Genomic DNA, 47,362 nt, shown 5'->3' on the forward strand with positions numbered 1-47,362 from the left:
AAGGGCAGTTGGTGGAGCCAACTGGGGAATTGCAATATGATGCAATCTACACCCGGAAGCTACTTAGCTTCGTCACTATTGTGCCTGTGACCTTACAGACGACTTACCCTGGGGAACTAGGGATTTTAAATTTAGGGCCGCCAACATGCCGTATGGACGCCACCTTGAAACTTATGAGCGCGACTGCCGTGTGAGATCTAATCACAAGAGGAGAGAAATCAAGCCCCACCTCAGACCACCAGAATGTCTTCCAAAAAGAGAGTCCCCTCCACAAAATGGTCGCGTCACTCTGAGTGGACTTCTGTGGGCTCTCCCAATGTGTATTGACTGGGGTTGAGTGTCTACAGAGAAGATCCCAACATCAACCTGCTCTAAGTTGACGGAAGCTCTATGCTCTGCCATATGAAGATCCCCACACTTCCTACGGCAGCTTTCGGGTGGACTGTCGCAACTCAGGAGCGGGCGTTTGCAGAGACCGTACCGGTTGAGTTGTCCACTATTTTTACCGGTTGGGGGCCGCTGCCTGCGGTTGTCGGTACACGGGATCAGACCGGGGCTTGGGATGCAGCGGGGCAGACCCGTACTGTCCTCCTCTCGGATGGCAGTCATGCGCAGGAGCGCTTAACTGCTTACAATGCCGGGCAGCACTTCGCTTATACCGTGACACCGCAGTCAGGGATGTTGAGTGTGCTGGCCCGTGAAGCGCGGGGCAAATGGTGGTTTATCCCTGGTGCAAAGGGAGGCACGGAAATCGTATGGACCTACGACTTCTCGGCAAGGAGCTTATGGAGCTGGTCCCTCCTGCTGGTGGTTTCGCTGCTGTGGGAGTACTACATGCGTCACGCACTCCGTCTCCTGGTCGGGCAGCTAGAGCGCGCGCCAAAGTGACTGCGGCCCAGGAAGGGTCAGTGTCCAGAGCGTGCTACGCGGAATCCTACGTCATCAATCTTGAAGGTGGGGTGGCTCCTGCGCCGCACCGAAGCGCGGCAACTCCAGTGTTCATCGGCCCAGCCGCCGCCGCGGAGCACCCGGTAGCTTCCATACACTTCGGCATCGTAAATGTCCCAGCACCACTCCCAGACATTGCCAAGCATGTCGCTCAGGCCCCAGGCGTTGGCGGCTTTCTGCCCAACGGCATGACTGGAGCCGCCTGAATTTTGGCGGTACCAGGCGATGTCATCCAGTGGCCCGCAGCGAGGTTTGGTCGTTCCAGCGCGGCAAGCCAGTTCCTACTCGGCTTCGGTGGGCAGACGGTAGCCGGTGGAGCCGCGGAGCCAGGTCACCTGCTCCGTTTCCGGGTCAGCCAGATAGACGGGCGTCAGCCCTTCACGCTCTGACAAGGCATTGCGAAAGAGTGCGGCGTCCCACCAAGAGACTTGCTCTACGGGGTGCAAGCTGCCGGTCTGAGCGCTAGGCTGCCGCCCTGTGACGGCCCAGAAATCGGCCTGCGTCACCGGTGTCGGTGCCAGGCGGAAAGGAGCCACATCCACTGTCCAGCGGCGCTGTGTGCGCCGGTCAGACAGCGTGATGGGGCCGCCAAATATCGGCTTCGTGGCAATCAGTGCTGTCATCGTTGGACCATCTGCATGGCTGCACCTTAGCGGGTCTGCCGTGGTACTCGCATCTGCCAGATGGCCTAAAAAAGCCCCTGCTCAGCGCGTGCAGGGCGCGTGCAGGGGCTTTCTTCCTTGGGAGCCGTCTACGCTTCCTGACCTGCCAGGTGCAGCCACGTACTCAGCACGCTGTCAGGGTTCAGGCTCACCGAGTCAATGCCCTGCTCCATCAGCCACTGCGCCAGAGCGGGGTGGTCGCTGGGGCCCTGGCCGCAGATGCCTATGTACTTGCCCTGACGCTTGGCGGCGGCAATCGCCATGCTCATCAGTGTCAGCACAGCCTCATTCTGCTCGTCGAACAGGTCGGCCACCAGACCAGAGTCACGGTCCAGCGCCAGGGTCAGCTGGGTCAGGTCGTTGGACCCGATGGAAAAGCCGTCAAAGTGCTCCAGGAATTGATCGGCCAAGATGGCGTTGCTGGGCACCTCGCACATCATGATGACCTTGAGGTCGTTTTCGCCGCGCCTGAGGCCGTTCCCGCCCAGAATCTCAATAATGCGCTCAGCTTCACTCAGGGTGCGCACGAAAGGAATCATCAGCTGCACGTTGGTCAGGCCCATGTCGTCGCGGACTTCTTTCATGGCCTGACATTCCAGCGCGAAGGCTTCGGCAAAATCAGCGCTGCGGTAGCGCGAAGCTCCCCGGAAGCCGATCATCGGGTTCTCTTCAGTCGGCTCATACGCTGGGCCGCCGATCAAGTGGGCGTACTCGTTACTCTTGAAGTCGCTCAGGCGCACGATGACCGGCTTGGGCGCAAAGGCTGCTGCGATGCTGGCAACCCCTTCGGCCAATTTCTCACGGAAAAAGTCACGCGGGGTCGCGTATCCAGCCGTCTTTTCCTCAATCTGAGCTTTGACATCTGCGGGTACATTCGGGTAATCCAGCAGGGCGCGGGGGTGAATCCCAATCACATTGGAAATCACGAACTCCACCCGGGCCAGGCCCACACCTGCATTGGGGAGCGCCGCAAAGCTAAAGGCGCGGTCGGGCGAGGCGACATTCATCATGATCTTCATGCCGACTTCGGGCATAGCATCCAGCTCCACCCGGTTCAGCTGGAAGTCCAGTTGGCCCGCGTACACATAGCCGGTGTCGCCTTCAGCACAGGACACCGTCACGTCCTGGCCGTCTTGTAACTCGCGGGTGGCCGTGCCCGTGCCGACCACCGCCGGAATTCCCAGCTCACGGGCAATGATGGCCGCATGGCAGGTGCGCCCGCCCCGGTTGGTCACGATGGCCGAGGCCCGCTTCATCACCGGTTCCCAGTCGGGGTCAGTCATATCGGCCACCAGCACGTCGCCGTCCTGCACCGCATCCATCTGCGATACGTCCCTAACCACACGCACCACGCCTGCGCCGATGCGGTTGCCCACGGCGCGGCCTTCGACCAGCACTTCGCCTTGCCCCTTCATCTCGAAGCGCTCCAGGGTCCGTCCGGCGCGGCTCTGGACCGTCTCAGGCCGGGCCTGAAGGATATAGATCTGACCGTCGCGGCCATCCTTGCCCCACTCGATGTCCATTGGCCGGCCATAGTGCTGCTCAATGGTCACGCACTGACGGGCCAGTTCTTCCAAGTCGGTGTCATTCAGCGAAAAAGCGGCTTGCTCGGCGGCGTCCACATCTACCGTCTGCACGCCGCCCTGCTCCGCGTAGATCATCTTTTTCTGCTTGCTGCCACGGGTGCGGCGCAATACGGCTTTTTTGCCCTGGGCCAGTGCAGGCTTGTACACAAAGAATTCATCAGGGTTCACGGCGCCCTGCACCACCATCTCGCCCAGACCGTAGGAGCTGGTCACAAAGACCGCGTCACGGAAGCCGCTCTCGGTGTCCAGCGTAAAAGCCACGCCGCTCACACCCAGGTCGGTGCGGACCATGCGCTGCACCCCGGCGGACAGGGCCACCTCCGAGTGCGAAAAGCCCTGGTGGACGCGGTAGCTGATGGCGCGGTCGTTGTACAGGCTGGCAAATACCAGCCGGACATGGTGCAGCACGGCGTCAATGCCACGCACGTTCAGGAAAGTTTCCTGTTGCCCGGCAAAAGACGCTTCTGGCAGGTCCTCGGCTGTGGCGGAGGAGCGCACGGCCACGTCCACATCGTCACCCAGGCCAGCGTAAGCCTCGCGAATCGCCGTTTCGAGGGCCTGGGGCAACTGGGCGTTTTCGACCCACTGGCGGATTTCCTTGCCTGCGCGGGCCAGTTCAGTCACGTCATTGACGTCCAGCGCTGCCAGCCGTTCATTGATCCGGGTTTCTATGTCGTTCTCGCGCAGGAACAGCCGGAACGCGTCCGCTGTGGTGGCAAAGCCGCCGGGAACACGTACCCCCGCGCCGGCCAGGCCCTGAATCATCTCACCGATGCTGGCATTTTTGCCGCCGACAGTTTCCACATCGGTCATGCGCAGGGTTTCAAAGGGGCGAATCATCTCCATAACGTCTCCTTGAGGTCGGAAGACAGGGGAACATGACGGGCTCGCCTGTGGGCGAAACCTCCATTCCTGCCGTGCACCTGCTGAATTTTGAGTGTGCTGACTCGCTGTCAGTTTAGCCCAAATTGCTGAGACGGTTGGTGCTGGGGTTCAGGATTCTGGGCCGCCGCCTTCTGCGCCCATCTGGCCGCGCTACTCTGGGCGCATGTCACAGCCACGTCAGGTTCTTGTCGTTTCCGACCATACCGGGATCACTGCCGAGAATATGGCCCGCGCCCTGCTGGCTCATTTCCCGGAGGAGAACCTGGCCTACTCCCTGCGCCCCTTCATCGATAGCGTGGACAAGGCCCGCGCCCTGGCCGATGATTTGGCGGCTGGCACCTCCGAACAGAGGCCACTGCTGTTCACCACTATCACCGTGCCTGACGTGTTAAATGAGTTGCAGCGTGCCCCAGCGGTGCATTTTGATCTGCTGAGCCGCAGTGTGCAGCAGCTGGAAGAAGAACTGGGCCGTCCGGCCACCCGGCTGCCAGGCCGCTTTCATGACATGGCCGACCAGCAAGGCTACCTGGGCCGCATGGAAGCCCTGGACTTCGCCTTGGCGACGGATGATGGTGTCGGTGACAAGCAGTACGGTCTGGCCGATGTGATTCTGGTGGGTGTGTCCCGGGCAGGGAAGACCCCGACCAGCCTGTTTCTGGCTCTGCAACACGGTATTCGGGCCAGCAATTATCCCCTAGCCGAAGACGACTTTGAATATGAAACCCTGCCGCGCCCCCTGGAACCCTACCGCAGCAAGCTATTTGGGCTCACCATTGACCCGCAGCGGCTCCATGCGATTCGCACGCAGCGCAAGGCGGGCAGCCGCTACGCCAGTCTGGAGCAGTGCGAGTACGAGATTCACCGGGCAGAGCGGCTATACCAGAAATGGAATATCCCCGTGCGGGATACCACCAGCTCAAGCGTGGAGGAAATCGCATCGGGGATACTGAGTTATTTGAGGTAAGAGGAAGCAGGCCTAATCAGAAAAGTACGAGTCTGCGAATCTGTGTTATTTATTATTTAAGGAGTAGGGGTAGGCTGCTCTTTCTTCCTAGAGACGTAGACGGCATAGTCATTATGTGGGAAATATTCAACCGCGCCGGTAACTAAATCTTGGACTAGGAAACCGGCTGTATACACTCCAGTGCTTGAGAATCCACGTCCGAAGTCAATGGGTTCATTGGGCATAATGACTGCCGAGTTGACAAAGCCGAGTTCTGCTTCACTGCCTCCTGAAGATATGACCCGCATGACACGAACTGGATTGATGCGATTGCCAATCAAAGTCCATTCAGCGGCGCTGGGTGTAAGCTCGCTCTCGGCACTTTCATAGGTGTTAACGATGACCCTGTCAAGACCCACAATCTCGGCAGCTCCACGATCTACCGTGACAGGCATTTCACGAGTATTTTCATTGCCAGCCGCATCGCGGGCGGTCAGGCGCATCACATAAGCGCCATTGGGAAGCAGCGGTTGGCCATCCATCAGAAAACCGACGTTTAGCAGACGCTGGAAGGTTCCTGGCACTGTTGACACAGGAATCTGATACTGGTACGAAGAGGAATTGGATTTGGTTGTACAGTCTGAAACCACTGTAGTGTCACAAGTGAAGGTCAGCAGCGCTGCTGCAATAGCATCACTGTCTGAGATCTGCACAGCCACAGCACTTCTGCGGCTCAATACGGGACGGCTCACGCCTAGTTCGCCATAGAACGCGGGCATAATAATGTTCAATGCCGGCGCTTCAGTAGAACGGACATTGTTAGTAACACTAACTGTGTCTTCTACAGTGCGGGCGAAGTTCTCCCCGGTCAGAGTGACATCCAATGAAGCACGAATGGTGTAATCGGTCACGATAAATTGTGCATCGGTGAAGTCTATCGTCGTAGTGGCCTGCCAGAGGCCCCGACTGGATTGACGCAGTGGCACTGTGCGAGTGGTAACCAATTGCCCGCGCTCATCATAGATTTGCAGGGCAACTTCTTGGGTTGAGAGCGTGACAGGGGTATTCTCTTCCTTGAGCTGCACGGTGATGGTCGTAGGCCCGCGTACCACGGCACCTTCGGAAGGACTGATGATGGTCAAGGTGGGGGCGATATTGTTCTTAACGGTAGTGGTCAGAGTCTCACTAACTCCACGGCGACCATCACTATCGACTGCCACAGCTTTCAGGATCAGATTTCCATCAGGATACTTGGTGGTGTCAATACTGAAAGTGGGATTCTCATTGGTTGCCACGTAGGTGGTAGTGTCCACGATGCCACGGGCATCGGTCACTTCGAGAACAACACGGTCAATATTGGCTCCTGCAGGCAGCCCAGCTGACACCGCTACACTGAGAATATCGCTGTAGGGCGCATTATCCAGATTGTTGATACGGATGACCGGCTTGGGGGCAGGAAGCTCAGTGGAGAAACCCGCATATGTGACGGTCAGAGACTGTGAGGTGACGTTGCCAACCTGGTCGGTGACCCGAATCTCGTAGGTGTAAGTGCCTGCTCCGGGAGGAGTGACCTGAGTATTCAGGGTTCCCTTTGCCTCGGCAAGTAGGGTATCGGCTTGGAACAGTTGAATCTGAGCTGCGCCATGGTCGTCAGTGGCAACTACGCCAACTTGCATAGGAACATCTGTATTCAGGATAAGTGAGCTGCCTGGCTGTACGGCTGCTCCATTCACCATGACACTGCTGATCACCGGCTTGACGGCGTCTACATTGAAGGTGTGCGTAGCACTAGTGCGCTTTCCCTCAGCGTCGCTGGCGGTAACGACTAACGTATGCTGCCCCGCCCTAAGATCGCTCAGTCTAAGTGAAATGGTGCCTTTGATGTCTTCCTGACTGATGCTGCCCCGCCGCTCTTCTGGCTTGCCCTGGTCCAGAATCCACTCTACTGCGGTGACCTTCTTATCGTCAGAAACTCTGATGGGCACATTCACGGAAGTGCCAGTTAGACTCGCAGGATTGGTGAAGGCCACAGTGGGTGCACCATTGCCTACACTGCCAGTGCTACCTGATCCTTGACCAGGCAGGGGCTGACCACCAGTGCAGCTGGCGAGCAAAAGAGGCAAAGTAAAAGCCGCAGCCAACAACTTATTCTGAAAAGGGCTTTTCATTACTTGTCCTCCAGCTCTCGATTGCAAGTTGTGGAAACATCTGCGCGGGTTACAGCTTTACTTATCCAAGGACGCTTTAGATCGTCAAAGCCACGAAAAGTAATGGCCATAGCCAGATTTTCGCATACATCCGTGGTGTAATAAACGCTGTTTAGCTCACTGGTGACACTATCTTTGAGAAAGGCCATACTGTCAGGGAATGCAACTTCTCGTGCAGTGGGGACTTTGTCTTTTCCCGCGCATTGGTCATTGGTGCTGTTAGGGCAAGTGTAGCCACTAGGGATACGGAAAGCTAAACCATCACGGACATAGAGACCGTCGTTGCCTCCAAAGTTCGCTCCAGCACTATCCAACACTTGGACGCTGTAGTCGGTCACAGTTACACCCAGGCTACCAGGAGAAACTGCGAATTTGAGAATAGGTTGGGTGATTGTAGAAGTGTAGCCCGTATAAGCGCCCGTAGTCTTACTGTAGATCTGCGTTAGGGTAATTTTACCTACGCTTCCTATTCCAGGAGTCACATCAGACTGAGATCCAAAAGACCCCCCCTGGCCACACGCCGTTAGACCCACCACCAAAGCCAGACTTATTCCTGCTTTTTTCATATATCCTCCGCCTCTGGCCGGTCAGGTTTGCGTGTGTAGTACGCCAGCCGTTTCATACCTGCCAGAAAATCGACATTTTCTACAGTCACATTATGTCGTTCTGGTGTCTTACTAATTTCTTTTTCATCTTGAAGCTGGGGTGGCCTTAAGACGGTGGGAGCGAAATTGAGGATGCTGTAGATACCGGCCTCGACGAGTTTTTCGGCGGCGGCTTGGGCACGTTCCGGTGGAACGGTAAGGAACGCCATGTCTACACCATGCTCGGCGACAAACTGCGGCAGCTGCGACATATGCCGGATAGGCAGGCCCCCTACAGCTGTGCCGACCACTTTGGGATCAACATCGAAAAGTCCGGTGTACTCGAACTGGTACTCGGTGGCCACTGGAAAGTTGGCAATGGCGTGGCCTAGGCGGCCCATCCCCACGATGACCACTTTCCAGCGCTGATTGAGCCCCAGTACACGGATAATTTCGCGCTTGAGCACCGCCACGGTGTAGCCCTTGCCCCGGGTGCCGTGACGGCCAACATAGGTCAGGTCTTTTCTGACCTGAAAGGCCGTGACTTGTGCCTGCTCGGCCAGGTCGCCGGAGCTGGTGTGCTTGACTTCGTTCAGTTCCAACTCTTCCAAAATGCGCAAATAAGTCACCAGGCGGCTAACCGTGGCAGAGGGAATGGTCATGGATGTGGGGGCCTTCTTTCGGGGGAGGGAGACGGAAGCCGCTTAGCGCAGGCGGAAATGGGCGTACCCGCTGGCGTCCAATTGGGCTTCGGCGCGCGCGACTTCGTCGGCGGCAAAAGGACCAATAATCACACGGACGCGCTCACCTTCGGGGGCATTGACGCTGGGGCTGAAGCCCTGGCTTTGCAGGTCGCTGACGAGCTGCTGGGCCCGGTCAGGCTCGTCGAAGGCTCCCACTTGCAAGTAGACCGGGCCGGAAGCGGCCTGTGCGGGGGGCTTAGGAGCAGGGGCAGGAGTTTGCGCTGCCGGTGGCGAGGGAGCTGGCTTGGGCGCTGCCTGCGCCGGTGCGGGCTGAGCAGGTTTGGGAGCGGCCTGCTGCGCGGGTTGAGGAGTGGCCTGCGCTGGTGCTGGAGCTGCGGGAGTGCGCTGGGCCGGAGTCTGCTGAGCTGGAGCTTGTTGAGCTGGCCGGGGAGCCGCCTGCTGTGCCGGGGCTTGTTGGGCTGGAACTTGCTGTGCCGGTGCCGAACGGGCCGGAGCAGGCGCGGACGATGTCGGGGCCCGCGAGGACGCCGGAGCCGGGGCTGCGGGGCGAGGAGCAGCAGGCGCGGGAGCAGTGGCGCCGGCCCGTGGAGCGAACAGCGACGCTCCTGGATAGACCCGCTGAATATCGGCCAGGGCGCGCTGGGCTGCGGCAGAGTCGGCAAAAGGGCCTACTTGCGCCACCACCTGATCACCCAAGTCAATTGAGTACACCGTGTAGCCGAGGGCCGCCACATTGGCTGTCCGGTTCACGGCGTTGGCCGTGGAGCTAAAGCCCCCCAGGCTGATGCGGTAGTCGCTTCGGGTCGGCACCCGGTCTGCGCTGGCCGGTACGGCACCGCCTGCCCGTGGGGTGACTGCGGCGGGGGCAGCTGCTCCACTTTCAGGGGGTGTGGTGTCTGGCGTTACTGCCGTTGGAGTTGTGTCGGGAGTGGTGGGGGTAGAGCTGGCCTCTTCGCCTTCACTGTCTGTATCGGCACCGTCTGTATCGGCGGGGGTGGGCGCTGTAACGGCTGGTGCGGGCGTAATCGTGACTTCCTCCGTTGGTGTGGCGGAAGCTGTGTCCGCATCCTCACCGTCACTGTCCTCGGCCTGGGTCGCCGTGGCCTCTGAGGTTGTGGCAGGCGTGCCGGGCGCAGCAGGAATCTCAGGCGGGGCCTCTACTTGGGTGGTCTGCTTGACCTCAGTCGTGGTGCGCTTTTGCCCGAACAGCAGGGCGGCGAATCCGATCAGCAGGGCCAGCACCACCAGGCCGATCAAGATATCGGGGAGACGGTTGCGGCCTTCCAGTCGGCTCATTTCAGGGCTCCTCTCGCGGCGGTGCTGCCCAGGGCAGCCGCCGATTTGAATGCAGTACGCGCTTCAGTGGCCTTGCCAGCGGCGCGGCGTGTCAGGCCCAGCAGATACCAGGCTTCAGCGTCGCTGGGCGTCTCGGTGACCAGGCCCAGCAGCAGGGCTTCGGCCTCGGCGGTGCGGCCACTGGCCAGCAGGGCTGAGCCCAGGTTGCGGCGGGCCAGCGGGGTGGGGTCCAGGCGGACGCTTTCGCTGAGGGCCTCGGCGGCGGCAGCGTAGTTCTTCTGCTTGTACTCGCTCAGCCCCAGCCAGAGCAAAGTCTCAGCACTCGGCAATTTGCCTGAACTGGAGCGCAGGGCCGTGCTGGCGCTGGCGTAGCGGGCGCTGCGGTAGTCCAGCAACCCCAGCACCATCTCAGCGCGGGCCTGCGTCACAGGTGAAGCTTCCAGCTTGAGGGCCATACCGGCGTCACGGCGGGCATCGGCGTAGCGTCCCAGCCCCAGCCGCAGCACCGCCAATTCGGTTCGGTAGTCGGCATTGTTTGGCTTCAGCAGCGCGGCCTCGCGGTAGGCGTGCAGCGCCCCCTGAGCATTGCCTGCACGGTGCCGCAATTCCCCGAGCAGGGCAAAAGCGGTGGCATCGCTGCGGTCCAGCTTCACACTCTGTTCAGCGGCGGTCAGTGCGGCGGCGGGCTGACCCAGGGTGCTCAGCAGTTGGGCGCGGCGCAGCAGTAGCCGGGCCTGCTCAGGAGCCGCTGTGACGCCCGCAAGGGCACTGTCCAGCTCGCTCAGGCCGCGCTCCGGCAAGCCCTGAGCCGCATAGATGTCGGACAGCAGCAAAGCGGCGTCGGTCCGGGTGCGGGCATGGCTCAGGGCGTCGTAGGTGCCGGGAAGCGCCGCGGCTCCTTCGCCGGTCAGGGTCTGCACCTGAGCGAGCCGCAGGGTCAGTTCGGCGTCACCAGGGGCCAGGCTCAGCATCTCTTCTAGGGTTTGGCGCAGTGCCGCGTAGTCGCGGGCGCGGCTTTGCTCGGAGGCCAGTGCTTGCAGCACGTACAGCCGCGCATCTTCGCTGACCGACGTACGGGCCAGTTCGGCTGCCTTCCCAAAGTGGGTCAGGGCTTCGGGGTATTGCCCAGCTTGCACCGCCAGTACCCCCAGGTTGTAGGGGGCTTCGTAGCGGTCAGGGGCCAGCTCTGTCAGTTGTCCCAGCTCAAAGCGGCCAGCTTCAGTCTGCTCCTGGGCCAGCAGCGCCAGGGCGAGGCCGAAATGAGCTTCGGGGTGGCGGTAGTTCTGAGAAATGATCTGCTCAAAGCCTTGCTGGGCCTGCGCGGCGTTGCCCTGCTCCAGAGCGGTATAAGCGGCCTGGAGAGTGCTGTTCTGTTCAGGGGTCAGCGCTGGGGCCTGTGCTGCGCTCGCCTGATTGGCCACAGAAGGCTGCGTCGCAGAACCCTGGAGTGCAGGAGCAGAGGGTGCTGGGCTGGAGGGCTGAGCTTCGATGGCTGCAGCCGCCTGTGCAGATGGCTGGAGAATGGCGTCCAGGCGTTCGCTCACCTGCGGAATCACGCTGGGGCTGGGGCCGCCGACACTGTTGAGCGTATTGGAAATGCCTATGGCCGCAGACGTGTCAATCAGGGTCTGTGCGGTAGCGGTGCCCCACGATGAGGCACCGAGGGCCAGGGCCAGAGTTAGAGATGGGGTTACCTTCATGTTGTACGCCTCCTGTGGCTGTTAAACGGCCCCAGATTACCATCACTGCATCACAAATCCATGAAGGAAATTGGACTTGCAGCCCTGAGCCTGGCTGCCTCACTGCTGTGAGGGCAGCGTCACTTGGACCTCCGCCAGATGCCCTACCCTGGACGTATGGACCTTGCTGCTGCCCGCACTGCCCTGCAAACCGCCCACCGCGTGGCTGTGCTGACCGGCGCGGGCATAAGCGCCGAGAGCGGTATCCCCACTTTCCGCGACGCCCAGACCGGCCACTGGGCCCGCTTTCGTCCCGAAGACCTCGCCAGCCCCCAGGCGTACGCCGCTGACCCGGAGTTGGTCTGGGCGTGGTACGCCGGGCGCTACCGCGACGTGCTGGCGGCTCAGCCCAATGCAGGTCATCATCTGCTGGCCGAGCTGGAACGGCAAAAGGGCGCAGGGTTTTTTCTGGCAACTCAGAATGTGGATGGGCTGCATGCCCGCGCGGGCAGCGGGAGCCAGGGCGGGACCTTGGTGGAGCTGCATGGCAATCTCGGCCTGGCCCGCGATGAAGTGACCGGTGAAGTGTGCCCGCTCCCCAGCCCCGCCGAGCTGACGTTGCCGCCCCGCTCATCTGCTGGGCACCGGATGCGCCCACATATCGTGTGGTTCGGAGAATTTCTGCCTGAGGACGCCCTGAACGCCGCTGGGCAGGCTTTTGCGGAGGCCGAGGTGGCCCTGATTATTGGGACCAGCAGTCTGGTGTATCCGGCAGCAGGCCTGGCGTTCGAGACGCGTCAGGCGGGCGGCCAGGTGATCGAGGTCAATCCGGAGCGCACCGAGCTGACCCCGTATGCGAACTTCAGTCTGCGCGAAACAGCGTCGCGGGGCCTGGCGTTATTGATGGGCGTGGACTGATTGGGTCAGTTGGAAGGCGCAGGCAAGGCGCAGGCCACCCCATTCCAATGCAGCTCACACCGCCCTGAGCAAGAGGCTTCTATACTTTCCCGATTGTATGGCCGCCCGGCAGCTGACAAGCTCTGTCCGAGAGAAGCTGGAATGAGGTGGTGGCCTGGCCCCCTGCGGCTGCGCGTCCTATCCCAGGTGCGCCCTAAGCAGCATCTGGCTCTGCTTTCCTCACTTCCGCCTCTGTGCCAGCAGGTGCCCGCTGGCTGCCGACCCTGAAAGGAGCCCCACATGACGGCTCAAATGAATCTCCCCACACTGCCGGAAACCGAAATTTTTCCCGCCCGCATCAAGGCGCTGGAGGCCGGTGGTGCTGCCGAGATGGCAGGCGTGCGCCCCGGCGATATGCTGCTGCGGATGAACGGCCAGGCCGTGACTGACGTGCTGGCTTACCGCCGCATCTTGACCGAGGGCGATGTGGAGTTGCAAGTAGGCCGCCCCGCCGAGCTTCAGCCCGCGCCATTTGGGATGCCGGGTATCGGGCGGGACAAGACCTGGCGTCCGGTGGGTCAGCCCCCGCTCCCTGAATTTGAGCAGGTCTGGACGTTTACCGTCAGCTGGGAAGACCCCGGCATCGAGTTCGAGGACGTACTGTTTGACGGCATCAAGAAGTGCGCCAACAAGTGCGATTTTTGCTATGTCCATCAGATGCCCAAGGGCTTTCGCAAGAGCCTGTACATCATGGACGACGACTACCGGCTGTCTTTCCTGTTCGGCTCGTTCGTGACGATGACCAACCTGTCGGAAGCCGACGTGCAGCGCATCTTGGATGAAAACCTCTCGCCGCTGTACGTGTCGGTCCACACCACCAACCAGGAGCTGCGCCAGGACATGATGAACTGGTGGAAGCTGAAGGTGAAAGATGAAGCCTCGGTGGACATCAAAGGCATGATCGAGCGCCTGAGTGACATTGACCTCTATACCCAGGTGGTGCTGCTGCCAGAGCGCAATGACCGCGAGGAGCTCGACGGCACGGTGGAATACCTCGCCAGCCGTCCCAATGTGATTTCGGCGGCGGTGGTGCCTATCGGGCTGACCGGACACCGCAAGAATCTGGCGGATGTGCGGACCTTCACCCGCGAGGAAGCCCGTGATACCATTGCGCGGCTAAATGTCTGGCGGCGGCGGTTCTTGGCCGAAAAAGGCACCCGCTTTGTCTTTCCCAGTGACGAGTTCTACCTGCTGGCGGGCGAGCCGCTGCCCAGTGAGGAAGAATATGAAGGCTTTCCCATGCTCGAAAACGGTGTGGGCATGGTCCGTGACTTTCTGACCGAGGGCGTGCCAGCCGACCTGCCCGCTGCCTTACCGCAGCCGATGAAGGTCATTTTGGGCACCGGTAGCCTCTTTGCCGAGACGCTGGACCGGGCGGTGGAGCCGCTGCGGGTCATCGGGGGGCTGGAGCTGGAAGTGCGGGCTATTCGCAACGTCACCTTCGGAGAAGTGACCAGCGTGGCGGGCCTGCTGACAGGCCGCTGCTTTCGCCATGGCATCACGCCTGGCGAGGCCGACCTGCTGCTGGTGCCGCCCACCACACTGCGCTACGGCACCGAGCTGATGCTGGATGACCTGAGCCTCACCGAACTGCGCGCTGACCTGAAGATGGACATCCGACCCGGCGGCTCAACCCTGGGCGAGCTGGCCCGCGTCATTCTTGAAGGCGCTCAGAGCAGCGGTCCCCAGTGGGGCATGAGCGCCCACGCGGTCAAAGAAGAGCGTGGCCGCGCCTGAGCTGTCAGGCCGAGTACCTGCTGAGGCGCAATATTCGAATGTGACAATCATCACCAGGCTTACATCCTTCTGCCAGAGAGGTGTGACATATTCACGGTTATGCTTAACGGTTTCCGAGATTTTATTATGCGTGGCAATGTGGTTGACCTGGCAGTTGGTGTGGTCATCGGCGCTGCCTTCAACAATCTGGTCACGGCGTTCACCAAAGCCTTTCTGGACCCCCTGGTGCGGCTGGCAGGCGGCGGCGACGTGGCCGGTACGGTGGTACTGCGTGCGGCCCAGGGCGCCCAGGAGGCCATCGTGCTGGATTACGGCTCCTTTATCACTGCGCTGATCAACTTCCTGCTGACGGCTGCGGTGCTGTACTTCTTTGTGGTCCAGCCTATGAACCGCCTCAACGAGCGCCTCAAGCGCACCGACAAGCCCGCCGTGGCCGAGCCCAGCAACGAAGAGAAGCTGCTGGCCGAAATCCGCGACGAGCTGCGCCGCACCCGCGTCTAAAGCTGACGCTCCTTCCTAAGCCACCCTGCCGGGGTGGCTTTTTTGTGGCCCGCACCGCACACATCTGTTTGCAGGTGTCCCCTTGCCCCTTTCCCCCAGCTCTCACCATGAGCGGCTAAGCTGGGGAAGCATGCGTTCCGTCTGGCTCCGTCCCCTCTTAGGTTTTCTGGCTGCCGCCGTGCTGCTCCTGCTGGCAGCGGTCGGCGTCCTCTACGTGGTCTGGACCCGCGACCTGCCCAGCATTGGGGATGTGGATCTGCTGGCCCTGGGCGGTGAGACCCGTGTCTATGACCGCAAGAATCGCCTGATCGGTGTACTGACGCCCAGCCTGAGCAGTGGCGCACTTGCCAGCGGTGACCTGCTGGAGTTGGGCGAGATCAGTCAGCCGCTCCGCAAAGCTGTGGTGAGCAGCGAGGACCGGCGTTTCAACACCCACCGGGGTCTGGACGTCATTGGCATCAGCCGGGGGCTGCTCAAGGGGCTGTTTCTGGGTGACCTGGAAGGCGGCAGCTCCATTACCCAGCAGCTGGTCAAGAACACCCTGCTGGGCGACCTGAACTCCGAGCGCACCCTGGAACGCAAATTCAAAGAAGCCGTGCTGGCTTACCGGGTCGAGAAGAACTTCAGCAAGCAGCAGATTCTGGCCGCCTACCTGAACGTGGTGTACTGGGGCAAGACCGAGCGGCGTTCCATTGTGGGCATTGACCAAGCGGCACACGCCTATTTCGGCAAGCCCGCCTCCGAGCTGAACCTGGCCGAAAGCGCGTACCTGGCTGTTCTGATTCCCGCGCCCAATTCCCGCTACCAGAAGTTTGAGGAGTTCAGACCCCTGACCCGTATTGTGCTGGACCGCATGGTGGAAGATGGCAGCGTGACCCAGGCGCAAGCGGACCAGGCCTGGCGTACGCCTATCTACCCGGCGGGCTGGCGCATCGGGTGGAATGCCGACGGCACGGTCCGCAGCGCCAAGCTGGAGAATCCAGGGCGGCTGGAAGAAAACCTTCCCGCGCAGGCACCGCAGGTGGCCTTTCACTACTTGCAGGCGGTGGAGCGTGAATTGGTCGCGCAGCTGGGCCGCAAAGAAGCCTACGCCAGCGCCAAGATTGTGACCGGTCTGGACCTGGAGGCCCAGCGGGCCGCCGAGCAGGCCGCCCGTGACGCCGAATTGCCTGAAGGGGCCACACTGGGCATGGCGTTCGTGGACCCGCAGACCGGCGAGGTCACGGCCATGGTCGGGCAGCAGCTGGACGGTGGTCGCCCCGCCGACTGGGACAACGCCACGCAGTCGCGCCGGCAGGTGGGCAGCTCGGTCAAGCCCTTTGTGTATACCCTGGCCTTGGCACAGGGTTGGCAGCAAAGCGATACGGTGCTGGACGCTCCACTTGAGGGCGAATATCAGCCCAAAAACTATGATGGCCGCTGGCTGGGCTACCCGGTGACGCTGCGCTACTCCCTGGACCACTCGCTCAACCTGCCTACGGTGCGGCTGGCACAGGAGGTGGGCGTCAGCGAGCTGGAAGGCAAGCTGACCGAGCTGGGCTTCGGGGTGCAGCCAGATCTGGGCCTGAGCCTGAGCATCGGCACGCTGGAAGCCAGTCCCTTGCAGGTGGCGTCGGCCTACGCAGCCTTCGCCAATGGAGGGCTTTACCGTCCCGCCAGCTTTGTGCGCCAAGTGGTAGATGAGCATGGCAAGGTGATTTACCAGCGTCCCGAAGTGCCTGCCGTGCGTGTGTGGGACGAGCGCACTGCTTATCTGGGGCTAGATATGCTTAGGGGGGTGGTCAATGACCTCTCGGAAGCTCAGGGTGGCCTTGCGACCCGCGCCCGCATCGAAGGCTGGCCGGTCGGGGGCAAGACCGGCACCACCAACGACATCCGCGACCTGTGGTTTGCGGGTGTGGTGCCCGGTATCGCGGGCGCTGTCTGGGTGGGCCGCGAGGACAACCAGCCGCTACCGGCCTGGGCGTACAGCGGAACGGTGCCCACACCCATCTGGCAAAGTGCAGTGCAGGGCTTGCTGGCGGGCCGTAAGCCACAGGACTTCCCTGTGCCGCAGGGCATTTCCTTTGCCACGGTACGGCGAGTTGAGATGGCTTTTCTCAGTGAGCAGCTTCAGCAAGCAGGCGCTCCAGTTGCCCCGGCGCCCTCGGCTCCTGCACGCCCTCCGGCGACCCCGGCCCCGGCACCCGCACCCCGTACGTCTGTGGCTCCCCGCACCTCTGAGCCGGCTCCAGCGCCCGCCGCACCCCCTGCGCCTCCGGTGGCCGAAACGCTGGAGGTTCCCGCTCCGGAAGCGGCTGAGCCGGTGCCCGAAGTGCCCGCCTTGCCCCAGGAGCCGGGGACTGTTCAGGAGGAGGCCGCGCCGCAAGAACAAGTGCCGCTGCCTGACTTGAGCGGTGTGCAGGAGGAAGCGGCCCGCGCTCTGGAAGAAGCCCGGCGCGCCGCTGAGGAGAATCTGAGGAACACGGTGCAGCAGGGGACCGATCAGGCGGCTGATGAACTCCAGCGCACCCTGGACCAGGCCCGCGAGCAGTTGCAGCAGCTGCCCCAGAGCGTGCCGCAACCTGCGCCCTGAGCAGCGCTCGAAAAGAAGAGTCTGGGACGGTACATTGGGGCCATGACCCTACAGGACCAGTTGCGTGAGAACCCACTTCTTGGCGGTGTGACAGAGGAAACCCTCCGGGAAGTGGGGCGCGTGGCGGTGCCCTATCACTTTGATGAAGGCGACGTGCTGCTGTTCCAAGACCGCGACGGCGAACTGATGCATCTGCTGATCTCCGGCGCGGTGCGGGTCAGTCGGCTGGGCAGTGGGCAGCTGGAGCGCACAGTCAGTGAGCTATACGCCCCCAACCTGGTAGGTGAAAGTGCCCTGTTGCTGGGTGGTGAGCGCAGCGCCACCGTCACGGCCACGCTGCCCAGCCGCACCCTGGCCCTGCACCGGCCCCACCTGGAAATGATTGCGCGGCGTGACCCCACACTGCTGTGGAATCTGGCCCGCATTCTGGCCGGGCGGGTACGCGAACTGAACGACGAACTGATTGCCTGCGGTCATTCCACTGACGCGGCCCTGACCCATGTGATGCGCAGCCTGTACAGTCAGCGCCTGCGGGCGGGTTTGCCCGACGCCGCCGCCTTGCCCCTCACGCACAGCGATCTGATGGTGCGGCTTTCGGCCAGCCGCGAGACCGTCTCGCGGGTGCTCAAGCGGTTTCAGCAGCAGGGCATTATTCGCGTTGGAGACGGACGGCTGCATCTGCTCCGGCCTGCGGCCCTCGAACACTACGAGCCACAAGAGGAGCCGGTAGAACAAGGGGACTAGAGGTTCTCCACTCAAATAAGCCATTTGGCACAGCCGCTGCGGTAGGGGCGCTGCTAAGATACCGGGCGATGTTTGCTGACGCTGCCCTAGAAGCCCTGGATTTCCCCCGTGTTCGTTCGGCGCTCGCGCAGCGTGCTGCGACGGGGCTGGGCGTGGAGCGTGCCCTGGCCCTGCGTCCCAGTGACGACGCTGGCCGCATTGCCCGCGAGCTGGACGAAGTCGAAGATGCCCTGTTCGGAGTGAGCCTGTCGCTGGGCGGGATTTTTGATATCCGCGAGTTGCAGGCCCGCGCCGCTGAGGGCCGGGTGCTGGCGGGCAGTGAGCTGCTGCAAGTCGCTTATTCGCTGGACGGAGCCATGACTGTGCGCCGCGCCATCCAGGCCAATTCGCGTGGGCCGCTGCGTGAGGTGGCGCTGGGCCTGGGCGACCATTCCGAGCTGGTCAGCCGCTACCTGTCGGCCCTGACCCGCGAGGGCGAACTGCGTGACGAGGCCAGCCCGCGCCTGCGCGATCTGCGTAGGCGCATTGAGCCGCTGCGGGGCCGCATCCGTGACCGGCTTCAGGCCAGCCTGGAACGCTGGGCCGACGTGCTTCAGGAAAATATCATTACCCTGCGCCGTGACCGCTATGTGCTGCCAGTGCAGGCCAGCCGCGTGGGTCAGGTGGACGGCATCATCGTGGATGCTTCGGCCACTGGGCAGACCTACTTCGTGGAACCGGCGGCTGTCACGAGCCTGAACAATGAACTGACCCGCCTGCGCCTGGACGAAGAAGCCGAAGTGCGCCGTATCCTGACCGAACTGTCGGCGGTGCTGGCCCGCGACGCTGCTGTCCCCATGACGCTGGACACCATTGCCGAGCTGGACCTGATCGCCGCCAAGGCTGCGCTGGCCCGCGACTGGCGGCTCAACCGCGCCGAGCCTTCGCCCGCAGGCGTCTATGACCTGCGGGCGGCCCGGCATCCCCTGATTGAAGGTGCTGTTGCCAACGACATCGCCCTGGGCGACACGCAGCTGCTGCTGATTACCGGCCCCAACATGGGCGGCAAGACCGTCACGCTCAAGACGCTGGGCCTCGCTGTGCTGATGAACCAGTGCGGGATGTACATGGCCGCCGACCACGCCGAGCTGCCCGTGGTGCGGGACGTGCTGGTGGATATCGGGGATGAGCAGAGCATCGAGGCCAGCCTGAGTACCTTCGCCAGCCACTTGCAGCACCTGCGCGCCGTGCTGGAAGCGGCGGGCCCCGATACCCTGATTCTGGTGGACGAGCTGGGCAGCGGCACCGATCCGGAAGAAGGCGCGGCCCTCTCGCAGGCCATTATCGAAGGGCTGCTGGAGCGCAATGCACGCGGTATCATCACCTCGCACCTGGCTCCACTCAAGCTGTTTGCCCTGGAAACGCCGGGCCTGAAAAATGCCAGCATGGGCTTTGAGGTTGCTACGCTTTCGCCCACCTACCGCCTGCAAGTGGGGCAGCCGGGCCGCTCCTACGCGCTGGCGATTGCCGGGCGCATGGGCCTGCCGCCTAGCGTGCTGAGCCGCGCTGAGGAAGTGCTGGGACCAGAAGCCAACCTGATGGAGCGGATGCTGGCCGGGATTGAGCAGGAGCGCCGCGAGCTGGCCGCGCAGCTGGAAGCAGCCGACGTGGCCCGCCGTGAAACTGAGGCCGCGCTGCTCAAGGCCCGGCGGGAGCACGACGAACTCGAAACTCGACGCGACGAACTGCTGGCTGAGGCCGCGCAGAAAGCCGAGGCGCTGTACGCCGACGCTGCCGAGAACGTGCGCCGGATGCGCCGCCGCGCCCAGGACGCCGAAGCTCGCCCCCGCGTGATGCAGGAGTTGCAGGGTCTGCGCCACGCCGCCCAAAAGGCCCGCCCCCGTCCCCGTGTGCAGGAAGAAGTGCGCGGTGACCCTATTCAGGTGGGCAGCGATGTCACGGTACCTGCTTACGGTGCGTCTGGGCAGGTGCTAGAAATGCGTGGCGATCAGTTGGTGGTGCAACTGGGCCTGATGAAAGTGTCGGTACGCCGCCGTGACGTGCGGCTCAAGCAGCCCGAAAAGCAAAAAGGCGGTGGTCCCCGCTTTACTGGCACCGTGCGCAAGCGGGCCTTTGATAAGGAAATCCAGCTGCGCGGCCTGGGCGTGGCCGAGGCCGAAGAGGAACTGCGTCAGGCGATTACCGAGGCGTCCGCCCTCAAAGAAACTCCGCTGCGGGTGGTCCACGGCAAGGGGCAGGGGGTGCTGCGCCGGCTGCTCCGCGATTACCTCAAGACCGACAAGCGGGTGGAGAGCTACCACGATGCCGAAGCCAATCAGGGCGGGCACGGCGTGACCATCGTGAATGTGAAGGTCTAGTCACCCAGCACCCCAGCGAAGGACAGTAGCCCAGCAGGGGCCGCGTTACTCAGGCTGCTCAGTGCGCTTTTCGGGGCGCTTTGCCTGTTTGGCCTGCAACTCTGCCAGTTGCCCGAAGGCCGCGACCACCCGGGGAAAGCCCAAGTAGGGCACGCAGAACAGCAGGGTTTCGCGGACTTCTTGTTCGCTGGCTCCGGCCCGCAGCGCACCGCGCAGGTGGGTTTGCAGTTCGCTGGGACTGCCCAAGCTGGTCAGCAGGGCGCAGGCCAGCAGTTCCTTGGTCTTCAGGTCCAGGCCAGGGCGCTCATACACCGTGTCATAGGCAAAGTCGCGGATATAGGCCATCAGATCGGGGTCCAGGGCGGCCAGACGCTGCAAGATGCGGTCTTCCTGGCCTCCGAAAATGGCGGCGCGTGCGCGGGGGTCAGCTGGAGAATCTTCCATGCCTTACTAAAGCATGGGCCTCAGGTGGACAGGGAGCTGGTGGCCTCCCCAACAAAAACCCCCGCGCTTGGCGGGGGAATTCAGAAGCGGCGGATACCGTTATTTGACTTCTTTAAGCACGGCGTCGGTCAGATCGTTGTTGTTCTCGGCGAACACGACCAGGCCCTGTGCAGCTACCTTGCGGTCCATCACGATGCTGTAGCCGTTGGCTTTGGCGACTTTGGAGATGGCAGCGTCCACCGAAGTTTCAATAGGAGCCGACTGCTGGGCAATCTGCTTGCCATACTCCTGGAACTTGGAGTTGAAGGTGGTTTCCAGCTGGGTCAGTTGCTGGCGCTCGGCGGCGGTGGCCTTGTCACCCTTTTCGGCGATGGTGATCATCTGCTGGCGCAGGCCACCCAGTTCGGTGTTGGCTTTTTGCTCGATGGCCTTGACCTGCGTGTTGACGGCACCAGCCTGAGGATGAGCGGCGAAAACACGGTCTACATCAACAAAGCCGACCTTCTGTGCTGGCGTCTGGGCGCTAGGAACAACGGTAGCGATGGCGACGGCGGCAACAGCGGAAAGGGGAAGCAGGACCTTGGCGGCTTTATTCATGCCTGCAAATTATCATGTTCATTTCTGAGGCGAATGAACCTCCGCTGACTGATTTCTTTCTACTGGGCCGCCTCTTCCAGGCTGGCCAGGCCGGTCTTCAGGGCGTAGAGTGCCGCCTGGGTTCGGCTCTCCAGTTCAAGTTTGCCCAGCACCCGGCTGACATGGGTCTTGACGGTGGTTTCGCTGATGTCCAGCTGCGTGGCAATGGTCCTGTTGTTCAGCCCACGGGCAAGCAGTTGCAGGACTTCCACCTCTTTGGCGGTCAGGTGCTCCCGCATGTCAGGAGCGCGGAAGTCGCGGACCAGCCGCCGGGCCGCGTCTGGATGAAGCCGCACTTCGCCCCGCGCCGCAGCGTGAATGGTTTCGTTGAGCAGATCACTGCTGGCGTCCTTGAGCAGATAAGAGGTGGCTCCGGCGGCCACTGCGCCATTGACTTTGCTTTCTTCCAGGGTGGAAGTCAGGGCCACCACCTCGGTGCCGGGGCAGCAGCGGCGGATTTCGGCGGTGGCGGCAATGCCGTCCATGACGGGCATCAGCAGGTCCATCAGCACCACGTCAGGTTGCAGGCGCAGCGCTGCCTCGACCGCCTCGGCTCCGTTGGCGGCCTCACCCACAATGTCCAGGCTGGGGTCCAGGCCCAGGAACAGGCGCAGGCCCTGGCGGACCACGGCATGATCGTCGACCAGCAGGACTCGCACAGGCGTGATGGCTTCGGGGGAGTTGGAGCAGGGGTTCACAGGTTCAGCGGTCACGGTTGCTTGACTCCTTCGGTGGGGGTGTGGCCCGGCTGAAGATGCAGGGTCAGATTGCTGAAGTTCGGGGTTTCCAGCTCAATGTCTAGTAGGGGAGCGCGGCTGGCCGCTTGCTGGGCCGCCGGGCTCAGATAAGCTCCATCTTTGAAGGTGAGATTCAGAGGCAACCGGTTGGCCTGGATGCGGGCCTCCTCAGGGCTCAGCGACAGGAAGCTCAGGCGGAAGGCGAGGTTTGCCGGGAGGTTGAGGGCGGTACTGCCATGTTCGGTCTTCAGGTACAGGTTGCCAGCGGCTCCAGCTGGGATTGTCACGTCCAGGTTGCCGGATGTGGTGCTGATGGTCGCGCCCATGTGAGCTGGAAGCCGCGCCTGAATATTGCCCCTCTGACTGCCGAGTTCCAGTTGCTTTATTCGCGCTCCGCTCAAGTTGGCCTGCACGTCTCCAAACGTGCTTTCAGCGCTGACGCTGTTCACCGCAGTGCCGTGTGCTGCCGCCAGCGTGACATTTCCAGCATTGGTGCTGACCCTGACCTGGCTCAGCTGGTGCGCGGGCAACTGCACGCTTTGGTCGCCGCTTCTGCTGGTGGCGCTCAGTGAACGCAGATTCAAGCGGCGTAGGTCCAGGGTTTGGTCGCCGCCACCGCTGCGGGCGGTCAGTTCCAGGGGCGGGTTGGGATTCAGCGCTGCGGCCAACCGGTGCTCCACGGGCTGGCCGGCAGGTTGCAGATTCAGTGTTCGGGGCTTCGGTGTGGGGTCTACCAGCAGCTTAGCCTGCACCACCTGCGCGCTGCCCTGCTGCTGGCTGCTGACCTGTAAAGGATTGAGTCGGCGGTGGTGGCCGCTGAGGTGGGCCGCCACATCTGCAGAGGCCACCGGGAGCGCTGCTACTGCGATATCGCCCCGGTCAGTGGTCAGCTCGGCGCGTAAGGTCTGGGCACGGCCAAGCGGAGCGGTCTGCTCGGTATCCACCGCGCTCAGCTGTGGTTCCAGCTGACGGTTGAGGTTCCAACAGGCCAGTCCACCGCCGCCACTCAGCAGGGCCAGGCCCAGCAGCAGCCGGATCAGCTGCGGCCTCAGGGGTTTCTGAATTCCTGGGGGGCGCTGCGAACCTGTCAGCTGGTCAGCCTGAGGCAGAGAGGAAATGGGAGCGGAACGGTTCATTGCGAAACCTCCTGAGCAGCAGAAGAGTGAAGCGCGGAAGAACGAGCGCTGGGAGGGCTGGATGGTTCCGATTCCAATTCAAGCCAAAGCTGCACCACCGTGCCCTGTCCCGGAGCGCTGCGGACCTCCAGGCGGCCACCGACTTCGGCCGCCCGCTCACGCATGGAACGCTGGCCCAGGGTGCCTCCGCTGACGCTGCGCTGGTCAAAGCCGCGTCCGTCGTCCTGCACGGTCATCTGCAACTGACGGCCCGCCTGTGCCAGCTCAATACGGACGTGTTGGGCGTGGGCGTGCTTGACAACGTTGTGTAGGGCTTCCAGGGCAATGCGGTAGGCAGCAGTCTGGGCTGCGGGTGAGAGCGGCGGCTCTTCGTTCCAGTGGGTCTGGACACTCAGCTCATGCCGAGTGCGCAGGACATGGGCCTGCTGTTCCAGCGCGGCCAGCAAGCCCCCTTCCGCCAGGGCATCGGGGCGCAGGCTAAACAGCAGCGCTTTCATCTCGCTGACTCCGCCTTCGGCCAGCCCAATGGTGTAGTCCAGACTGGCCCGCGCCTGTTCGGGGTGGGTGTCCAGCGTGGCACGGGCCGTTTTGGCTCCCAGGCTGATGCCGTAGAGCGCCTGCGCCACCGAGTCATGCAGTTCGCGGGCGAGTCGGGCGCGCGCTTCTTCTTCGGCGCGTCCAGCGGCCCGCTCAGCCAGCTGCGCGGCGTGAACGGCGGTACCGGCATGATTGGCCATACCGCTCAGCAAGGTCAGTGCCCCAGAGTCGGGTGGTTGCAGCGCAGGAAAGGTGGCGTGCAGCGTGCCCCAGGGAAGCCCTGCCACCCGTACCGGCAGTGAAGCGAGGACTGGGCCTTCCCCTGGTCCGGCCAAGGCCTGGACCTGCGGGGCAGTGACCAGCGGCAAGCTCTCAGGTACAGCCCCAGACGGCCCAGCCGCTGCTTTAGACCCCCCTGGGCCTTCCAGCCGCACCCCAAGAGCGCTGCTGCCGCTCCATGCCTGCTCAGTGATGCGCTGCAAGGTGGCGTGCAGATTCTCGCCCAGCGCCACTTGCCCAGCGGCCTGGCCCAAAGCCTGCACCGCCCGCTGGGCCTGGGTCAGCGGGTCTTCTGGGCGCAGCAGGGCTCCGGCGAGTGCGGCCCAGACTCGGCCCAGCAGCCCAACCAGTGCCGCACTCATCACCAGGCCGCCCAGACCGGCGATGCCCAGGGCCAGTTGAGCCAGGAGCGATAGGGTGACCACCTGCTGTCCTAAGGTCAGGGTCAGCCCCAGCAGTGGCCAGATGGCGCCCACAAAAGCACCAAGCGTCAGGCCCAGCGCTGCCCCCATGACTGCCCAAGACAGCAGGGAGAGTGGCAGAGCCACCAACTGAAACACAGCCCCACGCCACAGCGCTGGCTGCCGCACCTGAAAGCGGATCCAGTCCAGGGGGCCTCCCTTTGGAGTCTGGACTGGTGGGCCGAAGTGTAGCCCCAGCAGGCCTGCCAGTCCGCGCTGCGCTGCATTGAGCCACAGTAATGCCAGCAAGGTCAGCGGCAGGATAATGAACCCGACCAGCAGGGGCAAAGAGAGCGCCCCGCTCAGCAGGCCAGCGACCAGGACGCTGGTCACAGCCGCGCTCATGGGCAGCGACAGCAGCAGATACAGGCCTGTGCGCCAAGTTTGCCTGTCGGTCAGGTCTGTCCAGAGGGACAGCAGGTGCGGGCGGCGCTCGGGTAGTGCGCCGGTAGAAGAGGACAGAGTCATGGGTTCACTGTAGGCACAAGGCTAGCTCGTAACGTCCTTCTTTGGTTGCAGGTGTTAGAGGTTGCAGGTATCAGAGACCATTCAAGCAACCAAAAAAGCCTCCCCGGTGACAGGGAGGCTGGGCTACCTACGCAAGCTCAGGCAGGAATACGGATTTTCTGGCCGACTTCGATGTGGTCAGGGTTGGCGATGTTGTTGTACTGGGCAATCTTGCCGTAGGCGTTCATGTCGCCGTAGTAGCGCTGGGCAATCTTGCTCAGGGTGTCGCCGGCCTGGACGGTGTACACCGTTTCGCCCTGCTCGTCCTTTTCCTTCGCCAGTTCTTTGGCTCCCTCGTGAACTTTCAGGCCGCTCACGTCCACACCAGTCACACCACTCACGCCACGGGCCAGTTGCTCGGCCAGGCGCAGCTCGTGATCGCTGTCCACCACGCCGCGCAGAATCACGGACTTGCCGCTTTGCAGTACGTCAATGGGATCGTCTTTCAGCTCGCCGTTGCTGCGGATGGCGCTGAGCACTTCCTTGGCAACGCGGCTGCTGTCTTCGATCTCCTGCTCGGCGGTCTGGGTGCTGCCGGTGCTGGCGGTGCGCACCGTGGGGCCACCGCTGCTCTGGGGGGCGGCTGCCTGGGTCTGGGCCCCTGCTGGAGCCTGCACCGTCACGCCCGAGACATCCACCGACTTCACGCCGTTGACGCCTTCAGCCACGATGCGGGCCAAGTTGACATGAGCCTGCGAAGGAGCGATGCCGCTCAGGGTGACGGTGCCACCCTTTTCCTGCACGTTCAGGCCCAGGCCGCTGAGTTGCTTGTTTTCTTTGATCGCGTCGCTAACGCGGTCTGCCGTTTTCTTTCCAAAAGGCCACATGCGTCCTAGTATGCGAAGGGCCAGGGCCCCAAACCAGCATCAAGTTACATTCTAAGGAGACCGGAAAGTTGCTGGCTGCGCGCGGTCAAATGGGGATTTTGTCAGTCAGATGGGGTAATAGGAGCGCGGCTCTCCCCGCACAAAATCGCGGGTGGGCAGCCAGATCAGCGGTGAACGCTCCTCGCATTCGGGCGGCGGGCCGTAGCGCATCAGGCTTTCGACCTGCTCAAGCGGCACCCAGCTGACCCCCACCACATCCGGATCGCTGGGCATCAGCTCGCCGCTGAACTGCGCCGTAAACCGTCCGAAGCTGGCGAAGCAGGCGTGAGGGGTACCAGTCAGAATTTCGCCTTCCAGCAGGCTGACGAAGTTCAGCTCGGAGATGGTCAGGCCCGTTTCATGTTTGACCTGCCGCACAGCGGCCCCGCCCAGGCTCTCGCCACTGGCAGCCTTGCCGCCGGGCAATCCATAAAAGATGCTGCCGTCATCCATCCGTTCCTGTACCAGCAGCAGCTGGCCCCCTTGGACCAAATAAACGTGACTGGCCCGCTTGATGGGCAGAGTACGTGACAGCGGATTCATGCACCCACCTCCGGCTGCGGAGCCTGCGTGGCAGCCTGCTCCAATTGCCTGAGCAGGTTTTCCGGCAGGCGCTGCGGGCGGTAGCTGTGGTCCGTTACGATGTGGCCGGTGTGTCCACTGGCGAGCAAGTCTCCGCCGGGGCCACGCACCTCGTAGCCAAAGCGCAGCGTGCGCGACCGCACCTCTTCTACACGGGTCAGCAGGGTCAGCTCCTCGTCGTAGCGGGCGGCGCGGCGGTACTGGACGCCCAGGTCAGTCAGCATCAGAAAGTAGCCCTGGGCTTCCACCTCGGCGTAGCTGAGTCCCAGGTCACGCATCAGGTCGCTGCGGCCTACTTCAAACCAGACCGGATAGACGGCGTGATGGGCGACTCCCATCGCATCGGTCTCGGCGTAGCGCACGCGCAGGCTGGTGCGGTGTGGCCCGCCAGCGGAGGAGGAGGCCAGGGGCGCTGGGGCGGAAGCGGACATGTCTCCTATCATGCCCGCACGCTGCTCAGCGCACAAGGGCACCGCCTAAGCTTGGGTCACCGCCTAGAGCTTGCTGGAATCGGGAAGGGCCGCGCCCTGGACAGTGGCCCGGCTGCTAGCCTGCGGCCATGAGCGACGCATCACTGTCTCCCGTCAGCAGCCGTACCGAGAAAGGCCAGCGTGGGTTCGCACTGGACCTGCATGTCACGTTCCGCACGCCGCTGCCCCGCGCAGAAGCGCTGGCCGCCCTGCGTGCCCTGGAAGGTCTAACCGTGGACCTGTACGCCCGGCTGGATACGCCCGGCGAGGTGCCTTCAGCGCGCCTGACCGGGCCGCTGCCACAGTTGCCGGAGCTCCATGCGGCGCTGCGCGGCTGGCTGGCCGGTCCGGTGCGGGTGGTGGAGGTCGGCCAGCGCGGGTATCTGCGCTCGGCGCAGGGGTACACCGAGTGGATGCCGTGGCGGCGCAACGTGATTCTGCCGCGTGAGCGGGTGGATGAAGTGGGTTTACTCGAAGGTGAAAAGTACATTTTGGAATAGGGCCCGTCCTGGAAAGGAGGTCAGGCCAATGTTCTGCGCCGCTCAGCTGGCCAGCGGGCTTGCAGTAAACTGGGGAGCAATGAAGTCTTTTGTTTCTCTGTCGCTGCGGGTGCCGTTTGACTGGGCCCGGCGGTGGGGCCAGTGAACTACGCGGCCCTGCTGGCAGTGATGGTGCTGCTGGCTTTTTTCTTTCCGGTGGCCCTGCGCCTGGGCGAGTACCTGGGACTGGGGGCAGGGACCACCGCCGTGGCCCTGTGGTCGGCGCTGGTCTTTGCACTGGCCCTGACATTTGTGCGCTGGCGGGTCAGCCGTGAACGAATCAGCGCGGGTCAGCTGGAGCAGGGCCGCCGCCAAATTCTGGAGCGTCCTACCGACCCAGCGGCCTACCATGTGGGCGGCCAGCACCTGGCCCTGCTGCTGCTGGAGCGTGGACGTCGGCGGGAGGCTGCTGAGCTGATTGACCGCTATGCGCGGCTGGGCGGCGCGCGTGACGCCGAAATCCTGGCCCTGCAAGAAGCCCTGTCGTCAGCGGACCGCTGGCGTTTCAAGCGGGAAGCTCCAGATCGGCTGCCGGTGCGTGAACTTCAGGCCGCCCAAAAGGAGCATGCCCAAAAGGAACAGGCTCGGCAGGTGAGCCAGCAACTCGGCGAGGACCATCAATCACAGCTAAGGGAGCGGGAACCAAAGGAGCGGGAACAGAGTCACGCCCATCACGCGGCAGGAGGAAAAGCATGAGGGCATACCGGGGTGTGGTGAAAAACGGCAAGGTGGAATTGGTGGGCGGCGAGCTGCCCGAAGGCACCCAAGTGACCGTCACCGTGGGCGAACCTGAGTTACTGCTGGCGACGTTGCTGCATTGGCTGCGCCGGAGCAAGCGGATACGCATCTCGCTGGGGCCAGTGGCCGGGATGAATTTTCTACGTCTGTCCCGCAGGAGGCGGGGAGGCCATGGCTGAAGACACGGCAATGTATGAGGGCGCTTTAGCTGAGGACACTTCGGCTGAGGACGCTGTGCAGGCGCAGGTTTTGCCCATGGCCGCTGAGGACACGCCCGAGTGGGAGGACGATGCTCAGCCTGCAGCCCGCAGCTCTGACAGCAGTGGGCCGCACCTGTGGTTGGTCCCTACGCCGGTGGGCAATCTGGGCGATATCACTTACCGGGCAGTAGAAGTCCTGCGGGACGCCGACGCTGTGGCCTGCGAAGACACCCGCCGCACTGGGGCGCTGCTTCAGCGCTTGGGTCTGCGCCGCCCGCTGGTACGGCTGGACGCCCACACCATGTACCGTGCGCCACAAGTTCTGGAGCAGTACCCCCGGCTGGCGTATGTCAGCGATGCGGGCACGCCAGGCATTTCCGACCCCGGTGCGGAGCTGCTGCGTGAAGCGCTGAGCCGTGACATTCCCGCCGAAGTGCTGCCGGGGGCCACTGCGTTTGTGCCTGCGCTTGTCCTGTCGGGTTTGCCCACTGCCCGCTTCACCTTTGAGGGCTTCTTGCCGCGTTCGGGCCGTGAGCGCCGTGAGCGCCTGGGCACCATTGCTGCACGTCCCGAGCCGACGGCACTCTACGAAAGCCCCCACCGCCTGCATGCCACCTTGCTGGACCTCGCCGAAGCCTGCACGCCGGCTCGTCCGGCCAGTGTCAGCCGTGAGTTGAGCAAGCGCTACGAAGAAACCCGGCGCGGCACCCTGGCCGAGCTGGCTGAATACTTTGCCCAGGGGGTGCGCGGCGAAATCGTGGTGGTGGTGGGCGGACGCACCGAAGCCGAGGCCGAAGACACGGCCCCCGATTGGGACAGTGTGACCGCTGAGCTGGCCGTGCAGGGGCTGAGCACGCGTGATCTGCGCTCCGCCCTGATGCAACGTGGACTGAGCAAAAATGACGCTTACGCCCTGGCCCTCAAGCACCGCGCTGACCGTTAGAGAGGTTGGGCCTTGAGCGCCCCGCCTCACAGCGCCGCTGTGACGGCTGACCGACACGTTTCCCGTAAGCTGTCAGGCATGACGAAGGCAGAACAGATATTCCAGGTGGAGAATCTTGCCGGTCTGCGCCGTATCGGCGTGCTGACCAGTGGAGGAGACGCGCCCGGCATGAATGCGGCGGTGCGTGCTGTGGTGCGTACCGCTTCGTTTCATGGCCTGGAGGTGGTGGGGATTCGCCGGGGTTTCAATGGCCTGCATGACGGCGATATGGACCTGATCGGCCCCCGTGACGTGGCGAACATCATTCAGCGTGGTGGCACCAAGCTGTTGACAGCCCGCAGCGAGGCCTGGCGCACTCCCGAAGGCCGCGCTCAGGGGGCTGAGCATCTGCGGCACTGGAAAGTGGACGGCCTGGTGGTGATTGGGGGCGACGGTTCCTTCCGGGGAGCCCACCTGCTCGCCCAGGAACACGGCTTCCGGGTGATGGGCGTGCCGGGCACCATTGACAACGACTTGTACGGCACCGATTACACCATCGGTTATCACACTGCGGTAGAGACGGCCCTGGACGCTGTAGACAGGCTGCGTGATACCGGGGCGAGCCACGAACGCATCTTTGTAGTAGAGGTCATGGGCCGCCACGCCGGGCACATCGCCATAGAGGTGGCGCTGGCTGGTGGCGCTGAAGAAGTGCTGGTCCCTGAGCGGCCCAAACCTCTGGCGGAGGTGGCCCAGACGGTCCGCCAGAGTCAGGAGCGCGGCAAGACCAGCTCCATCGTGATTGTGGCTGAAGGCTATCCCGGCGGCACGGACGCAGTGGCCCGCGCCATCACCGAGAACACGGGTGAGGAAACCCGCGTCAGTATCCTGGGGCACATCCAACGTGGCGGCACCCCGGTGGCACATGACCGTGTGCTGGCGTCGGTGCTGGGTCAGGCGGCGGTAGAGGCCCTGCTGGCTGGCCGCAGCGGTGAAATGGTGGGTGAGGTGTGTCAGCAACTGAACTACGTGCCCTTTGAGGAAACCTGGACCAAGCGCAAGGACGTGTCCACCAACAAATACCGCTGCGCCCGTTTGCTCAGCTGCTAAAGCAGTTGCTCAAATGCTGTCCATCTTCAGGCCAAAGCTCAGGCCGCCACACACAACGCCAGAAAAAGCAAGGCCCCGCCACTGTGGCAGAGGCCTTGCTTGTCGTACCAGGAGAGAATATTCAGCGGCTCTGAATATCCTGGCTGTCTTGGCCGGTGTTTTTGCCGCTCTGTTCGCGCTCTTTGGCGCGGCGGCGAAGCTCTTCGGCCAGTTCGCTGAAATCCTGGCTGCTGGGCAGGACGCGGCGGCTTTGCTGCTTGGCTTCCTGCACCACTTGGACCTGGTCTTCCTTATGGAACGGCAGGCCCTGGATCTTGCGCTCGAAGTAGGTCTGTGCCATGCGGCCCAGAGCGTAAGTCCAGCCATACACCAGCGGCGCAGTCACGACACCGCCTACTACCGGCAGAGCGATTTTGGCAACGCTACGCATGAACTGCCGGGCCGCCATGCCGTAGGCCACCGTGGCCCCCAGCTCACGGGCAATCTCAGCCGAGCGCTCTGGGGTGATATCGAACCCGTAGATCTTGCCGATGTGCAGCACCATCTTGGCCTGGAGAGGCGTCAGAATCAGCATGTCGGCAAAAGGTAAAGGCTCAATAGACACGGCCCCTGACAGCAGGGCGGCACTCTTGATGACTTCTTCGGCGTTTTGTTCCCGGCTCAGCTCGGGGTTCACGTCGAAATTGAAGTTGTCCATAATCTGGCTGACAATTGGCGGCAACATAGCCCAGATTTTAACCCGCCTGCATGGTCTAACTTTGCGGGCACGGGTTGAACATTTCTTGGTGTGCGCCCCGGCCGGTTCGTCTCTCTGTTGTGATGCGCCCTGGCGTCACAGTGAGCTATGCTCCGGCAAGACCGAAAAACACAAAAAAACAAGGCCGCGCTCAGGGGGGGGAAGGTGCGCGGCCTTGTGAGGTAAGAATGAGGGTGGCTTCACCGCTCGTCTTCCATCATAGGCAGAAAATCTTACATTCCTATGACATAGATCACGTTTCGCCGAGAAGTGCCAGGAAGGGCGGCACAACAACTATTTTTGTCTCTGATTGCTGAACATCGCCCACGCTTCCATCAATTTCGCCAGGGAATCGCCAGGCGGAACCACAGTCAGTGGGTAGAGGATCAGTCGGCGTAGGGAGCCAAATCCTCAGCGGTGATGTGCCGAACCTGTGCGCCCAGACGGGTGGCGGCCAGGCCCCCAGCGGCGTTCGCCATCCGGGCTGCAGCCTTGAGGGGCTGCCCACCCATCACGGCGTGGGCGAACACTGCTGTGAAGGTGTCGCCTGCGCCGGTGCTGTCCAGCGCTTCTTCGTCCTGCGGCAAGACCGCATCTACCAGTTCGGTCTCGCTGGGCGTCCAGACGATGCAGCCCATGGCCCCCACCTTGACGGCCACGTGGTGCAGGCCCTCATCGGCCAGGGTTGCCAGGGCCGCACTGATCGAAGAAGTCCCGGTCAGTGCCAGAATCTCGTGCTGGTTCAGGGTGAGGTAATCCGCCTGCAAGACATCGTCAATCAGCCCCTGGCCCGCTTTGTTGACTGCGCCGGTGCCCAGGTCAATGAACAGCGGCACGGGGGTTTTGGCTTTTTTGGCGTACTCAATGGCCTTGAGCGCGTATTCGCGCTGTTCGCCTTCGACCAAGCTATAGGCGCTGATGATCAGGGCGTCGGCACTTTCTATGTCCTTTTTCTTCAGTTTGCTCACGCTTAGGCTGCGGTTGGCCCCGCCAGAGCTGATCATGGTGCGCTGGCCGTCGGCGGTCTGCATGACAGTGATTGTGCTGGTGCCCTCGTCGCTGGCGGTCTGCACTGCGCTTTCTGTCACGCCACTGGCCCGCACCTGACTGAGCGCATATTCCGCGAAAAGATCGTCGCCCACGCTGGTTGCCAGGGTGACGGTGTGACCCAGCCGGGCCAACGTCACAGCCATGGTGCCGCCGGAGCCGCCGGGCTGCATGACCGCTCGCTGCGGATGCACTTCCTTGCCCAGCTGGGGCAGCTCGTCCAGATGATAAATATGGTCAACGTTCACGTCGCCGATGACAAAAAATTTCACGCAAAAACCTCCAGGTCCGACCCTTCTCATTGACGACGGCCATGCACTGCACATGGGCAGAATCCTGTGCTGACACAGTGATCCATCCCTGCCGAGCAGGCCGTAGCTAAAAAGCGCCGGGAAACGCACACACAATCTAGCACGGGCTTTTCTTCTTGCTGGGCAGGCTGATCAAGTTGCTTCAGAAGAGATATTTGGGACCGGACCAGGGCGCTGAAAAGTAAACAGAAAAGTCAGGCAGGAAGCTGCACTGCTGGGTCAGGCGTATAGGATGCCAGCTATCTTTACCCAGATACCTCGAATACCAGATGCCTCAAAGAATTGTTCAGGCATGCGTAGACACTGACCACGACACCGACTAGGCAGACACCCTAAAGAGTGCTATACTTCCCTTCTTGACCTGGAGATTTGACGGCCCCACGGCCCCTCCAGAGGAAGATGTCCCCCACGGGAAAAGACCTGCAAAGACGGCCAAAGGAGCAAGGCGGCCCCACAGCGGGTTACGGCAGGCAAACGACACAGGGTTATTTGCTGTCCTCGGGGTGCATGTTCCCACGAAAGGACCAAAAATGAATTTTAACGAACTGATCGCGCCCGCTCTGGCGGCGCGTCTGGCTGAGCGCGGGATCACCGAGGCTTCTCCTATTCAGGCCGAGAGCCTGCCGCACACCCTGCAAGGCCGTGACCTGATTGGCCGCGCCCGCACCGGCACCGGCAAGACGCTGGCCTTTGCGCTGCCCATCATTCAGGGGCTGGAGCCTAGCCGTGAGCGCAGCCGTTTGCCCCGCGCCATCGTGGTGGCCCCGACCCGCGAACTGGCCCGCCAGGTGGCCGCTGAATTCGAGCAGACTGGCCGTGAGCTGACCGTGCTGACCGTGTATGGCGGCGCTGCTTATGGCCCTCAGGAAAATGCTCTGCGCCGTGGCGTGGACGTGGTGGTGGGCACGCCTGGACGTCTGATTGACCACTTGGAGCGCGGCAATCTCGACCTGCGCGACGTCAAGTACGCTGTGCTGGATGAAGCCGACGAGATGCTCAGCGTCGGTTTTGCGGACGCCATTGAAACCATCCTCAAGACCACGCCTGAAGGCCGCCAGACGCTGCTGTTCAGCGCCACACTGACCCCCGAAATCCGCCGCATTTCCAGCAAGTACCTGCGTGACCCGCTGGTGGTGGACATGGTGGGCGAAGGCAAGAGCCAGGCCGCCCAGACGGTGGAGCACCTCAAGGTGCGCGTGGGCCGCAGCCGCACCCGCGTGCTGGCTGACCTGCTGACCGTTTACAACCCCGAAAAAGCGATTGTCTTTACCCGCACCAAGCGCGAAACCGACGAGCTGGCGCTGGAGCTGATTCACCGTGGCTTTGAAGCTGAGGCGCTGCACGGCGACCTGGCGCAAAACCAGCGTGAGCGTGCCCTGGGGTCATTCCGCTCTGGCCGCACTTCTATTCTGGTGGCGACTGATGTGGCTGCCCGTGGCCTGGATATTCCCGAAGTGGACCTGGTGGTGCAGTATCACCTGCCGCAGGACCCTGAAAGCTACGTGCACCGTTCGGGCCGTACCGGACGCGCCGGGCGTGCTGGCACTGCCATCATCATGTACGGGGACCGTGAGCAGCGCGACATCAACGGCCTGGAGCGCGTCACCGGCGTGCGCTTTACCGAGCGTCCCCTGCCGACCCCTCGTGAAGTGCAGGAGGCCAGCGCCCGCGCCAGCTCTGAAATGCTGCGCCGTGTGGATGCGGAGGCCGCCAGCGGTTTCATGGAGCAGGCCGAAGCGTTGCTGGAAGAAATGGGAGCCGAAGCCCTGGCCCGTGCCCTCGCCAAGATCAGCGGTGTGACCGAGCCCCAGGCTCCTTCCAGCCTGCTGAGCGGTGAAGAAGGCCAGACCACCCTGATTCTGCATGGTGACCGCCTGAGCATTGCCCGCACCGTGGCCCTGCTGGCCCGCCACAGCGATGTGGACAGCCGCAAGCTGGGCAAAGTGCGCCAGTGGCGCGGCGGCGCCGTGGCCGATGTCCCCAGCCAGTACGTGGAAGCCCTGATGAAAGCCAGCCCGCTGGACGGCGAAATCGGTGTGGAAGTCGCCCAGGAGCTGCCTGAGCTGTTCGAGCAGGCGACCCGCGAACGCCGCGACGGTGGCACGGGCCGTGGTCGCCGCTTCGACAACGAAGGCGACTTCCGCAGTGGCCGCAGTGGCGGAAGCCGCAGCGGTGGTGGACGCTCGTTCGGTGACCGTGGCGGTTCTCGCGGCGGTGGCCGTTTTGAGAGCCGCGACAGCGGAAGCCGTGGCGGTAGCCGCAGTAACAGTGACCGATTTGGCAACGAGCGCAGCAGTGGTTCACGCGGAGGCCGCAGCGGTGGCCGCGACTTTAGTGACCGCGAGTTCAAGGGCTGAGCTAGCCGCAGTCAATCATTGAGGGCCGCTCTCCAGAGATGGGGAGCGGCCTTCTTTTGTACGCTGGAGCCATGAGGGAGCCAGCTTTCCGCAGGGTGAGTGTCGAGGAGTATTTGCGCTCTGAGCAGGACAATCCCACCCGCCACGATTACATTGACGGCTTCCTGTATGCACAGGCCGGGGCCAGCCGTGTGTACAACGTCATTGCTGGCAACCTGCATGTGGCCCTGCACGCCGCTGCCCGCGCCCAGGGCTGCCAGGTGTATCAGAGCGATATGAAAGTGCGAGTAACGCTTGGCTGACCTCTACGATGGCACCAGTCTTTAGAACCCTATGCCACTTCAACTTCAACTCACCCAAGGCAAAGCCCCCGCCCAGTTTCCCAGGCGGGGGTTTCTTGCTGGCTCAATCTAAAGCTTGGGTTTACGCCTTCACTTCGTCTTTGCTCCGCGCCAGGATGGAGCGCAGTACGGTTTGCAGGATGCCGCCGTTCTTGTAGTAGTCAATCTCGACGGGCGTGTCGATGCGGCACTGTACGGTCAGGCTGCGGGTGTTACCGTCCTTGCCCGTGACTTCCAGGGTCACATTCTGGCGCGGCTTCAGGTCGGCAGGCAGCTTGATATTGAAGGTCTCGTCGCCCTCAATGCCCAGGTTCTCGGCGTTCTCGCCGTTGATGAACTGCAGCGGCAGCACGCCCATGCCCACCAGGTTGGAGCGGTGAATGCGCTCATAGCTCTCGGCAATCACGGCCTTGACGCCCAGCAGGAAGGTGCCCTTGGCGGCCCAGTCGCGGCTGGAGCCCATGCCGTAGTCCTTGCCAGCGAACACCAGCAGCGGGGTGCCAGCGGCCTTGTAGTTCTGGGCAGCGTCAAAGATGCTGGTCACCTGGCCGGTGGTGAAGTCGGTGGTGAAGCCGCCTTCGGTGCCGGGGGCCAGTTGGTTCTTCAGGCGGATGTTGGCGAAGGTGCCGCGCGTCATCACGCGGTCATTGCCACGGCGGCTGCCGTAGGAGTTGAAGTCCTTGGGCTCCACACCCATGTCCATCAGGAATTTGCCGGCGGGGGTGTCAGCCTTGAACGAACCGGCGGGGGAGATGTGGTCCGTGGTGACCGAGTCGCCCACCTTGACCAGGGCGCGCGCACCGGTGATGTCGCTGATTTCGCGCACGCCGCCCGCAATGTCCTCGAAGAACGGCGGGTTCTGGATGTAGGTGCTGTCTTCCTTCCAGTCGAACAGGTCGCCTTCAGAGACGGGGATGGCGTTCCACTGCTCGTTGCTGCTCTCGATGCCGTCGTAGATTTTCTTGAACATGTCCGCGTTGATGGCGGTGTCGTAGATCTCCTGAATCTCGGCGTTGCTGGGCCACACGTCTTTAAGGAAGACATCGTTACCGCTTTCGTCCTGACCGATGGGGTCATTCACGATGTCGTTCACCACGGTGCCTGCCAGGGCGTAAGTCACCACCAGGGGAGGACTGGCGAGATAGTTGGCGCGGATGTGGGGGTTGATGCGGCCTTCGAAGTTGCGGTTGCCCGACAGCACGCTGGCCGCCACCAGGTCGCCCTCGGTAATCGCGTCCACCACCGGCTCAGGCAGCGGGCCGGAGTTGCCGATGCAGGTCATGCAGCCGTAGCCCACGGTGTTGAAGCCGATTTGGTCCAGGTAGCTTTGCAGGCCAGCTTGTTCCAGATACTCGGTCACCACGCGGGAACCGGGGGCCAGCGAGGTCTTGACCCAGGGCTTGACCTTCAGTCCCCGCTCCACAGCCTTCTTGGCGACCAGGCCAGCGGCGATCAGCACGCTGGGGTTGGAAGTGTTGGTGCAGGAGGTGATAGAGGCCAACGTCACTGCGCCGTGCCCGATTTGCAGGTCGGTGCCGGTGATCGTGCCTTTGCTCTCCAGCTGGTCTTCGCTCAGCTCAAAGCCGCGCTGGCTCACAGGAGCGGTCAGCGCCTCGGCAAACTCGGTGTGCATGTCGCTCAGGTTCACGCGGTCCTGCGGGCGCTTGGGACCGGCCAGGCTGGGAACGATGGTGCCCAGGTCCAGCTCAATGGTGTCAGTGAACACGGGGTCGGGGGTTTCGTCGGTGCGGAACAGACCCTGCGCCTTGCAGTACTGCTCAACCAATTCCACTTCGTCCTCGACGCGTCCGGTGCGGCGCAGGTAGCGCAGCGCTTCGTCGTCCACGGGGAAAAAGCCCATGGTCGCGCCGTATTCGGGAGCCATGTTGGCAATCGTGGCGCGGTCAGGCAGCGTCATGTTGCTCAGGCCAGCCCCGTAGAATTCCACGAACTTGCCCACCACGCCTTTTTCGCGCAGCATCTGGGTCACGCGCAGCGCGAGGTCGGTGGCGGTGGCCCCTTCGGGCATTTCGCCGGTAATTTTGAACCCCACCACTTCGGGCATCAGCATGTAGATGGGCTGGCCGAGCATGACGGCTTCGGCTTCAATACCGCCCACGCCCCAGCCCACGATGCCCAGGCCGTTGATCATGGTGGTGTGGGAGTCGGTGCCGACCAGCGAGTCGGGGTACACGACCACGCCGTCGTCTTCAGGGCGGCTCTGCACGCCGCGTGCCAGGTACTCCAGGTTCACCTGGTGAACGATGCCCGAAGCGGGCGGCACCACGCCGAAGTTGTCGAAGGCCTGCTGGCCCCAGCGCAGGAACTCGTAACGCTCGCGGTTGCGCTCGAATTCGATGTCCATGTTGCTTTGCAGCGCCCATTCGGTGCCGAACACGTCCACCTGCACCGAGTGATCAATCACCAGGTCCACAGGAATCAGCGGATTGATCTTGTCGGGGTCGCCGCCTACGGTCTTCATGGCTTCGCGCATGGAGGCCAGGTCCACCACAGCAGGCACGCCGGTAAAGTCCTGCAGGATCACGCGGGCGGGCTTGAAGGGAATCTCGACTTCCTCGTTCTTGGGGCTCCAGCCCGCCACGGTTTCCACGTCTTCACGGCGCACGTCGTAGTCGTTGGCTTCGCGCAGCACGCTCTCGAGCAGCACCTTGATGCTGAAGGGCAGGCGGTCCACCTCAAAGCCTTTTTCCTTCAGCTTGTCCAGGCGGTAGTAGTACAGCTTCTGGCCGGCGTGCTCGCCCAGCACGTCACGGGCACCAAACAGGTTCTTCGCTTGTTCTGCCATGAGTCTTCTCCTTTTCCCCTTGTGAATGGTGTGGGGTATGGCTCCATGATAGCGGGCTGACGGCGCAAACCCCGTAACAGCGCAGGTCACGAAAGGTCTTTTTGTGTCACCCCTTTGGAGACAACCAATACGGAAAAGGAGGAGGAGCAAGTAGAAGGTGGAAAGGAGGCCAGGTGCTTTCGGCCTTCTGCGTCTAGTCCACGCCCAGCGCGTCGGCCAGCAGCCGCATTTGGGCCAGTGGAACGTCTTCGGCGCGGACGTCGGGGCGCAGGCCAGCGGCCTCGATGGCGGCCACGGCGCGGTCTACGGGATGACCGGCCATTTTCAAGTTGTTGCGCAGGGTCTTGCGGCGGTGGTGCAGCGCGGCGTCAATCAGCCGGATATAGGCTTCGCTGGGCTGTGGCCGAGAGCGGTCAAAGTCCAGCCGCACCACTGAGCTTGTTACTGCGGGCGCTGGAATAAACGAACCCTTGGGAACATCACGGACCGGACGCACCGTGCCATATAGGTGCGCCAGTGCCGTCAGGAAGCCGTAGTTGTCGTCGCCCGGCTGAGAGGCGAGACGCTGGGCCACTTCTTTTTGTACAAGGACTGTGGCCGAAACGATGCTGGGTGCCCGCATGAAGCGTGACAGCAGCGGCCCAGTGATGTAATAGGGCAGGTTGGCAATCACACGAGTTCCGGCGGGTAGCGAAGCGTAATCAAAGTCCAGCGCGTCGCCCCAGATGATGTTTACGTCCAGCCCCTCAAGCGTTTCTTCCAGCACTGGGCGCAGGCCCTGGTCTTTTTCCAAGGTGGTGACCTGCGCGCCGCGCTCGGCCATCTCGCGGGTCAGGACCCCCAGGCCGGGGCCGACCTCCAGCACGCTGACGCCCTCAGCGGCTCCCCCGGCGTCGGCAATCGCCCGCAGGATGTTGCCGTCAATCAGGAAGTTCTGCCCCAGCGACTTGGTGGGCCGGATGCCGTGGCGGCTCATCAAGTCCTTCACGCGGGCAGGGGAGTACAGGGGCGCAGAAGCGGCAGCGTCGGCATGGGGGTCGGTCATCCGGCCCACTGTAAAGCATTTGCCCGGCGGTTACTGACCGCGCAGCACCCCACGCCGTCCGCCTTGCAGGGCCAGCTCAGCGGTGGGCGGCGTGCCGGGTTTGACCTGACAACTCTCTACGCTACCTGGCAGAGGACGGCTCAGCAGCTCAGCGCAGGCGATACCCTCCGGAGGTAGAGTCTTCCCCGCCGCTGCTGCCAGCGCAGCCTGGGCATAGGCGCGTCCCTCGCGGCCCTGATTCAGCAAAAACCAGGTCCAGCCGCCGACCAGTGCAGCGAACAGCAGCGCGACCAAGCCCAGATATTTCCAGGGGTTAAAGCTGATATTGGCGGGGGCGGGTGGCTGGGGTGCGGACATGCTGCCCAGTCTCGCATATGCATCGTCCCAGGCGGTGTGCCTAGAAGAAGTGAGGACCGGGAAGACGCTGGCCCCCACCCAGGCGGATTTCGCCTCTCCAGACTGCTTCAGCCTGACAGCAACGCGCTCAAGCGTCCTGAACGGCGCGGTATACTGTTTCCTATGCCCGCCGAAACCAAGAACAAACCTGTGTACGTGATCTCCGTGGCGGCGGAGCTGGTGGACATGCATCCCCAGACCCTGCGGCTGTACGAGCGCAAGGGCCTGATCAAGCCGGGCCGCAGTGGTGGCAAGACCCGGCTGTATTCCGAGCGCGATATCGAGCACCTGCGCGAAATCCGGCGACTGACCCAGGAGCTGGGCGTGAACCTGGCTGGCGTAGAAGAAGTGATGCGCTTGCAGCACGAGCTGGACGACCTTCAGGGCGAGTTTGAGGCTGAGATTGAGCGCATCGAAGGCGAACTCCGCTCGCAGCAGCAGAGCAAGGCCCTGCCGGCTCCTGACGATCCCAAGGACCGGCCCGTGTACGTGATTTCCATCGCGGCAGAGCTGGTGGACATGCACCCGCAGACCCTGCGGCTGTACGAGCGCAAGGAACTGATTCGTCCTGGCCGCAGCAGTGGCAAGACCCGGCTGTACTCCGAGCGTGATATTGACCACCTGCGCGAAATCCGGCGGCTGACCCAGGAGTTGGGCGTGAACCTGGCTGGCGTAGAAGAAATTATGCGCCTGCGTCAGGAACTGGAAGGCGCCCGCTCACGGATGGAAGGCAACGTGCGGCGCATTCAGCAGGACATCACCGAGCGAATGACCCTCTGGCGTGAACTGCCGCCAGCAGCAGAAGAACTCGACACGGAGCTGAGCTGACCCAGCTGCACCGTTTGCCACACCACAGAAATGCCGCCGGGCTTAGCGTCCGGCGGCGTTTGCGTTGAGATGCTGGGATCAGACTTGCTCGACGTGCTCGGGGTGGTTCACTTCCTGCATCGGCACGTGGCCCTGCGCCACACCCTCAAATTCCTTCAGGGTTTCGGTGATGATGTTCACGCCCCGCATCAGGTCTTGTTCGCTGATGACCAGCGGCGGTGCAAAGCGGATGATGTTGCCGTGGGTGGGCTTGGCGAGCAGGCCCTTTTCAGCCATCCGCATGCAGATGTTCCAGGCGGTGTCGCTTTCCTCGTGGTCGTTGATCACCACAGCGTTCAGCAGGCCCTTGCCGCGTACCAGCTTGGCAATCTGGCTCTGCTTGATGTACTTGCCAAGTTCGCTGCGGAACTTCTGGCCCAGCTCCTCGGCACGCTCGGCCAGGTTTTCTTCCTCAGCCACGGTCAGGGCGGCCATAGCCACAGCGGCGGCCACCGGGTTGCCCCCGAACGTGGAGCCGTGTTGACCGGGTTTGATGACATTCATCACGGCGTTGTCGGCCAGCACGGCGCTGACCGGATACACGCCGCCCGAAATCGCTTTGCCCAGAATCAGGATGTCGGGCTTGACATTCTCGTGGTCCACGGCCAGACGCTTGCCGGTGCGGCTGATGCCGGTCTGCACTTCGTCAGCAATAAATAGGGTGCCGTACTGCTCGCACAGTTCCTTAGCTCCTTTCAGGTAGCCTTCGCTCGGTACATAGACGCCTGCCTCGCCCTGAATCGGCTCGACCAAAAAGCCTGCTACGCGGCCCTTGTTCGCTTCTAGCGCGGCTTTGAGCGCGTCCAGGTCATCGTACGCAATGCGAATAAAGCCGTCCGTGTAAGGGCCAAAAGAGCGGCGGGCGTTCTCATCATTGGAAAAGCTGATGATGGTGGTGGTGCGCCCGTGGAAGTTGTTCTCACAGACGATGATCTGCGCTTCGTTCTCGGGAATGCCGCTCACTTCATAAGCCCACTTGCGGGCCAGCTTGATGGCGGTTTCCACGGCTTCCGCGCCGGTGTTCATCGGAAGCACTTTGTCAAAGCCGAAGTAGTCGCACACGAACTTCTCGTACTTGCCCAGCTGGTCGTTGTGAAAGGCCCGGCTGGTCAGGGTCAGGGTCTGGGCCTGCTCCACCATCGCCCCCACGATTTTGGGGTGACAGTGGCCCTGGTTGACGGCGGAGTAGGCACTCAGAAAATCAAAGTACTCTTTGCCGTCGGTGTCCCAGACTTTGGCTCCTTCTCCGCGTGCCAGCACCACCGGCAGCGGGTGGTAGTTGTGGGCTCCGTATTGGTCTTCTAGGGCAATGTAGTCTTGCTGGTTCATGGGTGTCTCCTTGGCGGCCCTGAGTCATAGGCACCGCTGAATGAATGGGTTTGGATGTGGTCTCCGGCGGTCAGGTGAATGCCCAAAAAACGGGCTGGATGCCGGAAAGACTGGCGTTCTCTAGCATAGCGCGGGGCCGCCAGAGAGTAGAAACAGTATTCATAAAGATGCAAGGGGCGTCAAGGGGGAGAGTGGGCCTGTATCCGTGCGGCAACAGCGCTCAGGGAGAGCGAGAGCGATATAGTGTTTGGCGGTTGCCCTCTGGCTTGTGCTCATGGGTTCGGCAAGATGACCGCCAAGTTGTTGGAATTTTATACCTAAAGACGCATATATATTTCTATCTCTGTGGATGCTGTCCCGCTGGCGGTCTTGCGCTAGACTGCCCGCATGAACGCCCTGTGTTGCCTCCCGACGCGGTAAGCAGCATTTCTGCTTTGCCGCGCCCCTTTCCCCTGTGGACTGAGGCGCGGTTTTTTGTTTCTTACGCCTGGACCTTTAGACCCTCCGACCCTTAGACCCCAAAGGACTTTCCATGACCCGACACACCTCGCCCGACCCCGATATCCAGCTCTACGACACCATGCAGCGACAGAAAGTTCCGTTTGTGCCCACCACGCCTGGGCACGTCGGCATGTATCTGTGTGGCCCTACCGTATACAGCGACGCGCACCTAGGCCACGCCAAAAAGGAAGTCGCTTTTGACGTGATTCGCCGCGCCTTGATGCACTTTGGCTACCGGGTGCGCTACGTCGCCAACATCACCGATGTGGGCCACCTGCAAAATGATTCGGACGACGGTGAGGACAAGTTGCAGGCCCGCGCCCGGCTGGAGCAGCTTGAGCCGATGGAAGTCGCCGACAAGTATTTCTGGTCGTTTTTCAAGGACATGGACGCCCTGAACGTCTTGCGCCCCTCCATCAACCCCCGCGCCACCGGCCACATTCAGGAGCAGATCAAGCTGATTGAGGAACTGATTGAGCGCGGCCATGCCTACGAATCGGCGGGCAGTGTCTACTTCGACGTGCGCAGCTGGCCCGAATACGGCAAACTCTCGGGCCGCAAGCTGGACGACCAGGAGGAGGGCACCCGTGAAGCCGTGCGCGAGGAAAAGCGCGACCCCCGCGACTTCGCGCTGTGGAAAAAGGCTGAGCCAGAACACCTGATGCGCTGGGACTCGCCCTGGAGCGTGGGCTTTCCCGGCTGGCACATCGAATGCTCGGCCATGAGCCTGAAGTACCTCGGCGAAGGCTTCGACATTCACGGCGGCGGCCTGGACCTGCAATTCCCCCACCACGAGGCCGAAATTGCCCAGGCGGAGGCGGCAGGCCACCACTTTGCCCGTTACTGGATGCACAACAACATGCTGACCATCGGCGGCGAGAAGATGTCCAAGAGCAAAGGCAACTTCACGACCATTGAGGACATCCTGCACAAGCACGAGCCGATGGTGGTGCGGTTTCTGCTGGTATCGAGCCACTACCGCAGCGTGACCGAGATGAACGAGGAAGCCTTCGCCAGCGCGGCGAACGGTTACCGCCGCATGGTGGATGCCCTCGCAGAAATTGAGCGCCGCTTGAATGACGCGCCCGCCGGAGCTGATGCCGCCCTGGACGCCAAAATCGCCGCCCGCGTGCAGGAATTCGAGGACGCCATGCGCGACGATTTCAACACACCCAAAGCGGTGGCGGCGCTGTTCGGCCTGACCGCCGAGGTCAACACCGCCCTGAACGCTGGCCCGGTCGGTCACGACACACTGGAACGGGCGCAGGCGGCTTACCGCACGCTCGGCGGCGACGTGCTGGGCCTGTTTGCCGAAGGGAGCGGCGCGGCCCCCGCGCAAGATGACACCCCGGTGGTGGACGCCCTGATGGAACTGGTTCTCAAGGCCCGCCAGAACTACCGCCTGCAAAAGCAGTACGCCGAGGCCGACGAGCTGCGCGACACGCTGAGCGAAGTAGGCATTACGGTGGAGGACACCAAAGACGGAGTGCGCTGGAAGCGGTAAGGGCCGGGCAGCGTTGACGGTTGATGGTTACGCTGCGCCGATGGTAGGTGGACCAAGGGTGGAGCCAAGACCAGCTTTTCACCCTTCAATCGGTATCTTTCTGCGCTCTACCTATAACCCTGCCAGCTGTGCCTCTAGTCCCTCTGCGTCCCGCACGGGCAGCTGGCAGGCCCGGTTCACACACAGATAAGCAGTGCCGCCTCCTTCGCGGCCTTTCAGCACCGGCAGGCCCCGTGGGGCGCCCGCTGGGGCCAGGGCCACATAGGGCAGCAGGAACCTGGCGGCGACCCGTTCCAGTGGAGCACGCTCCCCTGGCGTGCCGATGATGGCGAGTTCGGTGTGTGGGGCCTCCAGCATGGCTGCTGCCTGCCACAGTCCGCCCATGCCGTGCGGGGCCTGCGCCAGTTCGGTCAGGTGGCTGGATACGGTGCGGCGGGCCAGTTGCTTACCCGCTTCATCACCCCAGTAGCGGTGTATCCACAGCCCCAGCAGCGCGGCGGCAGCATTGTCGCTGATGATGGCCGAGTCAAAGGCACTGCTCTGACGGGTCAGCAGGGGTTCGGCCCGGCCCCCGCTGGAACGGAAGAGTCCGGCGCTTTCATCCCAGAAATCGCGCCGCACGATTTCCCATAGTTCCCGTGCCCACTCCAGATACTCCAGCTCACCGCTCGCCTGATACAGCGCGGTCAATCCCAGGCCGTACAGGGCGTGGTCTTCCAGCAGCCCTTCGACCTTGGGGGCCTGAGCGTCCAGCCAGCTGTGCCAGAGGGTGCCGTCCGGCTGGCGCATGGTACTCCGCACCCAGGCGGCATTCTCGCGGGCTAGGTCCAGCCAATGCGACTCGCCTAGAATGCGCGCCGCATCGGCCAAAGCGGCCAGGGCCAGGCCGTTCCATGAGGTGAGGACCTTGTCGTCACGGTGCGGCTGGGGGCGCGCTGCACGGGCGGCCAGCAGGCGGGCGCGCAGCTCCGGCAGGCGTGCTCGCTGCTCAGCGGTCAGTGGCCCCACCTGCGAGAGGACTGTGCGGCGGCCTGCGTCGCGGCGGTGGGGGTCTTCAAAATTGCCCTGCTCGGTCACACCGTAGTGGGCGGCGACCCAGGCGGCATCCTCCGCGCCCAGCACCTCCTGTAACTCGGCAGGGGTCCAGGTAAAGGTGAGGCCCTCTACGCCCTGTGTATCGGCGTCCTGGGCAGAGTAAAAGCCGCCCGCCGGGTGCCGCATTTCCCGCTCCAAGTAACCCAGTGTCTCGCGGGCCAGCCGGGCGAACTCGGCTTCCCCGCTCACCTGATAGGCCGCCAGCAGGGTGCGGGTCAGCTGGGCATTGTCGTACAGCATCTTCTCGAAGTGCGGCACCAGCCAGCGGTCATCTACCGAGTAGCGGTGAAACCCGCCGCCCAGTTGGTCGTAAATCCCCCCGCGCCCCATCTGCCGCAGGGTGAGCAGCGCCATCGCCTGGCCCTGCTCATCGCCGGACTTGAGCAGGAAATCCAGTGTGGTGGGGGCCGGGAACTTGGGCGCGCCGCCAAATCCCCCGTGTGCCTGGTCAAACAGTTGCGGCAAGACTTGCAGCGGCAGGTCCAGCAGACCCTGCGGCCAGTCCTGCGCTGCCCGGCGCGGTTCGCTGAGCGCCTGGATGTGTTCGGTCAGCGCCTGAGCATTGGCGTCCAGGTCGGCGCGGCGGTGCTGCCAGGCGTCGGTCACGGCCCCCATGACCCGGCGGAAGGATGGCATGCCCAGCCCCTCGTGCGGCGGGTAATAGGTGCCGGCATGAAACGGCTGGCGGTCATGGTTCAAAAACACCGTCATCGGCCAGCCGCCCTGCCCGGTCATCGCCTGGGTGGCGGCCATGTAGATGCCGTCCACGTCGGGTCTTTCTTCGCGGTCCACCTTGATATTTACAAAGTCGCGGTTCATCTGCACCGCTGTGGCCGCGTCCTCGAACGACTCGTGCGCCATCACGTGGCACCAGTGGCAGGTGCTGTAGCCGATGCTCAGCAGTACCGGCACGCCGCGCTGCCGGGCTTCGGCAAACGCCTCGTCTCCCCAGGGCCACCAATGGACCGGGTTGTCCGCGTGCTGACGCAGATAAGGGCTGGACTCGCCGCCCAGGCGGTTAAGGCCGCTGGGTTCACTGCCGGGGATGCGCTCGGTCATGGGGCCAGCATAGGGGAGGCGGGGCGGGCTGATGGAGCGGTCCGCCGCAGTTCTTTTCCTCAGCCCCGCTCTGGCATACCCTGAATCATGTCTCCTAGAGTTCTCCTGGCAGCTCTGGTCTGCGCTGGACTGTGTTCTGCTGCGGCGCTTCCGAGTTCAGGCGTGCAGGCCCAGGTCTATGCTCAGTCGCAGCCACAAATGCGGCCTACCCTGAGCCGCCTGGTTCGGTTGGCCGCCACTCCGGCAGGCCCTGGGTGCATAGGTAACGTCTATTGCCTGCTGCTGCAAGACCTCCCAGCAGCGCAGCTGGATGACCCGTCCGCGTCTGGACTTTGGGTCAAGGGCAACTACCGCGCCCAGCTGGAAGTCTGGTGGAGCCGTGATGGGCGCGGCTTGATGCTTCTGGACTGGGACTACCGGGCCAACGTGCTGGGCTGCGGCGATTGGCCCTGCGGGACCAGCGACCTTTATGTTCACCGCTACGTGAGCGGGCAGGTCAGGGACGAAAAGTTCTGGCGAATCGGTGTGCCCTACCGGGGCCAGCCCTGGACAGAGGTCAAACCGGGCTTGCCTGCGGCAGTCCGGGCCGACGCTTCGGTGCGGGTCCAGGCGTTCCGGCAAGCCAGCGGCGTGCAGGGGGAACTATGGCTGGATGTGCAGTTGCCTGAGCAGGGAACCGAGCTCAGGGTCTTTGTAGAGGCAGACGGTGCCCGCGTGCCCATCTACCGGCTGCGCTGGGACGCGGTCCGTGGCGTCTTCGTTCCGGCCCGGCTCTGATGAACGTAGGGAAGAAGGTGGGGAAAAAGCTTGCCTCCTACGCCATTTGGCAGAGGTCAAGTGGCATGACTCCCTCTACATTCTTTTGAGATGACCACGGTGACCCCACTCTTTGCCCAGGAATTGCCAGCTTATTTCGCGGCTCAGCAGCGCTTTTATGGGATGGCAGACCCAGAAGGACGGGCGGCAGCCATCCTGCGGCCCTTCAGTCCAGTGGAGCGCGAAGAACTGGCCAGCGAATTTCTGGTGATGCGCGGCGGTTCCGGCGAGATTGTGGCAGGATTGGGCGTCTCGGACGGCAAATTTGTACAGGGCTTTTGCGCCACTGGGCTGGGCCAGTGGGGGGCAGCTGCTGCGGGCACTCCGGGAGCGGCGGCCTGAGCCACTGCGGGTCTATCTGGACGCCCATCCTCAGAAAGTCAGGGACGAGCTCTCGGCAGCGCTGGAGGGAGCGGGCTTTGTGCGCAGTACCGCCTATGACATGAGCAAAAGTCTGTTTGGGCAGCCGCGCCGGGCAGAGTACGCTGGACTCACCAGCTGGGACGACGCCACCGAAGCCCAGTTTTGCTCCACATATGAGCGGCTGGCAGGACCACTAGAGCATTTGACATAATAAGAGAATGAAACGTGTTGGGGCGGCTGGGTATGGGAATGACTTGCGG

General features: G+C 62.8%; 42 protein-coding genes and 1 pseudogene. 21 read left to right on the top strand and 22 right to left on the bottom strand.

Features of this window, described 5'->3' with window-relative positions:
- Together IE158_RS13595 and IE158_RS09225 are read left to right on the top strand one after the other, a co-directional pair.
- Nucleotides 1-194: hypothetical protein (locus IE158_RS13595; protein WP_229839031.1), on the top strand; the 194-nt coding region annotated here is incomplete at its 5' end.
- Between the two features lie 208 nt (nucleotides 195-402).
- Entirely contained in the window at nucleotides 403-888 is a 486-nt protein-coding gene (locus tag IE158_RS09225) for an SRPBCC family protein (RefSeq protein WP_189643379.1), read from the top strand.
- Nucleotides 889-905: 17 nt separating this feature from the next.
- Here IE158_RS09225 and IE158_RS09230 read toward each other — a convergent pair.
- A pseudogene (locus IE158_RS09230) lies at nucleotides 906-1,571 on the bottom strand (formylglycine-generating enzyme family protein).
- A 128-nt stretch (nucleotides 1,572-1,699) separates the two neighbouring features.
- A complete protein-coding gene (ppsA, locus tag IE158_RS09235) occupies nucleotides 1,700-4,042 on the bottom strand; it encodes a pyruvate, water dikinase (RefSeq protein WP_189643380.1) in 2,343 nt (780 codons plus the stop codon).
- Between the two features lie 202 nt (nucleotides 4,043-4,244).
- On the opposite strand from ppsA, the gene IE158_RS09240 reads away from it, so the two are divergent.
- On the top strand, nucleotides 4,245-5,045 hold the full coding sequence (locus tag IE158_RS09240) for a pyruvate, water dikinase regulatory protein (RefSeq protein WP_189643381.1): 801 nt from the start codon (nucleotides 4,245-4,247) through the stop codon (nucleotides 5,043-5,045).
- Nucleotides 5,046-5,101: 56 nt separating this feature from the next.
- Here the strand turns inward: IE158_RS09240 and IE158_RS09245 are convergent, their stop codons facing one another.
- From IE158_RS09245 to IE158_RS09265, 5 genes are read right to left on the bottom strand one after another with little or no spacing between them, the layout of a single operon-like run.
- Entirely contained in the window at nucleotides 5,102-7,192 is a 2,091-nt protein-coding gene (locus IE158_RS09245) for an Ig-like domain-containing protein (RefSeq protein ID WP_189643382.1), read from the bottom strand.
- Entirely contained in the window at nucleotides 7,192-7,797 is a 606-nt protein-coding gene (locus tag IE158_RS09250) for a hypothetical protein (protein ID WP_189643383.1), read from the bottom strand. The genes IE158_RS09245 and IE158_RS09250 overlap by 1 nt, the downstream gene beginning before the upstream one ends.
- Nucleotides 7,794-8,477 (bottom strand): redox-sensing transcriptional repressor Rex, encoded by a 684-nt coding sequence (locus IE158_RS09255; RefSeq protein ID WP_189643384.1) that lies wholly within the window; start codon nucleotides 8,475-8,477, stop codon nucleotides 7,794-7,796. Before IE158_RS09255 ends, IE158_RS09250 begins: the two co-directional genes overlap by 4 nt.
- A 42-nt stretch (nucleotides 8,478-8,519) precedes the next feature.
- Nucleotides 8,520-9,815, bottom strand: a complete 1,296-nt coding sequence (locus IE158_RS09260; RefSeq protein ID WP_189643385.1) for an SPOR domain-containing protein — start codon at nucleotides 9,813-9,815, stop codon at nucleotides 8,520-8,522.
- A complete protein-coding gene (locus IE158_RS09265) occupies nucleotides 9,812-11,515 on the bottom strand; it encodes a tetratricopeptide repeat protein (RefSeq protein WP_189643386.1) in 1,704 nt (567 codons plus the stop codon). Before IE158_RS09265 ends, IE158_RS09260 begins: the two co-directional genes overlap by 4 nt.
- Nucleotides 11,516-11,671: 156 nt before the next feature.
- Between IE158_RS09265 and IE158_RS09270 the strand changes: the two genes are divergently transcribed.
- From IE158_RS09270 to IE158_RS09295, 6 genes are all read left to right on the top strand, one after another.
- Nucleotides 11,672-12,412 (top strand): SIR2 family NAD-dependent protein deacylase, encoded by a 741-nt coding sequence (locus IE158_RS09270; protein ID WP_189643387.1) that lies wholly within the window; start codon nucleotides 11,672-11,674, stop codon nucleotides 12,410-12,412.
- 279 nt (nucleotides 12,413-12,691) lie between these two features.
- Entirely contained in the window at nucleotides 12,692-14,188 is a 1,497-nt protein-coding gene (locus IE158_RS09275) for a DUF512 domain-containing protein (RefSeq protein ID WP_189643388.1), read from the top strand.
- A 99-nt stretch (nucleotides 14,189-14,287) separates the two neighbouring features.
- Complete coding sequence (gene mscL, locus IE158_RS09280; protein ID WP_189643389.1) at nucleotides 14,288-14,689, top strand: large conductance mechanosensitive channel protein MscL; 402 nt, start codon at nucleotides 14,288-14,290, stop codon at nucleotides 14,687-14,689.
- A gap of 130 nt (nucleotides 14,690-14,819) precedes the next feature.
- Nucleotides 14,820-17,264, top strand: a complete 2,445-nt coding sequence (locus tag IE158_RS09285; RefSeq protein WP_189643390.1) for a transglycosylase domain-containing protein — start codon at nucleotides 14,820-14,822, stop codon at nucleotides 17,262-17,264.
- Between the two features lie 42 nt (nucleotides 17,265-17,306).
- Entirely contained in the window at nucleotides 17,307-18,008 is a 702-nt protein-coding gene (locus tag IE158_RS09290; RefSeq protein WP_189643391.1) for a Crp/Fnr family transcriptional regulator, read from the top strand.
- Between the two features lie 68 nt (nucleotides 18,009-18,076).
- Nucleotides 18,077-20,365, top strand: coding sequence for an endonuclease MutS2 (locus IE158_RS09295; protein WP_189643392.1), 2,289 nt, complete (start codon nucleotides 18,077-18,079; stop codon nucleotides 20,363-20,365).
- A 45-nt stretch (nucleotides 20,366-20,410) separates the two neighbouring features.
- On the opposite strand, the gene IE158_RS09300 is transcribed toward IE158_RS09295, so the two are convergent.
- The 8 genes from IE158_RS09300 to IE158_RS09335 form a co-directional block, all read right to left on the bottom strand.
- Entirely contained in the window at nucleotides 20,411-20,809 is a 399-nt protein-coding gene (locus IE158_RS09300; RefSeq protein WP_189643393.1) for a carboxymuconolactone decarboxylase family protein, read from the bottom strand.
- A 99-nt stretch (nucleotides 20,810-20,908) separates the two neighbouring features.
- Nucleotides 20,909-21,406, bottom strand: a complete 498-nt coding sequence (locus IE158_RS09305) for an OmpH/Skp family outer membrane protein (protein ID WP_189643394.1) — start codon at nucleotides 21,404-21,406, stop codon at nucleotides 20,909-20,911.
- A 59-nt stretch (nucleotides 21,407-21,465) separates the two neighbouring features.
- Nucleotides 21,466-22,158 carry a response regulator gene (locus IE158_RS09310; RefSeq protein WP_229839032.1) on the bottom strand — a complete coding sequence of 231 codons (693 nt, stop codon included), beginning with the start codon at nucleotides 22,156-22,158 and terminating at the stop codon, nucleotides 21,466-21,468.
- The gene (locus tag IE158_RS09315) at nucleotides 22,155-23,318 is read right to left on the bottom strand and encodes a DUF4097 family beta strand repeat-containing protein (protein ID WP_189643395.1); all 1,164 of its coding nucleotides are present in this window, start codon (nucleotides 23,316-23,318) and stop codon (nucleotides 22,155-22,157) included. The genes IE158_RS09310 and IE158_RS09315 overlap by 4 nt, the downstream gene beginning before the upstream one ends.
- Complete coding sequence (locus IE158_RS09320) at nucleotides 23,315-25,063, bottom strand: sensor domain-containing protein (RefSeq protein ID WP_189643396.1); 1,749 nt, start codon at nucleotides 25,061-25,063, stop codon at nucleotides 23,315-23,317. The genes IE158_RS09315 and IE158_RS09320 overlap by 4 nt, the downstream gene beginning before the upstream one ends.
- A 137-nt stretch (nucleotides 25,064-25,200) precedes the next feature.
- Complete coding sequence (locus tag IE158_RS09325) at nucleotides 25,201-25,929, bottom strand: BON domain-containing protein (protein WP_189643397.1); 729 nt, start codon at nucleotides 25,927-25,929, stop codon at nucleotides 25,201-25,203.
- Between the two features lie 105 nt (nucleotides 25,930-26,034).
- Nucleotides 26,035-26,511 carry an NUDIX domain-containing protein gene (locus IE158_RS09330; RefSeq protein ID WP_189643398.1) on the bottom strand — a complete coding sequence of 159 codons (477 nt, stop codon included), beginning with the start codon at nucleotides 26,509-26,511 and terminating at the stop codon, nucleotides 26,035-26,037.
- Nucleotides 26,508-26,981: an acyl-CoA thioesterase gene (locus IE158_RS09335; protein WP_189643399.1), complete on the bottom strand. Its 474-nt coding sequence runs from the start codon at nucleotides 26,979-26,981 to the stop codon at nucleotides 26,508-26,510. The genes IE158_RS09330 and IE158_RS09335 overlap by 4 nt, the downstream gene beginning before the upstream one ends.
- Nucleotides 26,982-27,109: 128 nt before the next feature.
- Here IE158_RS09335 and IE158_RS09340 point away from each other — a divergent pair, with 128 nt between their 5' ends.
- The 5 genes from IE158_RS09340 (at nucleotide 27,110) to pfkA (ending at nucleotide 30,529) form a co-directional block, all read left to right on the top strand.
- Nucleotides 27,110-27,520 (top strand): hypothetical protein, encoded by a 411-nt coding sequence (locus tag IE158_RS09340; RefSeq protein WP_189643400.1) that lies wholly within the window; start codon nucleotides 27,110-27,112, stop codon nucleotides 27,518-27,520.
- Between the two features lie 141 nt (nucleotides 27,521-27,661).
- Nucleotides 27,662-28,255, top strand: a complete 594-nt coding sequence (locus tag IE158_RS09345; RefSeq protein WP_189643401.1) for a hypothetical protein — start codon at nucleotides 27,662-27,664, stop codon at nucleotides 28,253-28,255.
- Complete coding sequence (locus IE158_RS09350; protein WP_189643402.1) at nucleotides 28,252-28,476, top strand: hypothetical protein; 225 nt, start codon at nucleotides 28,252-28,254, stop codon at nucleotides 28,474-28,476. The genes IE158_RS09345 and IE158_RS09350 overlap by 4 nt, the downstream gene beginning before the upstream one ends.
- Nucleotides 28,477-28,552: 76 nt before the next feature.
- Complete coding sequence (gene rsmI, locus IE158_RS09355; protein WP_373295839.1) at nucleotides 28,553-29,440, top strand: 16S rRNA (cytidine(1402)-2'-O)-methyltransferase; 888 nt, start codon at nucleotides 28,553-28,555, stop codon at nucleotides 29,438-29,440.
- 78 nt (nucleotides 29,441-29,518) lie between these two features.
- Nucleotides 29,519-30,529, top strand: a complete 1,011-nt coding sequence (gene pfkA / locus IE158_RS09360; RefSeq protein WP_189643403.1) for a 6-phosphofructokinase — start codon at nucleotides 29,519-29,521, stop codon at nucleotides 30,527-30,529.
- Nucleotides 30,530-30,650: 121 nt separating this feature from the next.
- Here the strand turns inward: pfkA and IE158_RS09365 are convergent, their stop codons facing one another.
- Complete coding sequence (locus tag IE158_RS09365) at nucleotides 30,651-31,253, bottom strand: YcjF family protein (RefSeq protein WP_189643404.1); 603 nt, start codon at nucleotides 31,251-31,253, stop codon at nucleotides 30,651-30,653.
- 398 nt (nucleotides 31,254-31,651) lie between these two features.
- Entirely contained in the window at nucleotides 31,652-32,584 is a 933-nt protein-coding gene (locus tag IE158_RS09370) for a carbohydrate kinase family protein (RefSeq protein ID WP_189643405.1), read from the bottom strand.
- A 569-nt stretch (nucleotides 32,585-33,153) separates the two neighbouring features.
- On the opposite strand from IE158_RS09370, the gene IE158_RS09375 reads away from it, so the two are divergent.
- Both IE158_RS09375 and IE158_RS09380 read left to right on the top strand, forming a co-directional pair.
- The gene (locus IE158_RS09375; protein ID WP_189643406.1) at nucleotides 33,154-34,980 is read left to right on the top strand and encodes a DEAD/DEAH box helicase; all 1,827 of its coding nucleotides are present in this window, start codon (nucleotides 33,154-33,156) and stop codon (nucleotides 34,978-34,980) included.
- 71 nt (nucleotides 34,981-35,051) lie between these two features.
- Complete coding sequence (locus tag IE158_RS09380) at nucleotides 35,052-35,282, top strand: Uma2 family endonuclease (protein WP_189643407.1); 231 nt, start codon at nucleotides 35,052-35,054, stop codon at nucleotides 35,280-35,282.
- Between the two features lie 121 nt (nucleotides 35,283-35,403).
- Here IE158_RS09380 and acnA read toward each other — a convergent pair whose 3' ends face one another.
- The 3 genes from acnA to IE158_RS09395 form a co-directional block, all read right to left on the bottom strand.
- The gene (acnA, locus tag IE158_RS09385) at nucleotides 35,404-38,127 is read right to left on the bottom strand and encodes an aconitate hydratase AcnA (RefSeq protein WP_189643408.1); all 2,724 of its coding nucleotides are present in this window, start codon (nucleotides 38,125-38,127) and stop codon (nucleotides 35,404-35,406) included.
- A gap of 193 nt (nucleotides 38,128-38,320) precedes the next feature.
- Nucleotides 38,321-39,172: a 16S rRNA (adenine(1518)-N(6)/adenine(1519)-N(6))-dimethyltransferase RsmA gene (gene rsmA, locus IE158_RS09390; protein ID WP_189643409.1), complete on the bottom strand. Its 852-nt coding sequence runs from the start codon at nucleotides 39,170-39,172 to the stop codon at nucleotides 38,321-38,323.
- A gap of 30 nt (nucleotides 39,173-39,202) precedes the next feature.
- Entirely contained in the window at nucleotides 39,203-39,529 is a 327-nt protein-coding gene (locus tag IE158_RS09395) for a hypothetical protein (RefSeq protein WP_189643410.1), read from the bottom strand.
- Nucleotides 39,530-39,691: 162 nt separating this feature from the next.
- On the opposite strand from IE158_RS09395, the gene hspR reads away from it, so the two are divergent.
- Nucleotides 39,692-40,396, top strand: coding sequence for a heat shock protein transcriptional repressor HspR, fused homodimer type (gene hspR, locus IE158_RS09400; protein ID WP_189643411.1), 705 nt, complete (start codon nucleotides 39,692-39,694; stop codon nucleotides 40,394-40,396).
- A gap of 78 nt (nucleotides 40,397-40,474) precedes the next feature.
- Here the strand turns inward: hspR and rocD are convergent, their stop codons facing one another.
- Nucleotides 40,475-41,764 (bottom strand): ornithine--oxo-acid transaminase, encoded by a 1,290-nt coding sequence (gene rocD, locus IE158_RS09405; protein ID WP_189643412.1) that lies wholly within the window; start codon nucleotides 41,762-41,764, stop codon nucleotides 40,475-40,477.
- Nucleotides 41,765-42,296: 532 nt separating this feature from the next.
- Here rocD and cysS point away from each other — a divergent pair.
- Entirely contained in the window at nucleotides 42,297-43,769 is a 1,473-nt protein-coding gene (gene cysS / locus IE158_RS09410) for a cysteine--tRNA ligase (protein ID WP_189643413.1), read from the top strand.
- A 111-nt stretch (nucleotides 43,770-43,880) separates the two neighbouring features.
- On the opposite strand, the gene IE158_RS09415 is transcribed toward cysS, so the two are convergent.
- On the bottom strand, nucleotides 43,881-45,923 hold the full coding sequence (locus IE158_RS09415; protein ID WP_189643414.1) for a thioredoxin domain-containing protein: 2,043 nt from the start codon (nucleotides 45,921-45,923) through the stop codon (nucleotides 43,881-43,883).
- 87 nt (nucleotides 45,924-46,010) lie between these two features.
- On the opposite strand from IE158_RS09415, the gene IE158_RS09420 reads away from it, so the two are divergent.
- From IE158_RS09420 to IE158_RS09430, 3 genes are all read left to right on the top strand, one after another.
- Complete coding sequence (locus tag IE158_RS09420) at nucleotides 46,011-46,700, top strand: hypothetical protein (RefSeq protein WP_189643415.1); 690 nt, start codon at nucleotides 46,011-46,013, stop codon at nucleotides 46,698-46,700.
- A 90-nt stretch (nucleotides 46,701-46,790) separates the two neighbouring features.
- Nucleotides 46,791-47,081 carry a hypothetical protein gene (locus tag IE158_RS09425; RefSeq protein ID WP_189643416.1) on the top strand — a complete coding sequence of 97 codons (291 nt, stop codon included), beginning with the start codon at nucleotides 46,791-46,793 and terminating at the stop codon, nucleotides 47,079-47,081.
- Nucleotides 47,005-47,313: a hypothetical protein gene (locus IE158_RS09430; RefSeq protein WP_189643417.1), complete on the top strand. Its 309-nt coding sequence runs from the start codon at nucleotides 47,005-47,007 to the stop codon at nucleotides 47,311-47,313. Before IE158_RS09425 ends, IE158_RS09430 begins: the two co-directional genes overlap by 77 nt.
- Nucleotides 47,314-47,362: the final 49 nt, after the last annotated feature.

It is taken from the genome of Deinococcus piscis, assembly GCF_014653275.1.
GTDB lineage: Bacteria > Deinococcota > Deinococci > Deinococcales > Deinococcaceae > Deinococcus > Deinococcus piscis.

What these genes read in the sequence shown, in the direction of transcription:
- ppsA (WP_189643380.1), bottom strand. Translation starts at nt 4,042, where the DNA reads ATGGAGATGATTCGCCCCTTTGAAACCCTGCGCATGACCGATGTGGAA.
- IE158_RS09305 (WP_189643394.1), bottom strand. Translation starts at nt 21,406, where the DNA reads ATGAATAAAGCCGCCAAGGTCCTGCTTCCCCTTTCCGCTGTTGCCGCC.
- IE158_RS09290 (WP_189643391.1), top strand. Translation starts at nt 17,307, where the DNA reads ATGACCCTACAGGACCAGTTGCGTGAGAACCCACTTCTTGGCGGTGTG.
- IE158_RS09315 (WP_189643395.1), bottom strand. Translation starts at nt 23,318, where the DNA reads ATGAACCGTTCCGCTCCCATTTCCTCTCTGCCTCAGGCTGACCAGCTG.
- hspR (WP_189643411.1), top strand. Translation starts at nt 39,692, where the DNA reads ATGCCCGCCGAAACCAAGAACAAACCTGTGTACGTGATCTCCGTGGCG.
- IE158_RS09320 (WP_189643396.1), bottom strand. Translation starts at nt 25,063, where the DNA reads ATGACTCTGTCCTCTTCTACCGGCGCACTACCCGAGCGCCGCCCGCAC.
- rsmI (WP_373295839.1), top strand. Translation starts at nt 28,553, where the DNA reads ATGGCCGCTGAGGACACGCCCGAGTGGGAGGACGATGCTCAGCCTGCA.
- IE158_RS09245 (WP_189643382.1), bottom strand. Translation starts at nt 7,192, where the DNA reads ATGAAAAGCCCTTTTCAGAATAAGTTGTTGGCTGCGGCTTTTACTTTG.
- IE158_RS09270 (WP_189643387.1), top strand. Translation starts at nt 11,672, where the DNA reads ATGGACCTTGCTGCTGCCCGCACTGCCCTGCAAACCGCCCACCGCGTG.
- IE158_RS09340 (WP_189643400.1), top strand. Translation starts at nt 27,110, where the DNA reads ATGAGCGACGCATCACTGTCTCCCGTCAGCAGCCGTACCGAGAAAGGC.
- rocD (WP_189643412.1), bottom strand. Translation starts at nt 41,764, where the DNA reads ATGAACCAGCAAGACTACATTGCCCTAGAAGACCAATACGGAGCCCAC.
- rsmA (WP_189643409.1), bottom strand. Translation starts at nt 39,172, where the DNA reads ATGACCGACCCCCATGCCGACGCTGCCGCTTCTGCGCCCCTGTACTCC.
- mscL (WP_189643389.1), top strand. Translation starts at nt 14,288, where the DNA reads ATGCTTAACGGTTTCCGAGATTTTATTATGCGTGGCAATGTGGTTGAC.
- IE158_RS09300 (WP_189643393.1), bottom strand. Translation starts at nt 20,809, where the DNA reads ATGGAAGATTCTCCAGCTGACCCCCGCGCACGCGCCGCCATTTTCGGA.
- IE158_RS09275 (WP_189643388.1), top strand. Translation starts at nt 12,692, where the DNA reads ATGACGGCTCAAATGAATCTCCCCACACTGCCGGAAACCGAAATTTTT.
- IE158_RS09325 (WP_189643397.1), bottom strand. Translation starts at nt 25,929, where the DNA reads ATGTGGCCTTTTGGAAAGAAAACGGCAGACCGCGTTAGCGACGCGATC.
- IE158_RS09265 (WP_189643386.1), bottom strand. Translation starts at nt 11,515, where the DNA reads ATGAAGGTAACCCCATCTCTAACTCTGGCCCTGGCCCTCGGTGCCTCA.
- IE158_RS09415 (WP_189643414.1), bottom strand. Translation starts at nt 45,923, where the DNA reads ATGACCGAGCGCATCCCCGGCAGTGAACCCAGCGGCCTTAACCGCCTG.
- IE158_RS09335 (WP_189643399.1), bottom strand. Translation starts at nt 26,981, where the DNA reads ATGTCCGCTTCCGCCCCAGCGCCCCTGGCCTCCTCCTCCGCTGGCGGG.
- IE158_RS09395 (WP_189643410.1), bottom strand. Translation starts at nt 39,529, where the DNA reads ATGTCCGCACCCCAGCCACCCGCCCCCGCCAATATCAGCTTTAACCCC.
- cysS (WP_189643413.1), top strand. Translation starts at nt 42,297, where the DNA reads ATGACCCGACACACCTCGCCCGACCCCGATATCCAGCTCTACGACACC.
- acnA (WP_189643408.1), bottom strand. Translation starts at nt 38,127, where the DNA reads ATGGCAGAACAAGCGAAGAACCTGTTTGGTGCCCGTGACGTGCTGGGC.
- IE158_RS09225 (WP_189643379.1), top strand. Translation starts at nt 403, where the DNA reads ATGAAGATCCCCACACTTCCTACGGCAGCTTTCGGGTGGACTGTCGCA.
- IE158_RS09250 (WP_189643383.1), bottom strand. Translation starts at nt 7,797, where the DNA reads ATGAAAAAAGCAGGAATAAGTCTGGCTTTGGTGGTGGGTCTAACGGCG.
- IE158_RS09350 (WP_189643402.1), top strand. Translation starts at nt 28,252, where the DNA reads ATGAGGGCATACCGGGGTGTGGTGAAAAACGGCAAGGTGGAATTGGTG.
- IE158_RS09260 (WP_189643385.1), bottom strand. Translation starts at nt 9,815, where the DNA reads ATGAGCCGACTGGAAGGCCGCAACCGTCTCCCCGATATCTTGATCGGC.
- IE158_RS09375 (WP_189643406.1), top strand. Translation starts at nt 33,154, where the DNA reads ATGAATTTTAACGAACTGATCGCGCCCGCTCTGGCGGCGCGTCTGGCT.
- pfkA (WP_189643403.1), top strand. Translation starts at nt 29,519, where the DNA reads ATGACGAAGGCAGAACAGATATTCCAGGTGGAGAATCTTGCCGGTCTG.
- IE158_RS09420 (WP_189643415.1), top strand. Translation starts at nt 46,011, where the DNA reads ATGTCTCCTAGAGTTCTCCTGGCAGCTCTGGTCTGCGCTGGACTGTGT.
- IE158_RS09285 (WP_189643390.1), top strand. Translation starts at nt 14,820, where the DNA reads ATGCGTTCCGTCTGGCTCCGTCCCCTCTTAGGTTTTCTGGCTGCCGCC.
- IE158_RS09240 (WP_189643381.1), top strand. Translation starts at nt 4,245, where the DNA reads ATGTCACAGCCACGTCAGGTTCTTGTCGTTTCCGACCATACCGGGATC.
- IE158_RS09380 (WP_189643407.1), top strand. Translation starts at nt 35,052, where the DNA reads ATGAGGGAGCCAGCTTTCCGCAGGGTGAGTGTCGAGGAGTATTTGCGC.
- IE158_RS09365 (WP_189643404.1), bottom strand. Translation starts at nt 31,253, where the DNA reads ATGTTGCCGCCAATTGTCAGCCAGATTATGGACAACTTCAATTTCGAC.
- IE158_RS09330 (WP_189643398.1), bottom strand. Translation starts at nt 26,511, where the DNA reads ATGAATCCGCTGTCACGTACTCTGCCCATCAAGCGGGCCAGTCACGTT.
- IE158_RS09295 (WP_189643392.1), top strand. Translation starts at nt 18,077, where the DNA reads ATGTTTGCTGACGCTGCCCTAGAAGCCCTGGATTTCCCCCGTGTTCGT.
- IE158_RS09255 (WP_189643384.1), bottom strand. Translation starts at nt 8,477, where the DNA reads ATGACCATTCCCTCTGCCACGGTTAGCCGCCTGGTGACTTATTTGCGC.
- IE158_RS09425 (WP_189643416.1), top strand. Translation starts at nt 46,791, where the DNA reads ATGACCACGGTGACCCCACTCTTTGCCCAGGAATTGCCAGCTTATTTC.